At 35.4% G+C, this 48358-nt stretch carries 38 protein-coding genes, 3 tRNA genes and 1 pseudogene; 13 read left to right on the plus strand and 29 right to left on the minus strand.

The window, feature by feature from the left end; translation table 11 throughout:
* On the minus strand, positions 1-806 hold an 806-nt coding region (locus tag HMPREF1052_RS03360; RefSeq protein WP_005759671.1), incomplete at its 3' end, for an outer membrane beta-barrel protein.
* A gap of 400 nt (positions 807-1206) precedes the next feature.
* Between HMPREF1052_RS03360 and ydiJ the strand changes: the two genes are divergently transcribed.
* Entirely contained in the window at positions 1207-4299 is a 3093-nt protein-coding gene (ydiJ, locus tag HMPREF1052_RS03365) for a D-2-hydroxyglutarate dehydrogenase YdiJ (protein WP_005759729.1), read from the plus strand.
* Between the two features lie 35 nt (positions 4300-4334).
* Here ydiJ and HMPREF1052_RS03370 read toward each other — a convergent pair whose 3' ends face one another.
* The 7 genes from HMPREF1052_RS03370 to pntA form a co-directional block, all read right to left on the minus strand.
* The gene (locus HMPREF1052_RS03370; RefSeq protein WP_005759686.1) at positions 4335-4943 is read right to left on the minus strand and encodes a hypothetical protein; all 609 of its coding nucleotides are present in this window, start codon (positions 4941-4943) and stop codon (positions 4335-4337) included.
* Between the two features lie 75 nt (positions 4944-5018).
* Positions 5019-5519: a hypothetical protein gene (locus HMPREF1052_RS03375; RefSeq protein ID WP_005759681.1), complete on the minus strand. Its 501-nt coding sequence runs from the start codon at positions 5517-5519 to the stop codon at positions 5019-5021.
* Between the two features lie 145 nt (positions 5520-5664).
* Positions 5665-7104, minus strand: a complete 1440-nt coding sequence (locus HMPREF1052_RS03380; RefSeq protein WP_005759736.1) for a surface lipoprotein assembly modifier — start codon at positions 7102-7104, stop codon at positions 5665-5667.
* A 63-nt stretch (positions 7105-7167) separates the two neighbouring features.
* Positions 7168-7977, minus strand: a complete 810-nt coding sequence (locus HMPREF1052_RS03385) for a Slam-dependent surface lipoprotein (protein WP_005759714.1) — start codon at positions 7975-7977, stop codon at positions 7168-7170.
* Between the two features lie 126 nt (positions 7978-8103).
* On the minus strand, positions 8104-11247 hold the full coding sequence (locus tag HMPREF1052_RS03390; protein WP_231284611.1) for a TonB-dependent receptor domain-containing protein: 3144 nt from the start codon (positions 11245-11247) through the stop codon (positions 8104-8106).
* 177 nt (positions 11248-11424) lie between these two features.
* Positions 11425-12852, minus strand: coding sequence for a Re/Si-specific NAD(P)(+) transhydrogenase subunit beta (gene pntB / locus HMPREF1052_RS03395; protein ID WP_005759723.1), 1428 nt, complete (start codon positions 12850-12852; stop codon positions 11425-11427).
* Between the two features lie 11 nt (positions 12853-12863).
* Positions 12864-14396, minus strand: coding sequence for a Re/Si-specific NAD(P)(+) transhydrogenase subunit alpha (gene pntA, locus HMPREF1052_RS03400; RefSeq protein WP_005759738.1), 1533 nt, complete (start codon positions 14394-14396; stop codon positions 12864-12866).
* Between the two features lie 291 nt (positions 14397-14687).
* Here pntA and sfsA point away from each other — a divergent pair, with 291 nt between their 5' ends.
* Positions 14688-15404 carry a DNA/RNA nuclease SfsA gene (sfsA, locus tag HMPREF1052_RS03405; RefSeq protein ID WP_005759687.1) on the plus strand — a complete coding sequence of 239 codons (717 nt, stop codon included), beginning with the start codon at positions 14688-14690 and terminating at the stop codon, positions 15402-15404.
* A 443-nt stretch (positions 15405-15847) separates the two neighbouring features.
* Positions 15848-17035: a tyrosine--tRNA ligase gene (gene tyrS / locus HMPREF1052_RS03415; protein WP_005759725.1), complete on the plus strand. Its 1188-nt coding sequence runs from the start codon at positions 15848-15850 to the stop codon at positions 17033-17035.
* A gap of 65 nt (positions 17036-17100) precedes the next feature.
* On the opposite strand, the gene truB is transcribed toward tyrS, so the two are convergent.
* From truB to HMPREF1052_RS03450, 8 genes are all read right to left on the minus strand, one after another.
* A complete protein-coding gene (truB, locus tag HMPREF1052_RS03420) occupies positions 17101-18018 on the minus strand; it encodes a tRNA pseudouridine(55) synthase TruB (RefSeq protein ID WP_005759716.1) in 918 nt (305 codons plus the stop codon).
* Positions 18018-18413, minus strand: coding sequence for a 30S ribosome-binding factor RbfA (rbfA, locus tag HMPREF1052_RS03425; protein WP_005759694.1), 396 nt, complete (start codon positions 18411-18413; stop codon positions 18018-18020). The genes truB and rbfA overlap by 1 nt, the downstream gene beginning before the upstream one ends.
* A gap of 136 nt (positions 18414-18549) precedes the next feature.
* Complete coding sequence (gene infB, locus HMPREF1052_RS03430; RefSeq protein ID WP_005759726.1) at positions 18550-21024, minus strand: translation initiation factor IF-2; 2475 nt, start codon at positions 21022-21024, stop codon at positions 18550-18552.
* Between the two features lie 11 nt (positions 21025-21035).
* On the minus strand, positions 21036-22541 hold the full coding sequence (nusA, locus tag HMPREF1052_RS03435; RefSeq protein WP_005759742.1) for a transcription termination factor NusA: 1506 nt from the start codon (positions 22539-22541) through the stop codon (positions 21036-21038).
* Positions 22542-22557: 16 nt separating this feature from the next.
* Complete coding sequence (gene rimP / locus HMPREF1052_RS03440) at positions 22558-23013, minus strand: ribosome maturation factor RimP (protein ID WP_005759672.1); 456 nt, start codon at positions 23011-23013, stop codon at positions 22558-22560.
* A gap of 194 nt (positions 23014-23207) precedes the next feature.
* Positions 23208-23284: transfer RNA gene (locus HMPREF1052_RS03445), tRNA-Met, on the minus strand.
* Positions 23285-23374: 90 nt separating this feature from the next.
* Positions 23375-23497 carry a hypothetical protein gene (locus HMPREF1052_RS11570; protein ID WP_005759744.1) on the minus strand — a complete coding sequence of 41 codons (123 nt, stop codon included), beginning with the start codon at positions 23495-23497 and terminating at the stop codon, positions 23375-23377.
* A 9-nt stretch (positions 23498-23506) separates the two neighbouring features.
* The gene (locus HMPREF1052_RS03450) at positions 23507-24253 is read right to left on the minus strand and encodes a BUD32 family EKC/KEOPS complex subunit (RefSeq protein ID WP_005759685.1); all 747 of its coding nucleotides are present in this window, start codon (positions 24251-24253) and stop codon (positions 23507-23509) included.
* A gap of 198 nt (positions 24254-24451) precedes the next feature.
* Between HMPREF1052_RS03450 and HMPREF1052_RS03455 the strand changes: the two genes are divergently transcribed.
* Positions 24452-25015 (plus strand): DUF1439 domain-containing protein, encoded by a 564-nt coding sequence (locus HMPREF1052_RS03455; RefSeq protein WP_040596237.1) that lies wholly within the window; start codon positions 24452-24454, stop codon positions 25013-25015.
* 48 nt (positions 25016-25063) lie between these two features.
* Here the strand turns inward: HMPREF1052_RS03455 and HMPREF1052_RS03460 are convergent, their stop codons facing one another.
* The 4 genes and pseudogenes from HMPREF1052_RS03460 to HMPREF1052_RS03475 all read right to left on the minus strand — a co-directional run bounded on the left by HMPREF1052_RS03460 (position 25064) and on the right by HMPREF1052_RS03475 (position 29097).
* Complete coding sequence (locus HMPREF1052_RS03460; protein WP_005759739.1) at positions 25064-26521, minus strand: alanine/glycine:cation symporter family protein; 1458 nt, start codon at positions 26519-26521, stop codon at positions 25064-25066.
* Between the two features lie 269 nt (positions 26522-26790).
* Positions 26791-27244 (minus strand): annotated as a pseudogene (gene tnpA, locus HMPREF1052_RS03465) (IS200/IS605 family transposase).
* 175 nt (positions 27245-27419) lie between these two features.
* Entirely contained in the window at positions 27420-28334 is a 915-nt protein-coding gene (gene nagK / locus HMPREF1052_RS03470; RefSeq protein WP_005759708.1) for an N-acetylglucosamine kinase, read from the minus strand.
* Positions 28335-28347: 13 nt separating this feature from the next.
* The gene (locus HMPREF1052_RS03475; protein WP_005759698.1) at positions 28348-29097 is read right to left on the minus strand and encodes a phosphatase PAP2 family protein; all 750 of its coding nucleotides are present in this window, start codon (positions 29095-29097) and stop codon (positions 28348-28350) included.
* Positions 29098-29178: 81 nt separating this feature from the next.
* Between HMPREF1052_RS03475 and ribA the strand changes: the two genes are divergently transcribed.
* On the plus strand, positions 29179-29841 hold the full coding sequence (gene ribA / locus HMPREF1052_RS03480) for a GTP cyclohydrolase II (protein ID WP_005759689.1): 663 nt from the start codon (positions 29179-29181) through the stop codon (positions 29839-29841).
* 104 nt (positions 29842-29945) lie between these two features.
* Here the strand turns inward: ribA and uvrB are convergent, their stop codons facing one another.
* Positions 29946-31982 (minus strand): excinuclease ABC subunit UvrB, encoded by a 2037-nt coding sequence (gene uvrB / locus HMPREF1052_RS03485; RefSeq protein ID WP_005759705.1) that lies wholly within the window; start codon positions 31980-31982, stop codon positions 29946-29948.
* A gap of 512 nt (positions 31983-32494) precedes the next feature.
* Here uvrB and HMPREF1052_RS03490 point away from each other — a divergent pair.
* Positions 32495-32570 (plus strand) — tRNA-Asn (locus HMPREF1052_RS03490).
* Between the two features lie 178 nt (positions 32571-32748).
* Positions 32749-33726, plus strand: coding sequence for a calcium/sodium antiporter (locus HMPREF1052_RS03495; RefSeq protein WP_005759710.1), 978 nt, complete (start codon positions 32749-32751; stop codon positions 33724-33726).
* Positions 33727-33861: 135 nt separating this feature from the next.
* Here the strand turns inward: HMPREF1052_RS03495 and HMPREF1052_RS03500 are convergent, their stop codons facing one another.
* The gene (locus HMPREF1052_RS03500) at positions 33862-34917 is read right to left on the minus strand and encodes a nickel/cobalt transporter (RefSeq protein WP_005759682.1); all 1056 of its coding nucleotides are present in this window, start codon (positions 34915-34917) and stop codon (positions 33862-33864) included.
* Positions 34908-35543 (minus strand): zinc transporter binding subunit ZevA, encoded by a 636-nt coding sequence (zevA, locus tag HMPREF1052_RS03505; protein ID WP_005759721.1) that lies wholly within the window; start codon positions 35541-35543, stop codon positions 34908-34910. The genes HMPREF1052_RS03500 and zevA overlap by 10 nt, the downstream gene beginning before the upstream one ends.
* Before the next feature lie 465 nt (positions 35544-36008).
* Here zevA and ettA point away from each other — a divergent pair, with 465 nt between their 5' ends.
* Positions 36009-37679 (plus strand): energy-dependent translational throttle protein EttA, encoded by a 1671-nt coding sequence (gene ettA, locus HMPREF1052_RS03510; protein ID WP_005759677.1) that lies wholly within the window; start codon positions 36009-36011, stop codon positions 37677-37679.
* 28 nt (positions 37680-37707) lie between these two features.
* Here the strand turns inward: ettA and HMPREF1052_RS03515 are convergent, their stop codons facing one another.
* Together HMPREF1052_RS03515 and hldE are read right to left on the minus strand one after the other, a co-directional pair.
* Positions 37708-38022 (minus strand): CBU_0592 family membrane protein, encoded by a 315-nt coding sequence (locus tag HMPREF1052_RS03515; RefSeq protein ID WP_005759684.1) that lies wholly within the window; start codon positions 38020-38022, stop codon positions 37708-37710.
* A gap of 309 nt (positions 38023-38331) precedes the next feature.
* Entirely contained in the window at positions 38332-39777 is a 1446-nt protein-coding gene (gene hldE, locus HMPREF1052_RS03520) for a bifunctional D-glycero-beta-D-manno-heptose-7-phosphate kinase/D-glycero-beta-D-manno-heptose 1-phosphate adenylyltransferase HldE (RefSeq protein WP_005759690.1), read from the minus strand.
* A 146-nt stretch (positions 39778-39923) separates the two neighbouring features.
* Here hldE and HMPREF1052_RS03525 point away from each other — a divergent pair, with 146 nt between their 5' ends.
* Positions 39924-40862 (plus strand): Kdo(2)-lipid IV(A) acyltransferase, encoded by a 939-nt coding sequence (locus HMPREF1052_RS03525; protein WP_005759727.1) that lies wholly within the window; start codon positions 39924-39926, stop codon positions 40860-40862.
* Positions 40863-41001: 139 nt separating this feature from the next.
* Here the strand turns inward: HMPREF1052_RS03525 and HMPREF1052_RS03530 are convergent.
* Positions 41002-41077, minus strand: a tRNA-Thr gene (locus HMPREF1052_RS03530).
* A gap of 89 nt (positions 41078-41166) precedes the next feature.
* Between HMPREF1052_RS03530 and pdxY the strand changes: the two genes are divergently transcribed.
* Together pdxY and tilS are read left to right on the plus strand one after the other, a co-directional pair.
* The gene (pdxY, locus tag HMPREF1052_RS03535; protein WP_005759731.1) at positions 41167-42027 is read left to right on the plus strand and encodes a pyridoxal kinase PdxY; all 861 of its coding nucleotides are present in this window, start codon (positions 41167-41169) and stop codon (positions 42025-42027) included.
* Positions 42028-42125: 98 nt separating this feature from the next.
* On the plus strand, positions 42126-43412 hold the full coding sequence (gene tilS, locus HMPREF1052_RS03540; protein WP_005759712.1) for a tRNA lysidine(34) synthetase TilS: 1287 nt from the start codon (positions 42126-42128) through the stop codon (positions 43410-43412).
* 72 nt (positions 43413-43484) lie between these two features.
* Here the strand turns inward: tilS and HMPREF1052_RS03545 are convergent, their stop codons facing one another.
* The 3 genes from HMPREF1052_RS03545 to HMPREF1052_RS03555 form a co-directional block, all read right to left on the minus strand.
* A complete protein-coding gene (locus HMPREF1052_RS03545; protein WP_005759668.1) occupies positions 43485-44048 on the minus strand; it encodes a hypothetical protein in 564 nt (187 codons plus the stop codon).
* A gap of 25 nt (positions 44049-44073) precedes the next feature.
* Positions 44074-45387, minus strand: a complete 1314-nt coding sequence (locus HMPREF1052_RS03550; protein WP_005759675.1) for an NCS2 family permease — start codon at positions 45385-45387, stop codon at positions 44074-44076.
* Positions 45388-45564: 177 nt separating this feature from the next.
* Positions 45565-45762: a glycine zipper 2TM domain-containing protein gene (locus HMPREF1052_RS03555; protein ID WP_005759678.1), complete on the minus strand. Its 198-nt coding sequence runs from the start codon at positions 45760-45762 to the stop codon at positions 45565-45567.
* A 219-nt stretch (positions 45763-45981) separates the two neighbouring features.
* Between HMPREF1052_RS03555 and galE the strand changes: the two genes are divergently transcribed.
* Together galE and HMPREF1052_RS03565 are read left to right on the plus strand one after the other, a co-directional pair.
* Positions 45982-46998 (plus strand): UDP-glucose 4-epimerase GalE, encoded by a 1017-nt coding sequence (gene galE, locus HMPREF1052_RS03560; RefSeq protein WP_005759718.1) that lies wholly within the window; start codon positions 45982-45984, stop codon positions 46996-46998.
* Between the two features lie 51 nt (positions 46999-47049).
* Positions 47050-48336, plus strand: coding sequence for an AmpG family muropeptide MFS transporter (locus HMPREF1052_RS03565; RefSeq protein WP_005759734.1), 1287 nt, complete (start codon positions 47050-47052; stop codon positions 48334-48336).
* Positions 48337-48358: the final 22 nt, after the last annotated feature.

The raw sequence follows: 48358 nt of genomic DNA on the forward strand, positions 1-48358 counted from the left end.
GCATTGTTTACTTGAGCAATTTCACTGTAAATACCATCTAAAGTTGATGCTGCCTCAGGTTTTAATGTTGATTTAGCAAATGCAAAAGTCACATCACTATTTAAAGTGAAAGTTTTATTTACTACTTCAGGTGCAACAGGTGCGGTACCTTGACCGAAACGGTAAGATAAACCAGCAGTTACAGAAGAAATACTTGGTGAATAGCTATAAGCTACGCCGTCATTATGGTTGTTAAAGCGACCTACTTTATTTAACCATTGATATTCAACACGCAATGCTAATTCAGGTAATGAAGGTAAGCTATATTCTAAACCAGCTGCATATAATGGAGATACATGTAAGCTGTGCTCACGAACACCTGTATCATGGTAGCCTTTATAGTCTGAACGAACTAATGCTGCACCAACACGAGCATATGCGTCTAAACCATCTGCATAGCCAAAACCAATTGGATAGCTTGCTTTTAAGCTTACGCTTGCACCATGTGCAGTATGTTTGAAGTTAGTTGTACCTGCATTGCGATATTTAGCACGACCAAAATCATCGTAACCTAATTCTGCTGCTAAGTAATCAGTAATTTGGTAACCACCATATACACCGTAAGTTACAAATTTACGTTTAAAAGCATCAGTACCAAAATCTTTTGAAGCTGGAGAGTTGGTATCAGCAAATTGTCTTACATCTTCGTGAAAAGATGCAGAACCTACACGTGCACCAGCATAGTATGTATTAGCTTGTGGTGCTGCTTGTGCTACTGAAGCAACTGCTAAACCAGCGATAGCTAAAGCGATTGCAGTTTTTTTCATTGCATTATCCTCTTAATTTGTCATTAAATTAATTATAATGAAGTTTTCAGTATCTACTATAAAATAGTGGAACTAACCACATTATGCACAATCTTAACTGAAAGGTTCAAGATAAAATTGTTAGGGTTGAATTTATCATTACACAAATTCAAATACTTTTAACCCAGTGGGCCGATAAGTGTCTCAATTATCCTAGCTAAAAAGTATAAAATCAAACTTTTATACCCCAATTGACTAAAAAAATAATCTATTTGTTCAAATAATATACGCCTATTAATGTTTATTGTAAACGTTTCAGTAAAATCTGAATCATGATTATCATTCCAATTATTAACTAATATGCTAGAATCTTACTATACTCTTTCAAGCTTTCTACCTGATTATAAAAACGGCTACTTTTATGTTACCTTGTTTAGAAAATGTCCCTACAATTACCCCTTTGATCTCTGACTTTTTACAAGATTTAAAAAAGCAATATTTTGAAGGTGATATTTGTTCAAATTACGCTGACCGCTTAAGCCTTGCTACGGATAACAGTGTCTATCAACAACTTCCACAGGCTATTCTTTTTCCTAAATCTGTTTCAGATATAGTAAAATTCACAAAACTCGCTCAACAGCATAAATATCTTTCCCTAACATTTACTCCTAGAGGCGGAGGTACGGGAACAAATGGTCAATCTATTAATAATAATATTATTGTTGATCTTTCTCGTCATATGACTGGAATTTTAGAACTCAATATTGAACAACGTTGGGTAAGAGTGCAAGCTGGGGTCATTAAAGATCAGTTAAATCAATTTTTGAAACCCTATGGATTATTTTTTGCTCCAGAGCTTTCAACGAGTAACCGAGCAACCTTAGGTGGCATGATTAATACTGATGCCTCTGGTCAGGGTTCTCTCCAATATGGAAAAACTTCAGACCATGTTTTAGGATTACGTGCAGTGTTGATTAATGGTGAGATTCTTGATACAAGTGCGGTCAAAACTGAAAAATTTTTAGATAATTTAGCACAAAAGAAAGTTAGCTTAACTAGTAAAATTCTTCATGAGGAGATATTTAATCGCTGTAAAGAAAAACGTGAAGTGATTATCCGAGATTTACCTCAATTAAACCGCTTTTTAACAGGTTATGATCTAAAAAATATATTTAATCAAGATGAAAGTGAATTTAACTTAACTAGAATTCTTACTGGTTCAGAAGGAACATTAGCTTTTATTTGTGAAGCAACTTTAGATCTCACACCGATTCCTAAAATACGTACGCTTATCAATGTAAAATATAGTTCATTTGATGCAGCATTACGTAGTGCACCTTTTATGGTACAAGCAAACGCACTTTCAGTAGAAACCATTGACTCTAAAGTCTTGAATCTAGCTAAAGAAGATATTGTTTGGCATTCGGTAAAAGATTTATTAAAAGAAGATGAGTTTAGCCCAATTCTTGGTTTAAATATTGTTGAATTTGCAGGTAATAATAAAAGTCTAATTGAACGACAAGTTCATACACTTTGTGCTCAACTTGATAGCAAGATCGCCAATCTAGAAGATAATATTATTGGTTATCAAATATGTTCTGATTTGCCTTCTATTGAACGTATTTATGCCATGCGTAAAAAAGCCGTAGGCTTATTAGGTAACACTAAAGGAGCAGCAAAACCGATTCCTTTTGTTGAAGACACTTGTGTTCCTCCAGAAAATTTAGCAGATTATATTACAGAATTTCGTGCTTTATTAGATAGCTACAATCTACAATATGGTATGTTTGGTCACGTAGATGCTGGAGTATTACATGTTCGTCCTGCATTAGATCTATGTGATAAGCAACAAGTATTATTATTCAAGTATATTTCTGATACCGTAGCAGAATTAACTCGCAAATATGGCGGGTTAATTTGGGGAGAGCATGGTAAAGGTATCCGCTCTTATTATGGTGAAAAATTTTTTACCCCTGAATTATGGCAAGAATTACGTTATATCAAATTTTTATTCGATCCGAATAATCGTTTAAATCCTGGGAAAATTTGTACACCTTTAAATAATAATCAGCCCCTCTATTCGATTTTATCACCTATGCGTGCCGATAATGATCGTCAAATTCCACTGAAAATGCATGACGAATTTTCAGGTGCAATGAATTGTAATGGTAATGGATTATGTTTTAATTTTGATGTTCATAGTGCGATGTGCCCATCCATGAAAGTTAGCCATAACCGTGTTTTTTCACCGAAAGGCCGCGCAGGTATGATTCGTGAATGGCTACGCTTAATGGCAAATGAAAATATTTCTCCTGAACAATTAGATTTTAGACAAACACACATCAAACATTCAGAACTTATTGAAAAATTTAGAAATACTATCAATAAATGGCGTGGTAAATATGATTTTTCTAATGAAGTAAAAACCGCAATGGATACTTGTTTAGCTTGTAAAGCCTGTGCAAGTCAATGTCCAATCAAAATTGATGTACCTAGTTTCCGTGCAAAATTTTTCTATTTTTATCATCAACGTTATGTGCGTCCGCCAAAAGACTATATTGTGGCAAACTTAGAGCTTGTAGCGCCTTATATGGCTAAACAAACAAAATTCTTTAACTTCTTTATGAATTCAAGATTTGTGAAAGTAGTTACCGAAAAGACCATGGGAATGATCGACATCCCATTACTCTCTGAGCCCAATCTACAACAACAATTAGTTGAAATTGGTTATCAAGGTAAAACTTTAGAGCAATTAGAAAATTTATCTTCTACTGAAAAATCAAATATGTTGCTAATTGTTCAAGATCCTTATACTTCTTACTATGATGCAACGGTGGTCGCTGATTTTGTCGAACTCTGCCAACGGATTGGTTTCAAACCTGTACTTTTACCTTTTAAACCTAATGGTAAAGCTCAACATATTAAGGGATTTTTAGGGCAATTTGCTCGCACAGCCCAAAATCAAGCTGAATTCTTAAATCGTATGGCATTATTAGGCTTACCGTTAGTGGGAGTCGACCCAGCTATTGTGCTTTCTTACCGAGATGAATATAAAGAAATACTACAAGCACAGCGTGGTAATTTTCACGTACTCACCGCTCATGAATGGTTAACCAGTCAACTTGATTCAGTGTTAATCAAAACTGCGGTAGAAAATTTACAAAAATCCAACCGCACTTTGAATACGCATGAATGGCATTTCTTTCCACATTGTACGGAACAAACCTTTATGCCCAATAGCCCCAAAGAGTGGCAACAAATTTTCATTGCATTTGGTCAGCAGCTTAAACTAGAAAAAGTAGGCTGTTGTGGTATGGCGGGAGTATTTGGTCACGAAATCAAGAACCAAGAAATGTCTCGTGATATTTATAGTAGCTCTTGGGGAGCGAAATTGACTGGTAAAAATACCGAGTACTGTTTAGCAACAGGATATTCCTGTCGTAGCCAAGTGGCTCGCTTAGAAGGTCAAGAATTAAAACACCCGGTTCAAGCCTTACTTACTCTTTTTCATTAAACATAAAAAAGGTGATTCAAATGAATCACCTTATTCTATTTTAAAATGCCTGATAATTTAAAAAATTGTCGATAAGCCTCTGCTTTTTTATCTAAACTCAATGGATAAGCTCGTGATGTGGAAGGGACTCGATAAAGTTTTAAGTCTCTACCTTCAAATGGAAAATCAATATATTCATTGGTTTTCGGCTCTTTTAATTTAACATCAGGAAGCAACGAAAATAGTGCCTCCGTAGCTTTTCCTCCCGTGGTAAATAACCAACGCACATGAGGAACTTGCTTGAGTACTTGAGATAAATTTACTGATTCTACAATTTTTAGAAATTTATCTGATGCATTATTTTGTTCCCGAATTGCTTTTATTACGGTCGGGCAAGAAGCAATTCCCTGTGCATTGAGAAAAGCCTTTATACGCTCGGTATCAAAACGTTTCTCTCCTTTAACTTGAAAATATTGCTTATCGTTAAAAAACACTAAACCATAAATTCTCCACATATCATTTTGAAAATTAGGATAATGAAATTCCATACAACGTTTTTCTGATTTTGGAGGAAAGGTTCCCATCATCATGACGGTCGCATGAGCAGGCAACACAGGTGGGAAAGGATGGGTTTCAATTATTGGTGTAGATATTATGTTATTCATCTTAAGAAATTACTGTTTGAGGTGAGCTGTCTGGCTCACCCAATAAACAAAAGTGCGGTCTGTTTTAAGAAAATTTTATTTTGGTTCTTGAATATGTGCTAAATCAGGATAAGCGTTTTTCATTGCATCTTTAAATTGATTGTCCCAATGAATAAAATACCATTGTTTGTTATCTTCAATGCCTAATAAATAAGCCTTACCCTGTTTTTGTTTACCATTAATATTAACATCATAATAAGCAGGAATAAACGCATAATCACGCACTGAAGTTTTCCCAGAAATCACTTTAGTTAAATCATATCCGTAAGAATTAGTCCGTAGGCTTTTCACAGAACTTGTTGCTAAATTCATCAATGACAATTTAAATGTATTTACATCCATCCCGGCTTGACTAGCCATTCTTTCTAATAATCTCGGTGGTGCTACATTTAATACGCTATTCCATTGCTTTTGTTGGAATGATTGTTCTAAATAACCTAATTGTTTTTCAATTAAATGTTTATCATTTGAAGATAAATTTGCCATAGTAGAAAATGTGGTAATACTCAATAATAGACTTAATAATAACTTTTTCATTACACTCCCTTCCTTAAAAATAAGTTACCTAACTTGTCTGCACCTCAATAAGTCTCTCTATAATGACCATATTTTATGATCGACGCCTAAACGAAGCATTAGACGTTTAGCCCACATTTTAGTTCAGCAAAAATAGGATGGCAGATTAAAAACGTTTTTCAAACCATAACCCAATTTCATGATTATTGTAATTATACAACCAATCTACATTAGATTTTACTTGAGTTCGACTTAGACTAAGCTGAGGAGTAATACCATAAAAACTCAATTTAGGGAATTTTAAATTTGCAGAATAAAGATATTCTTTATCATGACGTTTTTCTGATAATAATTCACTATACTGACGATAATCAGTTTTTCGATAATTTACACTTAAAGTTAGATCCAATCCGATATCAAAAGCTTTATTAATCCCTAACCGTAATCCTTTACGTTCATATTGATCAGATTTATCTTCCGTCCCATTTTTTTGTAAATAATCTAGCCCACCAAAGATAACCCAATCATGAGGCAATGCATAAGCACTAAATAAAAAAACAGAAGCAATATTACCATTATATATTTTTAAATTATGTTCTCGATAACGTTCATTTTTATAAGATAAAGTAAAAGAAAAATAGGCATCATCTCCAATATCTTGTGAATATTCTGCTTGAATCCCTTGGCGAGTAGAATACCATTGATTATTAGTATAACTAGCTTCTGATAAAGGATAAATATCAACTTGATGACGTTGATTTTTATAGCGATAACCTAAGCCTAGTGAGAAATAATGTTCATTATAAAAACTATGATTTTGAAAAAACTCTCCATTTGCAGAGCCTTTAAACATTATGCCATGATGATTTTTTATAGCCGTATATTTATTCAATGCACCTTCAAAACCTAAACCATGAGATTTGATTACTTGAGGTGAATGTCTGATAGTCGTTATTTCTCCCCAAAATGGCGTATTCACAACCCATTCAGTTGTCTTATTCGCAGACTGATTCAAATTAGAGTGATAAATAGCTCCTAGGGAAAAACTTCCATGCCAATCTTCTCGGTTATCAAGAGATAACTGAAATTCATTAACTTTTTCCATAAGACTTGGGGACTCAGATAAATTAATTTCAGAAAATAATTGGTGGGATTCTTTATTTTGATAATCAAAAAAATATAAACGGGCAAGATCAAGTTTCCCACGTAAAAAATCATTATCTGTTTTTACCAGTTTTTCATAAAGCTGAATCGCTTTTTTAGTATCTCCACGATTAAAAGCAATATTAGCTAAACTGAAAGTAATCATTCCTTCTTCTGCCTCAGGCATGGTTTGATAAATAGCTAATAAACGCTCAATATCATCTGTTTGTTTATGATTAATAGCTAAAAAAAGTGCGGTGAGGACTTCTTCAATATTATTGCCAATCCCAATTTCTTGATGATTAATCATCATTGTCGTTAAAAACTGATCTTTTTCAATAAGTTGCTCTTCTTGTGCTTTTTGTTGTTGCTCTACTTCTTGTTGCAAACGAAATTCAGTATCTTGATTATCAGCTAATGCACCACTACAAAAAAATAATAAAAATAAAAATCTATAGTCCATATCTATCCTAATAAAAAAGGCTTGTGATACCTCCCGCAAGCCTTTATTGTTAATCATGTTAGGCTATTTCTTTGTACCACCAAAAGCAGTATTTAAGCTTGGTTTTTTGCTAAATTCAGCAATACCCGCTAATCCAGCCGCATTATTGCCATAGAAGTGGCCTGATAATTTACCCTCGTCCTTACCATTTGCCACTGCGTTACCATCGATCGCTGAATTCTTAATCTTAGCATCCATATTAATTGCTAATTTAGAGCTTGCGATTGAACCTTTCAATGTTTTTTCCGTAAAGTCAGCAGTTAAGTTTCCTTTTAATATTTCTGTATTGGCATTGACATAATTATTAATTCCTTTTACATCATAATTTGCCTTGCCAGATTGAGGCATAGCCACAGTTTCAGAACCCGCATAATATACACTATAATTTTTACCTTCTTTAGCAGGATCTTTACTATAATGTGGTACATCCGCCCAATCTCCATACCACACATCCATATTGCCGACTTGTTTAAATGACATTCGACCTAGGTCTTTATGTTCTGGCATTTTTGAGGTTACCGTCGGAATCTTATAAAGTTTTGCGACTACCACACCATTTCCATCACGTACAGCTGTGCCACTTAACTTAGAAATCCATTTATCTGCTTTTTGTGCCATTGTTGAAAAGGCTTGCTCTTTATTTACTGCATTATTTTTATCCTTACTAATCGCACTATAATTAACTTTTAATGCTGCTTTGCCTTCATCAGTAGCAATATTAATAGTTTTATTATGGTTTTTATCTGTAGAAGCCACCTTACCTGTTACCGTAGCTTGAGCAAAAGCAGCTGTGGATAAGAATAATACTGCAATTAAGGTATGTTGAAATTTCATTATATTTCTCCTTATCAATTGAGATTAGGTGTAAATCACTGAATGCTATCCCTTCTAATTATCAAGAAGGTTTGCTTATCCTAGCACGAACCCATTCAAATACAAATGATTTTTATTATCATTTAATTAAAAGCTTGCTGTCAGTCCTAACTTGATCGTTCTACCTGGAGCCGGCATAGATGAACGTGCAATTGGGTCTAAATAGTAACGATCTGTTAAATTAGTTGCGATAAGATCTAAAGATAAATTTTCATTCACTTTATAATTTGCAAAAGCATCTACCACAAACACTGGTTGCCAGCGTACCGTACTAAGGCTATAAGAACCTAATCCTGCATCACGCATAGATTTTTCATAAGTATCTTTTACATTAGAATGATATTGCAATCTTGTACCTAAGGTCAGTTTTTCATCAAAAAAACGTAACCCTAAATTAGAGGTAATTGAATATTGAGGTAGAATCATATTTTTTAAGAAACCAGTACGACGCCCACCATTCACACATTCTGGGGTAGATTCAAACTTCCAAGTTTTCTGATTAAATGCAAATCCCATTTCTTCAAGGGCGCTATCTTTATCACATAGTTTATTTTTCAAGTTATAAGTCATACCAAAGTCAGCAAAAAAACGACCTTGATCGTATCTAGCTTGTAACTCTAACCCAGCTAATGTACGCTTATCATACTGTTGCGTTTCATAAAATTCATTGCGATCAAAAATATTTTTTGTCACATTATGAAAATAATTAAGACGAAAATCGGCTCGTCTTACCCCACTAAAAATTCCTCGCAAATCTTGCACATAACCCACTTCGAAATTTTTACTATGCTCAGGTTTGCGTTTAATTAGCGGCATAATATTATTGGTGGAATAACCTATTGTATCTTCAAAAATACTTGGCATACGTTTACTTTCGATATAGCGAGCATAAATACGCATATTATCAGTAAGTAAAATCGTGATACCTAAAGCAGGGGACCAGGCATGATCTCGGCGTTCTGCTTTTTTCATAGCTTGCCATTGTGCTTCTGTTGGTATTTCTTTTATTTCACTCCATCCCCTTACATCAACAACTTTTCTGTAATCAACAGGCCCCTCGTGAAGAAATCTATCTACAACATTGCCTCCAATATCCACACCTTTTTCATTCCACATTTCTTTGTTAAGGCGACCATCCATCACAGGAGAATGCTCTGCTTTAAAGTGTCCATCAGCATCTCGATACCAAAGTTCACTTTTCTCTACATATTGGTCTTCAATAGAATAATTCTCATAATATATAAATTTTTCTTCTGTAGTCATGCGGTTCCATTCGCCTCCCTTTGCTACTGCAGATGCATACAAGGCTCGCTCCTCTGGAGTAAAGGTTTTTAACTCTTTATAAGTCACTGGCATTGCCACAATATATTTCACATCTTCACGTTTTTTATCTTGTAGACGTTTGCGTAAACCATCATCACGGGATTTATAATGGGTATATCTTGCCCCAGCATTTAAAATTAACCAATCAGTTGGTGCATATTCAAAATTGAATCCTGCATTAAATTCATTACGTTTTCCATAACGTGGAGTAGAAGTAACTTCATCACTAGGCTTACAAATTCTTGGATCAACCTCAGCACAACGATCCATCCAACCTTCAAGCAAATGATATTTTTCTCTCATTTCATAAACATTAGAACTTTGTAAGGTTTCATGGCGATAATTTGCCATTACTGATAAGCTTAGATTATCTGCAATTTGGAATTTATTACTTCCACTCAGCCCCCAGTAATTATCTTTCGAATATTGTGCTTGTGCCTCTTGAGTATTAAACATACCATCTATGTTTTTAGTTTTATTCGGCGATTCATTATATTTTTTCCATGCAGCTTTAATTTTATTCATAAAATTAGGATCGCTACGCGGATCATCCTCTCTTCCTGAACGATAATACTCATAAAATATCTCATTCACCGAATCGCTAAAGTCTTTATCATAAAACATAATATCTCCAGGTGAACCACCTGCGGTATTAGTTTTTGATTTATTCCATAACGCCCATACTCCAAAATTTAAATCCAGCCATTTGTTATTTTCAGGGTTATAATTAAATTCTGTGCTTAATGCCGTTTGTTTAACATGAGCTAATGGCCATTCCAAGACGCTCCCCTGTTGCCATGAAGTTAGATATAAACGAGAAGGCATAATGTCACCAAATTCAATATTGGAATGACGTAAACTAAAATTGACATTCATGTCTTTAGTCAAATTATATTTTCCTTTACCTAACCAAGATTTCGATAAGTAAGAAGTATTTGGCACTTCATAGTTAGGATAAAAAACTACAGCCATCCAAGGAATATAAAAATCATCAGTAGCACTCATAATTTTTTTGGCATCAATGGTATCACCACCTAATTCCAGAATATCTTCTAATTTTTGTCCTTCCGCATATTTTTTACCGCCTTTTTTACCAGAATAATAATTGCCTTTTTCACGATAAGCATAAGCCATTAAACCTTCAAATTTATCTTCTTTATAGGCAGCTGCAAGGCGATAAGCATTATCATGGAAGAATTTATTACGCCCTCCAGAACGAGGAGGATGACGATCAGCAACACGAAATAGCACGGCATCATAACCCATTTCACTTTCTTCAGGATGGGCTGATTCACGATAATCAACGCCAATACGGAATGGGTGAGGACGATTTTTAATCGAATTATTTGAGGTCTCAGCTTTTAATTCAACGCCAAATTTATTACCAGGTTTAACAATATCATCAACTTCTAGAGTAGTGAGCTTCACCGTCCCTGCCGCACCATTACGTAAGTTACGATCAAGACTTGGACCTTTCTCAACATTAACGGAGCTAATCAGAAATGGATCCACATAATTACGACTACCGACACCCGCAATCCCACGCCAAACGGTTATAGCTTGTTCAGTACCATCTACCAACACAGGTATTCGTCCTTGCCCTGAAACACCTCGAATATTAGGATCTAAAGCGCCACTATTTCTCGAGTCCGCACTATACACACCAGTCACTCCAGATAATAAATCTGATACACTATGTGCTTGATAAGTTTCAATTTCCTTTTTACTTTTATATTCAACGACCTGATCTTTTAAAAATACTTGGTCTTTACCTTCTTGAGCTTTATTTTCTGCTTTATCTTGTACATGAATGGTTTCTAATGACTCCATAGATGCTGTTTCAGCAAATGCTGTATTACTAAGCAATACCCAAAGTATAGCTAATGCTGCTGAAGTTTTACTTTTCACTTTGATTTCCTTACCTTGATACATATGCTAATAATAATGATTATCTTTTAGATTGGGTATTTTACATTAAGAAATAAAGTTTTCAATTCTTATCTTAGCTATTACGTTTAAATGTGATCTTTATCATAAAATAAAAAACCGCACTAAAAAGTGCGGTCTTGATTTTAGAAAAATATTTTAGTTCAATGCGGTCAAAATATCGTTTACACGCTCTTTAGCATCTCCAAACAACATTTGAGTATTTTCTTTAAAGAACAATGGATTTTGCACACCCGCATAGCCCACTGCCATTGAACGTTTGAACACAATAACGTTTTGAGCTTTCCATACTTCTAACACAGGCATGCCTGCAATAGGACTATTTGGATCTTCCATGGCGGCTGGATTGACTGTGTCATTCGCACCAATAACTAAAACCACATCAGTATCTTCAAAATCATCATTGATTTCATCCATTTCTAATACAACATCGTAAGGCACTTTTGCTTCAGCTAATAACACATTCATATGACCAGGCAAACGACCTGCTACAGGATGAATACCAAAACGTACATTAACTCCTCGTTCACGTAATTTTTGTGTTAATTCAGCCACAGGATACTGCGCTTGTGCTACTGCCATGCCATATCCAGGAGTAATAATAACGGAACTAGCATTTTTCAATAATTCAGCGGCTTCTTCTGCGGTGGTTTCACGGTGTTCGCCCTGTTCTTCATCAGATGTCACTACAGGATCATTACCAAATCCACCTGCAATAACGCTAATAAATGAACGATTCATCGCTTTACACATAATATAAGAAAGAATTGCCCCAGAAGAACCAACTAATGCACCAGTAACAATTAGTAAGTCATTATTTAACATGAAACCTGCCGCTGCGGCTGCCCACCCTGAATATGAGTTAAGCATTGAAACAACCACAGGCATATCTGCACCACCTATTGATGCCACTAAATGCCAACCAAACGCTAGAGCAATTGCTGTCATTAAGAGGATTGGGAAGATATTTTCTGGATTATTTAAAAATGCAATCATTAATAATGCAGAAACCACTAATGCAGCTAAATTAAGTTTATGGCGATGAGGTAACATTAATGCTTTAGAATTAATCTTGCCACTTAATTTACCAAATGCTACAACAGAGCCTGTAAAGGTTACGGCACCGATGAAGATTCCTAAAAATACTTCAACATTGTGAATATTAGCTAATACGGCTTGTTCCGATAAAAATACTGCTCGTGCAGCCTCATCTAAGTTAGCGGGAATATCTGCCACTTCATGCAAACCAAAGCTATTGAAACCCACTAATACAGCGGCTAAACCTACAAAGCTATGAAGAATTGCCACTAATTCTGGCATTTCTGTCATTTCCACTTTAAGCGCTTTACGAATACCTATTACCGCACCAATTGCCATAGCAATAAGAATCCATAACTGACCTTCTGTTGATGGTCCAAAGATCGTGGCAATTAATGCAATAGTCATACCAACGATGCCATACCAACAACCTGCTTTTGCTGTTTCATGTTTAGAAAGACCAGCTAAGCTCATAATAAAGAGTATTGCCGCGACAATATATGCAGCTTGTACAAATCCGACTGACATTACTTCTCTCCTTAACCTTTTCTAAACATTGCAAGCATACGTTGGGTAACTTTAAAGCCACCAAAAATATTGATACTTGCTACTAAAATTGCAATAAATGCAAGAATACTCACAAAGAAACCACCTTGGGCAATTTGTAGTACTGCACCGACAATGATGATTCCTGAAATCGCATTCGTCACCGCCATTAAAGGCGTATGCAATGCATGACTAACATTCCATACCACGTAATAACCAACAAAACAAGCTAATACAAAGACAGTGAAATGAGACAAAAATGCAGTTGGTGTCACGGATGCTAGCCATAAGAATAAAATACCAACTAATGCCATCACGCCATATTTGATACGAGGATCTACAGGTTTCTGTTCTTTCTTCTCAGCTTGTGCAGTAGCTACTTTTTGTTGTGGCTGAGCTGATACTTTAATTGGTGGCGCAGGCCATGTCACTTCGCCATCACGGATTACTGTGACACCTCGTAATACTACATCTTCAAAATTAATATCAATTTGACCATCTTTATTTGGTGTTAATAGTTTTAATAAGTTAACTAAATTAGTACCATAAAGTTGTGAAGATTGTGTCGGTAAACGACTTGGAAAATCTGTATAACCAATAATTTTAACCTGATTACCTGTAACGAAAATCTCACCAGCTTTAGTATATTCACAGTTACCACCTGTCAATGCTGCCAAATCAACAATCACAGAACCTGGTTTCATTGAATCAACCATTTCTTTAGTAATTAAGCGAGGTGCAGGTTTGCCGGGAATTGCAGCCGTAGTAATAATAATATCCACTTCTTTTACTTGTTCAGCATAAAGTTCCATTGCACGGCGGTTAAATTCTTCAGACATGACTTTAGCGTAACCATCGCCAGAACCACCTTCTTCCTTGAAATCAATTTCAAGAAAACTAGCGCCCATACTTTGCACTTGCTCTTTTACTTCAGGACGAGAATCAAAAGCACGAACAATAGCTCCCAAACTATTTGCTGCACCAATCGCAGCTAATCCAGCGACACCAGCACCAATAACTAATACTTTAGCTGGTGGTACTTTACCTGCGGCAGTAATTTGTCCAGTAAAGAAGCTACCAAAAGCATTTGCAGCTTCAATCACAGCCCGATAACCTGAAATATTTGCCATAGAAGATAAGGCATCAAGGGCTTGTGCACGAGAAATTCGAGGAACAGCATCCATTGCTAATACATTAATTTTCTTAGTCGCAAGTTTCTCCATTAACTCTGGATGTTGTGCAGGCCAAATAAAGCTAATTAAGGTTGCTCCAGATTTAATTTGTGCAATCTCGTCATCCGTAGGAGGATTCACTTTAAAAATAACATCTGCATTCCAAACATCTTGTGCCGAACCAACGCCCGCACCTGCTTCCTTAAAAGCTTGATCTTCAAAACTTGCTTTAAAACCTGCATCGTGCTCAACGATTACATCAAAGCCTAGTTTTAGAATTTGTTGAACAGTCTTAGGCGTTGCCGCCACACGACTTTCATTATCAAGCAGTTCTCTAGGTACACCAATTAACATAATGCTTCCTTCTAGTTGATGATAATTTTAAACGAGGAATTCTCGCCTAACTGATAATGACTATAAGCCAATGAGACTAATCTACCATTTATTTGATAAAAATAAACCAAATTTTTAATAGCTTGTATAAGATCATTGTATAACTCCTTAGTATTAAGAAAAATCTAGATTTTTATGTACATCTAACAACACAAAGTGCGGTTCAATTTTGTAAAATTTTAAATCCTCTACAAATTAGCTTTATGATAGACTAGATTTCAGTTTTTATTAGCTTATATAGGATATTTTTATATGCAATTCCCTTTTCTTCAATCAGCAACCTTAATTCGTCGCTATAAACGCTTTATGGCAGATGTTGAACAAGCGAATGGTGATAAACTCACTTTACATTGTGCAAATACGGGAGCAATGACTGGCTGTGGAGAAAAAGGCGATATTGTTTGGTACTCAGATTCTAAAAGTACTACGAGGAAATATCCTTGCTCTTGGGAACTGACTCAACTTGCAAACGGTAATTTAGTATGCATTAATACTCATCGCTCAAATCAATTAACTCATGAAGCGCTTACAAATAAAGTCATTAAAGAACTTGATAACTACAGCGAAATTTATCCTGAAGTAAAGTATGGTGAAGAAAATAGTCGAATTGATTTTTTATTGAAAGGTGAGGGACTACCAGATTGCTATATGGAAGTGAAATCAATTACCTTCGTGAAAGGAACATTAGGTTTATTTCCCGATGCAGTAACCACTCGAGGACAAAAACATATACGTGAATTAATGGCGATGAAAGCTCAAGGACATCGAGCCGTATTACTCTTCACAGGCTTACATGATGGATTTGATCATTTTAAAATTGCTGAATTTGTAGATCCTGAATATAACAAGCTTTTTAAAGAAGCACTTGCTGTTGGCGTTGAAGCTTATGCATATGCTGGTAAATTTAATATTGTTAATGGTATTCCAGATAGCCTTTCTCTCAGTCAAGCTGTACCTTTAATTTTATAATGAAATTTTTAGGAATTATTCTCATTTAATTGTTGACAATATATTTGATAATAATTATCATAAGCATCATTCAAACAATAATAGATAATCACTCCAACATTCAGGCGTTTCCACCCCCACAACGGAAACGCCTTTTATTTTTCCGTTTTTCTTTATATCAATAAATAATTGATAATTATTTGCATTTAATTGTTGACAAGTTAAATGATAATGATTATCATAAAGACACTCAAACAATAATAGATAATCACTCCAACATTTAAGTGTTTCCTCCCCCACAACGGAAACACTTTTTTTTTATTCTCAATTTGAGAACCTCAGAATTTATCTACAAATTTCAAATAATCTGTTAAAAACGAGTGTCTAGTCTTTTCATTTCCTCAATAATCACTATAATGCTATGTTCTATTTACAAATATTATGAACCTACACAGGAATTGACAATGACTGATATCAATGTTGTTCTCGCGGAACTAAAGCGCGGTGTTGATGAAGTGCTTTCTGAAGCAGACTTAATTGAAAAATTAAAAGAAAACCGTCCATTGAAAGTAAAATTAGGCGCAGATCCAACTGCACCTGATATTCACTTAGGTCATACTGTTGTATTAAATAAATTACGCCAATTCCAAAACTTCGGTCATGAAGTGATTTTCTTAATTGGTGACTTCACTGGTATGGTTGGCGATCCATCTGGTAAGAATAAAACTCGTCCGCCATTAAGTCGTGAAGATGTATTACGCAATGCAGAAACATATAAACAACAAATTTTCAAAATTTTAGACCCGCAAAAAACGCGTATAGTATTTAATTCTGAATGGCTAGCTCAGTTAGGCACTGAAGGCATGATTCGTTTAGCTTCCAATTATACGGTTGCACGTATGTTAGAACGTGACGATTTTAAAAACCGTTTTAATTCACAACAACCCATTGCGATTCATGAATTTATCTATCCTCTATTGCAAGGTCATGACTCTGTTGCTTTAGAAGCAGATATTGAATTAGGTGGTACAGACCAAAAATTCAACCTATTAGTAGGTCGTGAATTACAAAAATCGGCAGGAATGAAACCACAAGTTGCCATGACACTTCCATTATTAGTAGGTTTAGATGGTGAGAAAAAAATGTCTAAATCATTAGGCAACTACATTGGTGTCACTGAAGCACCAAGTGAAATGTTTGGTAAAATTATGTCTATTTCAGATGATTTAATGTGGGATTGGTATAATCTACTTTCATTCCGTCCATTAGCTGAAATTGCACAATTGAAACAAGAAGTTCAAGATGGACGTAATCCACGTGATGTAAAAATTTTATTAGCTAAAGAAATTATTGCACGTTTCCACAGTGAAACAGATGCAAATGTTGCTGAACAAGAATTTATTAACCGCTTCCAAAAAGGTGCAATCCCTGATGAAATGCCAGAATTTACATTTAATGCTCCTATTGGTATCGCTACATTATTAAAAGAAGCAGGATTAGTATCCTCAACTTCTGAAGCAATTCGCTCTTGCCAACAAGGTGGCGTAAAAATCAACGGTGAAAAAATTGAGGATGTAAAACCTGATGCTGAGAAAGGCACTAATGTATACCAAGTAGGTAAACGTAAATTTGCTAGAATCACAGTTAAATAATTAACGCTATAAAAAGAAAAGGTATTTATGCTGTCATAAATACCTTTTTTTATTTATTAAATAACTTATAAATTCACCATTCGACTTGGGCGAACTACATTATCTAATCCGATTTCAGCTACGCCTAAAAATTGCTTTTGAGGTGAAAAAAGTCTTACCTGACCATTCAATTTTTGCTCATTAACAAATTTTACTCGTTGACCAAAACTCACAGATTTTGTTTGTTCTTCTGTAAGCATAAGCTCTGGTAATTTAGAAACGGCACTATCAACTGGAAGTAAATAACTATCTAAAATTGATAAGTCATTTTGTTCAGCTAATTTTTGCAATTGTTCCCAAGTAATCATTGAATGAATGGGATAATCTGACACAGCCGTACGTCTTAACATTGTCACATGGGCACCACATCCAAGATATTCACCTAAATCATCCACTAAGGTTCTAATATAGGTACCTTTAGAGCAATGCACGTCTAAAACTAAATTAGGCGCATCATAACGAATAAAATTTAATTCAAAAATAGTTATGGGGCGTGCTTCACGTTCTACAGTAATTCCAGCTCGTGCATATTCATATAGAGGTTTACCATTATGCTTTAATGCAGAAAACATTGTAGGAACCTGCATAATATCACCACGAAAGTGCGGTAATGCATGAATAATATCTTGTTCTGTGACATTTACAGAGCAAGTTTTAACGATTTGACCTTCTGCATCTGACGTATCAGTTCGCTCACCTAACTTTGCAATCACTTGATAACGTTTATCTGCATCCAATAAAAATTGAGAGAATTTTGTTGCCTCGCCTAAACAAATTGGCAACATTCCTGTTGCCAATGGATCTAAAGCACCCGTATGACCTGCTTTATTTGCCTGATAAATGCGTTTTACTTTTTGTAAAATATCATTAGATGACATACCTTGCGGTTTATCAAGTAAAAAAATACCATCAATATCACGTCCACGTTTACGGGGTCTCGACATTATTCTTCCCCGCTTTCATCATCGATATGACGTTCTTTATCGTGACGTACCACATTAGTCACTAAATTAGACATACGCATGCCTTCTACTAAAGATTGATCATATTCGAAACGTAGTTCTGGCACAATACGTAAACGCATTGCTTTGCCCACTAATGAACGAATATAAGGCGCTGCTTTTTCAAGCGCTTTCATACCTTGAGCAATAGCCTCTTCATCATTATTGAACAAGAATGTCACGAAAACTTTTGCATAGGCTAAATCTCGTGAAACTTCAACATCAGATACTGTCACCATACCTACACGAGGATCTTTTACTTCACGTTGAAGAATGACAGCAACTTCTTTTTGAAGTTCTTGAGCGACACGGTCGCTACGTTTAAATTCTCTTGCCATTGTATTTTCTCTGTTAAATTTGGCATTTTACTGCCTATTATATTAATTTAAATGGCACAGATTTAAGATCTGCGCCATTGATTAATTTGCTAAAGTGCGGATAAATTTTTAGAAATTTTGACCGCACTTTTAAAGATTAGATTGAACGTTTAACTTCAACCACTTCGAAGACCTCAATTTGGTCGCCTACTTTAACATCATTATAGTTTTTAACGCCAATACCACATTCCATACCACTGCGGACTTCATTAACATCATCTTTAAAGCGACGTAAAGATTCTAATTCACCTTCAAAGATAACTACATTATCACGTAATACACGGATTGGATTGTTACGTTTAATCACACCTTCAGTGACCATACAACCTGCGATTGCACCAAATTTAGGAGAACGGAAGACATCACGAACTTCTGCAAGACCAATAATTTCTTGTTTAAATTCAGGTTGTAACATCCCGCTCATTGCCGCTTTAATCTCATTTAATAATTCATAAATGATTGAATAGTAACGTAAGTCAATATTTTCAGCTTCAATAATACGACGAGCTGATGCATCGGCACGAACATTAAAGCCCACCATAATAGCATTTGAAGCCGCTGCTAATGTAGCATCAGTTTCAGTGATACCACCTACACCTGAACCAACAATTTTTACTTTTACTTCATCTGTTGATAGCTCAGTTAATGATTGGCAAATTGCTTCCACAGAACCCTGTACGTCTGCCTTAACAATGATATTAAGTTCAGCGACATCACCTTCAGACATGTTACTAAACATATTTTCAAGTTTTGCTTTTTGTTGACGAGCAAGTTTCACTTCACGGAACTTACCTTGACGATATAAAGCCACTTCACGAGCTTTTTTCTCATCACGCACAACCGTTGCTTCATCACCAGCAGAAGGCACGCCTGAAAGACCTAACACCTCAACTGGAATTGAAGGGCCTGCGAGTGCAACATCTTTACCATTTTCATCTCGCATTGCACGTACACGACCGTATTCAAAACCACAAAGAACAATATCACCACGATGTAATGTACCAGATTGGACAAGGATAGTTGCTACTGGGCCACGGCCTTTATCTAGGTAGGATTCAATTACGACACCAGTCGCCATACCATCTTTAACCGCTGTTAATTCAAGCACTTCTGATTGTAATAAGATAGCATCTAATAATTCATCAATACCTGTCCCTTTTTTCGCAGATACGGGTACAAATTGTACTTCACCACCGAATTTCTCAGAAATCACTTCATATTGAAGTAATTCTTGTTCTACACGTTCTGGATTTGCCTCAGGTTTATCGATCTTATTGACGGCAACCACTAATGGAGCACCAGCTGCTTTAGCATGTTGGATCGCCTCAATAGTTTGTGGCATTACGCCATCATCCGCTGCTACAACAAGAACAACTATATCCGTTGCCTTCGCACCTCGAGCACGCATTGAAGTAAAGGCAGCATGTCCCGGAGTATCTAAGAAGGTAATCATTTTACCATCAGCAGTTTCTACGTGATAAGCACCGATATGCTGAGTAATACCGCCAGCCTCGCCAGCGGCAACTTTCGCTTTACGAATATAGTCAAGTAATGATGTTTTACCATGATCAACGTGTCCCATGATAGTGACTACTGGCGCACGTTGTACTTTTTCGGCATTTACATCACGATCTTCTAATACGGATTCTTCTAATTCATTTTCTTTACGAAGAATCACTTTATGCCCCATTTCCTCAGCGACTAATTGAGCTGTTTCTTGGTCAATCACTTGGTTAATGGTTACCATTTCACCCATTTTCATCATAAATTTAATGATTTCAGTTGCTTTAACTGCCATTTTATTGGCTAATTCTGCAACTGTAATGGTTTCACCAATGATAACATCTGATTTTGCCACTTGAGCAGGTTTGGTAAAGGCTTGTTGAATAGCACTACCGCCTTTTTTACCTTGTTTGCCCTTACCACCTTTTGGTTGATTACGACGATTTGACTCACGCTCATTTTTAGTACTTTCTTCTTCACGTCCGCCTTTTTTCGCTTTTACCACTTTATTTTTACCACGTCCACGATTCTCGTTACGACGTTCCTCTTCATCTTCAGCTTCACGAGCATAGCTTGATGTCAAGTTGTAATCTGCAAAATCATCTGATAATTCAGCACTAACATCATTATCTTCGGCAATTGCAGCTAAACGTTTTGCTTCTTCAGCAGCTTTACGAGCCTGTTCTTCTGCCTTTTGACGAGCTAATTCATCTGCTTTACGGCGTAATTCAGCCTCTTCAGCTTTAATGCGTTCTTTTTCCAAGTCAACTGCTTTTACAGGCTCAGCTTTTGCTACTTCAACTTTAGCTGCTTCAGTTGCTTTTTTATCAGCTTCAGCAAGCTTCTTTGCCTTTTCTGCAGCTTCTTTTGCGGCTTTATCCAATGCAGCCTGTTGTTGCGCTTTTAATTGTGCTTCCTCAGCTGCTTTTTTAGCCGCCATTTCAGTATCAATTTTACGAGATTTGCGTACCTCAACTTGTACCTTACCACCAGCTACGGTAGTTTTTGTTCTACGCTGTAAGCTCAGTTTCTTTGGTGCATTTTCGCTTTGTGTTTCTTTATCACTCATAACTTTTATCCTTATTCATCACCAAACCAACAGATATTACGCGCAGCCATAATCAACTCCGCTGCTTTTTCTGCACTTAGCTCTTCAATATCCGCTAAATCATCAACACCTTGTTCTGCTAATTCTTCAAGGGTTTTTATTTCTTTTTCTGCTAATTTGAATGCAATGTGACGTTCCATACCGTTAAGATTTAATAATCTGTCTTCAATATGTGCTTGTTTTAATGCTTCTTCTTCAGCTAACGCTTTTGCTGTTAATATATTTTTTGCTCGAGTTTGTAATTCTTCAACCAAATCTTCATCTTCTAGCCCATCAATTGCAGTTAATTCATTCACAGGCACATAAGCTAATTCTTCAAGACTTGAAAAACCTTCATCAATTAACAATTGAGCAAAATCTTCATCAATTTCAAGTGATGTCATAAATAAGTTTAAAATCTTATTGTCTTCTGCTTGATGTTTTTCTGTTAATTCATCAGAAGTCATCACATTTAATGTCCATCCCGTTAATTGAGTTGCTAAACGGACATTTTGACCATTGCGACCAATTGCTTGAGCAAGATTTTCTGAATCAACAGCAATATCCATTGAATGATTATCTTCGTCTACTACAATTGAACTCACATCAGCAGGTGCCATAGCATTAATCACGAATTGTGCTGGGTTATCATCCCATAGAACGATATCTACACGCTCACCACCTAACTCATTCGTGATGGCTTGAACTCGAGCACCACGCATGCCAACACAAGCACCTACAGGATCAATACGTTTATCATTGCTTTTCACTGCAATTTTAGCACGTGAACCAGGGTCACGAGATGCTCCTTTTATTTCAATTAGCTCTTCACCAATTTCAGGAACTTCTAAGCGGAATAATTCTTCAATCATTACAGGTTTAGCACGAGTTACAAACAATTGTGCACCTTTACTTTCTGGATTAACTTTGTAAAGCACTCCGCGAACACGGTCACCAGGTCGGAAGTTTTCACGTGGTAACATATCTTCTCGTGTAATAACGGCTTCTGCTTTTGCAGGATCTTCTTTATTGCCTGTCAATTCTAAAATAATAGAATCACGAGTCACTTTTTTTACTGTTCCTGTGACAATTTTACCTTCTTCAGAACGGAATTGCTCAACCACTTTATTACGTTCTGCTTCACGAATTTTCGTACTGATTACTTGGCGAGCGGTTTGCATAGTAATACGGTCAAATGCAACTGACTCAATTTGATCTTCGACAAAATCGCCTAACTGAATCGTCGGATCTTCAAATTGTGCTGCTTCTAGAGTAATTTCTTTAGTTGGATTAGTGACATTTTCAACAACTAACCAACGACGATAAGTCTCAAACTCGCCCGTTTTTTGATTAATCACAACACGAACATCGATTTCTTGTTCATATTTTTTCTTGGTTGACAGTGCAATTGCACTTTCTAATGCTTCAAAAATCTTTTCGCGTGGTAATAACTTTTCATTTGATACTGCTTCTGCAGCTAATAAAATTTCTTTGCTCACTTTCGATTGCCTCTAATTAAAATTTTGGAATTACGTTTGCTTTTTGAATATTACCAAACACTAAAACTTGTTCTTGACCATCAACTATTAACGTTAACATATCATTATCAATTTTCTCTAACTTACCCTGCCATTTACGACGATCTAATACTGGAATACGTAAATGCACTGACACATCTTGTCCAACATAACGTTGAAATTGAGCTAATGTAAATAATGGTCGATCTAAACCTGGTGAAGAAACTTCAAGGTTATATTTATCAGCGATAGGATCTTCAACATCTAAGATTGCACTCACTTGACGACTAACATCAGCACAGTCATCAACAGTGACACCGCCTTCTTTATCTATATATAAACGGACTGTCATAAAACGACCAGCACGTTGACATTCAATCCCCCAAAGTTCACAGCCTAAATCCTCTACTGACCCCTGAAGCATTTCTTGTAAATTTTGTTCTAATGTTGCCAAATTATTCTCCTGTAGAATTCATATTTACAATAAATTCCTATAAATTTAGATACTTAAGCATTCCACACTCAAATTTTAGGTATAAAAAAAGGGCGTAATGCCCAGCTTTTACATTAAATTTTATACATAAAAAAACCCCTAATCATGATTGGGGTTCCTCACTGAGCCTATTATGCTTTACTACAATAAGCAAGTGGTTGCGGGGGCTGGATTTGAACCAACGACCTTCGGGTTATGAGCCCGACGAGCTACCAAGCTGCTCCACCCCGCGTCCGAAATATGTGGCGTATTATAGACATAAATTTGACAAATATCAAGTTATTGAAAAAATAAATTAAAATGCTACCGCACTTTCATTAAATCACCAGCGAATGCCAGAATTAATTCCAATACCAGCGCCACCATTATTGACGCCAAATCCACCACCAACAGAACAACTGCTCATACAAGTCGCGATAATGATAAAAATAAATAATTTTTTCATATTATTTTCCTAATGTTTTTTAATTAAAGGAAACATATTCTCAAATAAACGATAAATCGCAATTAAATCCATTCTTGCAATAGGTTTGAAAGGCAACAACACATAATAAAGACAACGATTTTTTTCCACAAAATTTAAAACTTGTTGCCATAGTTGTGGCTCACAACATACACTACAGGTGTTAATCACATACTGAATTTGTTCATTGGAAAGAGATTTTGTACGACAGACGCCATGTATAAAAATAAGTATATCACGCATTTTTTTCCATTCTAAATTTTGGCTATGTGATTGAGCTTCAAAATCCATAAATATAATTTGACCTTTTTCCCAAGCAATATCTCGTAGTGCGGGGCGACCATGAATTAAATTTCTTCGATGCAACTCTGTCAAGCCATGTACTGCATCAGATAAAATTTGATTTTGCTCTTCAATCTCTAATCCTAAATCTGCATTTTCAACCCATTGATTAATCGTTAATCCAACATCTTTTAAAACAAAAAAATTATCACCTGAAAGCATTAACGTTGGCACTGGTGCGTGTTTTGCATTTAATTCTTTCAATAGGTTTAATTCATTCTGAAAAGCTTGTTTGGGATGTGGCTTTAATATTTTCCAGATGCCATGCAATACTTCAGGTTGCTTAATCCAATAAAGTTGGTGATTAAATTCAAAGCGAAATATTCGTTCATTTCGATGCTCTTGCAATAATTTTTCAACATGCTGGGCAAACATAGCTTGCTCATCCGCTGTCATTTCTATCTCCTTCAGATTAAAATTTCTAAAATGCTACCGCACTTTGCTAAACCAACCTTAGACATTTACCCTAAAATGAAAGGCTAAAGCAATGAACTTATACTGCTATATACTGACTAATAGTAAGGTTTCTTGATCGGTTTATTTTAGCTTTTTTTAGGATATTTTTAAATTAAAGATTTTTACGAGGTTATCTTAATGTTGAGATCTAAATTAGTATTTTACGCTACCTTTCTAATGACATTGTTTTTTTCAATCACACAAGCTTATGCATTTTCTGTGAGTGAAGAAGAGATCAATGATTATTTAGCCAAAAAGGGTGAAATCTCAGATCAAATTGGTTTACCTAATTTATTTGGTATGAATTATAAAATTCAAAACCTTACCACTAAAATTGGTCAGTCTGATTCTAAACGAGTGGAAGTAAGTGGCACACTTGATGGATTAATTAACCTACAAAGAAAAGCCTATGCAGGAAAAATTAATCTTACTATTGATACCATTCCTTATTATGATCCTAAAACAGGTTCAATCTATTTACGTGATTTACGGATTATTAACTGGTCAGGTTCTCCACAAACCTATATGGAAAAAATTGAACCTATTATGCCTTATCTTAATCAGAGTATTGCTATGTTAATGACAAACATGCCTATTTATACTTTAGATGAAACTAAACCTCGTGAAATGTTAATCAAAAAATTTGCAAAAGGCATCTCTGTTGAAAAAGGAAGAATCAGCTTAGAAACAGATATACTGTAATATCCGATAATAAATTTAAGGCATATAAAATATGCCTTAAGTTTGAACTTATTTATGCTCTCTAATCCGATTCCATAATCTTGGATCTAAACGTAATTTTAACAGTTTAGGATGTTCCATAATATTAAATACAGGTTCAACACCTTGTTTCGTTTGGCGATAATAATCTCGTAATAAAATCCATACGATAGGCGATAAAATAAGTAAAGCAATTAAATTGAGCATAGCCATTATCGCCATTACGGTATCCGCAAATGCCCAAACAATTCCTCCTGAATTTACCGCACCAAAATATACAAAAAACAATACCAATAATCTAAATAAATTGACAACAATAGGATTATTTTTAATAAAACGCATATTGCTTTCAGCATAGGCGTAATTGCCAATAATGGATGAAAATGCAAATAACAATAAAATAAAGGCTAAAAAATGTACCCCAAACTCACCTATATGATATTGCAACGCTTTTTGTGTTAATGAAATACTTTTAAGGCATTCACTACCATAATTATCGGATAATAAAATAATAATGGCAGTACAACTACAAACTAAGATAGTATCAACAAAAACCCCTAGCATCTGTATGAGACCTTGACTGACTGGGTGTTTTACATCTGAAGTAGCTGCAATATTCGGTGCAGACCCCATACCCGCCTCATTTGAAAATAAACCACGTTTAATCCCTAATAGCATGGCTTTAGACAGCACGGCACCGAAAATTCCTCCCGCCATAGCAGAAAAATCAAACGCACTGCGAATAATTAAGTAAATGATAGAAGGCACTTTGTCATAGTGCATACCTAAAATAATCAGAGCGAGAATTAAATAACACAATGCCATCATTGGTACAATACGAGCCGAAAAACGACCAATTCGCTTTATACCACCAAAAATAATAAAAGAGGTTAGTAATACTAACAACAGCCCTACATAATGAGCATCCCAATCCCATGCATTACGAGTTGCCTCCACAATAGAATTGGATTGAACTGCATTAAAGGCAAAACCAAAGGTAAAAATAAGTGCTAATGCAAAAGCAATTGCCAATAATTTAGAGCCTACACCTTGTGAAATATAATAAGCAGGTCCGCCTCTAAATGAACCTTTCGCATCTTTAATCTTAAATAACTGTGCTAAAGAAGATTCAGCAAAGGCACTAGACATACCAATCAATGCAGTGACCCACATCCAAAATACAGCACCAGGTCCACCTAATGCAATCGCTGTTGCTACTCCACTAATATTCCCCACGCCAACTCTACTTGCCAAACCTGTTGCAAAAGCTTGAAATGGTGAAAGTGAATCTCCTTGCGATGCACGCCCGAACCACATTTCACGAATACTATGTGGAAATAAACGTAACTGTACAAACCCTGTAGTAATTGTAAAAAAAAGCCCTACACCTAACAAAGTAACTATAGTCGCATTCCATAATGGTCCATCAAAATGTTCTACGAACCAACGAATTCCCTGTTCTATATAACTAATAAAATTCGAAAACATTTTAAATTCCTTAAAAGTCCTAATAAAAATAAGTAATGAATTTTAATGATCAAGATTGAAATTACCAGTAAAAATGATAAAAAAATAAAAACAACTTCATTTAGATGGATATTTTTTAATTAAAGGAGAATAAATAATCGATTTTTTAGAAAAAATAACAATCCGCCCGTAAAACGGGCGGTTTTTAGGCTACCCTATAAGGGCCTATGACTTCACAGGCCCCTCAAGGGGCATGTGAAATACTGACAACCGCACAATAACTCTATGGCTTACCCCTTAAAGGGGTCTACATATTCTTTCTTCGAAACATTATCTGAAATCATATCTTCTTTCTCTTGATTCCTGATATATTCTTCCACTACTTTCGTATTTCAACCAACCATACTGACATAGTAACCCTTTGCCCAGAAATTTCGGTTCCCATACTTATATTTCAAATTCGCATGCTTTTCAAATATCATAAGCGAAGATTTTCCCTTTAAATATCCCATAAAGCTTGATACTGCCAGTTTCGGCGGGAGCTTAAGCAACATATGAATATGCTCTTTCATTGCATGAGCTTCTATTATCTCAATGCTTTTATACTGACATATCTGCTTTAATATACCCTCGCAATTTGCCATAAATCGCTTTCCTACCATATTCGGGAATAAACACAATATGATACTTACAGTTCCACCTTGTGTGTGATAGACTTGAATCGTCATTGGATTTACTTCCCATGACTGTCCTCCTATATGTTGAATTTTGGTTGTCAGCCTTATTCATTATAGGAGGACTTTTTATTTCTACCCAACGCTTAAGCTCTTTGATTCCATACGCAAAGCGTATGGTTTTTATAGCTAGACTTTTGTCTAGCTATAATAAAAAAGCAAGATAATAATCTCGCTTTTTATTATTAGTCGGTAAGAAACAATGCGGCGGCACCTCGTACACCACCAGAATCACCATATTTAGCTTTTTTAATCACAGGCACTTTTGCACTACGCATTAAATGTTTCGGTAAAACTCTCGGTAAGGCTTCATATAAATAATCAAAATTAGACAATCCACCGCCTAATACAATCAGGTGTGGATCTAAAGCAGTAATAATATTACCAAGAGAAATTGAAGCTAATTCTATAAAAATTTCCACAAACTCGACCGCACTTTGCTCTCCTGCATAGAAGCGTTCAATAATGGCTTTTGCGGATAATGCTTCGCCTTTAAGATCGCGATAAAGCCATTCAAATCCACGGCCTGATAAATAATTATCTAAACAAGCTTGGTTGCCACAACCACATTCATAAATAGGGGCTTTATCCCACCCTAATAATTTCAAAGCATGATAATTTAATTGTAGATGCCCTAATTCACCTGCCATGCCTGTTTCGCCTGAATGCACTTTGCCATTAAAAACTAATCCACCGCCAAAACCTGTTCCTAAAATCAATCCTAAGACAAAAGGATATTTTTGATTTTCTGTTGCCCAAGCTTCCGATAAGGCAAAACAATTTGCATCATTTTCTGCACGAACTTCTCTACCTAAATATTGAGTGAGATCCTTTAAGATTGGCTTATTATCCGCAACACGAATATTAGTAATTTCAGCAATTCCCGTATCTGGATTAACGAAACCTGGAATTCCCAGCCCGACAGTACCTTTCTCATTAAATTTTTCATCGGCTGCACGCACAAGCGATGCGATAGTTTCTAACCATTGTTCATAGCTATCTTTCGGTGTATCCACACGTTGACAATATTGCTTTTCTAACTGCTCATTAAAAACAGCTAATTCAATTTTTGTACCGCCAATATCTAAACCATATAGCATTTTTTATCCTTAATTACTTAAGTAAGCATCTAGGTGCGAAATCTTTTGCAAAAAATTGTTTCTTTTCCAAAAAGATAAATAATGCACAATGCAATCCCCAAGAAATTAACGCACTTACCAATAAATCAATTGGATAATGCATACCTAAACGTAATCGACTAATCAGCATTAATACTGCCCAAAGTGCGGTCAAAAATACAAAAATTTTTGCTTTTATGGAAGTATCATTTAATAAACGCATAAATCCAGCCACTAACAATAACCAGCTAACCGCAAAGATAGTATGACCTGATGGAAAAGAATAACTGACTTCTTCTATTCTATGTTTAACTAACCAAGTTGGTGTCTCAGCTTTACTTGCATAATAATTATTTACAATAATTTTGCGTTGTGCTTTAGTTTGATCATAAAAATACTCAGCACTAGCTCCCGAATTTTGTGCTAATTGTTCAACGTAAGGGCGAGGCTCGGCAAACACATGTTTTAACCCCGTTTTAACACCTTGGGTTATTACTGTAGAAAAAGCTAAAACTAAGACAATAAAAATCCATTGATTTTTCGTTTTAGCAAATGGAAAGAAAAGTAAGGCGAACACACCACAAGTCATTAAAGCGTAAGGTGCCGTACTAGTTTCAGTTAACCAATATAAAAAATGATCAAAATTGGTTATCTCCTCGTCACCTTGCCAATGCCAACCAGAAATCCATGCAAAAATAGGCACAAGACAAAGTAAAAGAGTATATAATGACAATCGTTTTAACATTTTTATAATTTCCCATAGTTGAAAAGATGCATTTTAACATTACATAGTGGAAAAGTAGATAGTAGAGGTAAGGATTTATTTATGTCAAAAATTCAATTGGTTGCAGAAGCAAATCTTCCAACAGAATTTGGACTCTTTAAAATTGTGGGTTTTGAATTTCCAGACACAAAAAAAGAACATGTTGCCTTAGTCATGGGTGATATTAGTCATAGTGAAGAAAAACCTGTTTTAGCACGTATCCATTCTGAATGTTTAACTGGTGATGCTTTACATAGCCTAAAATGTGATTGTGGTTTCCAACTTACCACCGCATTACGTCAAATCAGTGAGGAGGGACGTGGCGTTCTGATTTATCACCGTGAAGAAGGACGAGGCATTGGGTTAATTAATAAAATTCGTGCTTATTCATTACAAGATCAGGGAATGGATACGATAGAAGCTAATCTTGCTTTGGGTTTTGCTGCTGATGAACGTAACTTCTGTGTTTGTGCCGATATTTTTGAATTATTAGGGATATCAAAAGTGCGTTTGTTAACCAACAACCCAAATAAAATTGATACAATGAAAAAAGCGGGGATTAATATTGTAGAACGTGTGCCACTAAACGTAGGCGAAAATCGTTATAATCGTGGTTATTTAGATACTAAAGCAAAAAAAATGGGACATTTTATTGTCCATAATAATGAAAAACATTTTTTAGAATGTCCACATTGTCAATCTGAAATTCCTAATTCAAATAAATAGAAAACATGCCCTCCTCGGAGGGCTTTTTAGATCTAATTAAACAATATTAATTGGTCTTCATCATCTCTAAACTTAGAAAAGTTATTCTGTAAAGGCAAAAGAAATTAACCATTTTCCACAAATTTCTCACGCAATTTATGTAATTGGTCACGAATCGCTGCTGCTTTTTCAAATTCAAGATCTTGTGCAAACTTATACATTTGTTGCTCAAGCTTTTTAACTTGTTGTTGATATTCTTTAGGATTGCTAGGTATATCATAAACTGCGGTTGATTCAGCGACTTTTTGTGTGCGTTGTTTAGTGCGAGATTTATTTGAACCACCTTGCCCAATATCTAATAATTCTCCTACTTTCTTATTTAAAGCCTGAGGAATAATACCTCGCTCCTCATTATATTTTATTTGTTTTTCACGGCGACGATGGGTTTCCGTAATCGCTTTTTCCATTGAATTAGTCATCCGATCCGCATAAAGAATGGCTTTACCTTTTAAGTTACGAGCTGCACGACCAATAGTTTGAATCAATGAGCGTTCTGAACGTAAAAAGCCTTCTTTATCCGCATCCAAAATAGCAACTAATGAAACTTCAGGTATATCTAACCCTTCACGTAATAAGTTAATTCCGACTAAAACATCAAACTCCCCTAAACGTAAATCACGAATAATTTCCACACGTTCAACAGTATCAATATCAGAATGTAAATAACGAACTCGAACACCATGTTCTTCAAGATAATCAGTTAAATCTTCTGCCATACGCTTAGTTAAGGTTGTTACAAGTACACGTTCATTGCGTTCTGCCCGCTGGCGAGCTTCTGATAATAAATCATCAACTTGAATAGCTACTGGACGAATTTCAATTTCAGGATCCAATAATCCCGTCGGACGTACGACTTGATCAATAATTTCTGTACCCGATTTTTCTAACTCATAAGGGCCTGGTGTTGCTGATACATAAATGGTTTGCGGCGCTAGACGTTCAAATTCTTCAAAACGCAATGGACGATTATCCAGTGCAGAGGGTAAGCGAAAACCATATTCCACTAAGGTTTCTTTACGAGAACGGTCACCTCGATACATTCCTCCAATCTGAGGCACCGTAACGTGTGATTCATCAATCACTAACAAAGCATCAGAAGGCATATAATCAAATAAAGTCGGTGGTGGTTGACCTTCATCACGACCGGATAAATAACGTGAATAATTTTCGATACCAGAGCAATAACCTAGCTCATTCATCATTTCAATATCAAACTGAGTTCGTTGAGTAATACGTTGTTCTTCTAACAATTTATGCTGTTTAATAAACTCCTCTCGGCGAAGCACTAATTCGGCTTTGATCTTTTCAATTGCATCAAGAATTTGCTCTCTTGGAGTCACATAATGGGTTTTAGGATATACCGTAAAACGAGGCACTTTACCAAAACTTGTTCCAGTGAGAGGATCAAATAAACTCAAACGTTCAATTTCATTATCAAATAACTCAATTCGCACAGCTTTATCATCAGATTCAGCAGGAAAAATATCAATAATTTCACCACGGACACGAAAAGTACCACGTTGGAATGCTTGGTCATTACGCGTATATTGCAATTCGGCTAAACGAGCTAAGATCTGGCGTTGATCGATAATTGCACCTGTCTGCAAGTGCAACATCATTTTTAAATATGAATCAGGATCACCCAACCCATAAATAGCAGAAACTGAAGCGACTACAATAGTATCTCTGCGCTCTAAGAAGGATTTTGTTGCAGACAACCGCATTTGTTCTATTTGATCATTAATAGAGGCATCTTTCTCAATAAAGGTATCACTCGCTGGCACATAGGCTTCAGGCTGATAATAATCATAGTAAGAAACAAAATATTCCACCGCATTTTCAGGAAAAAAGGTTTTCATTTCAGCATAGAGCTGTGCCGCCAAGGTTTTATTTGGCGCAAGTAACATGGCTGGACGATTCAATTTTGCAATTACATTAGCAATAGTGAAGGTTTTCCCTGAGCCTGTTACCCCAAGTAACGTTTGGTGAGCTAAGCCATCATTGAGGTTTTCGCTCAATCGTTCTATCGCCTGAGGCTGATCGCCTGAAGGCTGAAACGTTGAATGCAAAATAAACGGTTTAGAATTTATTTTATGTGACATAGATTTTTTGACTCAAACTCTTATGTTAAATAAACCAAAAGTGCGGTTCTATTTTCATAAATTTTATATGATGAAAAAGAAAATTTTTGATTTAACGCCGAATTATCTCGATAAAATTAGATTTTAAGATTTTTTGCATTTTATCACAAAATCGTAACAAATTCAGAAGATAAAAATCTAAGTTTTACACAGACTTATATTTGTCAATATAAAATCCTCACAAAATTAAAAAATTTTTTAAAATATTTTACTGGAATTTTATTAACTTATTGATAAATATAGAAATGTTATTTTACAACCAATTATTTAACAAAATTCATCAAAGCCTTATATAATCAAGCCTTAGATAATCTTTAAGGTAATAATACACAGAGTTATCCACAGCTTTTGTGGATAGAAATTTAGGTAAGAAAAATAGAAACTTTTTACCGTTTGAGTGTTGACAAGATTACGACTAACCTTTATCATTCGCAACCTATTCAGTAAGATACACTGAGGTAATACAGAATAATTCCTCCTTAGTTCAGTCGGTAGAACGGCGGACTGTTAATCCGTATGTCGCTGGTTCAAGTCCAGCAGGAGGAGCCAAATTCTCTTTTGGTTATCTTTTATTTGTCTCCTTTTATAAAAGTATAGTGTATCGCCAAAAGATTTTTGCCCGTGTTTACGGGCTTTTATTTTTCTGATGTTTTGTTTTTATCCTATTTTCTAATAAATCCTTTCACTATATAATCCAAACTTCACATTCATTTAGGGACTCATCATCATGTTATTCCCCTCTTTCGCTATTATTGGTGGATTAATGCTGTTAATTTGGGCGGCAGATCGCTTTGTGGATAGTGCGGTAGCAACAGCTCGCTATTTTGGTATGCCTCAATTACTTATCGGTATGATCATTATTGGTTTCGGTACCTCCGCACCAGAAATGATCGTATCAGCAACCTCAGCATTAAATGGTAATTCTGGAATTGCGCTTGGGAATGCCTATGGCTCAAACATTACCAATATTGCCTTAATTCTAGGTTTGACCGCTTTAATTTCACCTTTAGCCGTAAATTCTCAAGTACTTAAGCAAGAATTACCTATTCTAATATTGATTACTGGAATTTCGGCATTGCTAATTTATGACGCAGAAGTATCTAGACAAGATGCCATCATTCTATTAGTCATATTTGCAATTTATATGATATGGACAATTTGGCATGGTTTAAAAAATAAACCAGATAGCCTTGCTTATGATGTTAATGAAGAATTAACTGAAAAAGATCCAATAAATATTAAACTGTCATTATTTTGGCTAATAGTTGGGCTATTGCTTTTGATGATAAGCTCTCAGCTATTGGTATGGGGCGCCGTTGAGCTTGCCCATTATTTTGGCGTAAGCGATTTAGTAATTGGCTTAACCATTGTTGCTGTCGGAACATCATTACCAGAATTAGCCTCATCATTAGTTGCTGCCAAAAAAGATCAAGTTGATCTAGCCGTCGGTAATATCATCGGTTCTAATCTATTCAATACACTTGCTGTAGTGGGCATTGCTGGTACAATTTCGCCAATGCAAGTAGGTTCAGAAGTGTTTAACCGAGATATATTAGTAATGTCAATTTTAACCTTGCTCTTACTGGTATTTGGATTAAACTTTGGTAAGCATATAGGCAAGGGTAAAATTAATCGTTTTGAAGGGTTCATATTCTTCTTAATTTATCTAGGCTATAACTTCTATTTGCTTGAAACTGCGGTATAAAATAAAAAAATAAAAGGGAGATTGAAACAAGCCTTAATAGAAATAATTAAGAAGGTTTGTCATAAATATTTCCCTAAACAAAAATAATATCTAAATTAAAGTGACCTATATCACTTGTAGTATGGAAGAAAATTATTACCGTCCAAATAATGTTGCGCCACCAGATGAAGGCAAGGTTGTTCCATATAACAGACTAATAGCAAAGAAAATTAATAATAATCCAGCAATCAATTTAATTAATACATCAAAATCTAAATTTAGTGTGGGAGATAAATACCACTTTCCTACTTTAATCGCTGTACTTCTGGCATATTGAACCATAGCGGCGAAACTGGATAACGTTAGCCCAGTTCCAATTGACATAGCTAAAGTAGCAACAATCCCCCAAGCATATGAATTCAGCATATAAGAAAGAAATAAAACAAAAATTGCGCCAGTACAAGGACGCATACCAATACTCATAATCACTAAAAATTGTGATTTCCAGCTAGTAGCTTGCTCTAATTCGGTATGCTCTGGCATATGTTTATGTCCACAACCGCAATCCGTTCCATGTTCATGAGGAATAAATTCTTGAGACTGAATTTGAGTTATATTTTGACCGATGCGTAAATTATCTGCTAATACATTAATTTGACGAATATGAGGAACTTTATTCGCTTGTGATAAAGTGCGGTGTTTTTTTATAAATTTTTGAAAACTTTGATAACACCAACGTAAACCTAACAAAATGACAAGAAGATAAGCGACTCGTTCTAACCATAATTGGCTTAATTTAAAATAAGCAGAAGATAAATTCAGTATCACTACCACAATAGAAGTTGCCAAGATCGCCACAACACCTTGCATTAATGAAGATAAAAAACTTAACTTCATGCTCTTTTTAAGCTTCGACTGATGAGTAGATAAATAACTAACAATAATAAATTTACCGTGTCCAGGGCCTGCCGCATGAAATATTCCATACAGAAAACTAATCAAAATCAGCATACTTCCAGCAACCCTAGGATTATGCTTAATTTCCTGTAAATTATCAGAAATTAATTGATTAAATTCCCTTTGCCAAACCACAATATGAGTAAATAACCAAGGGAACAAATTAGTAATAGCAATAATTAATGAAATTAAGAGAACAATCCAAATCCATTTATTATGTTTTAGATTTTCCTTTTGTACCGCTTTTATTTGCATAATATAATCACTTTCTGTGCAAACTGTTTACCTAAGGTGAAATCTTCATCTCGTTGGGTTTTATCTAGTGATGAAGCATATTGTCGGGTTTTATCATCTACATTAGGCGCTAAAATTTTGCCTTGGCAATTTGAAGGGAGTGGTGAAAAATCCACTGCATTTTTCTGTTCATCATAATACATAGATACATAATACATAGAATCATAAGTTGAGAGGGTTAATTCCGTATTTTTTAACTCAATAGGATCAGTTAATAAAAGATCAAAATAATAAAGAATTTGTGAATTAGAATTTTGTAAACCATAATTTTGTGGTTTTGAAGTATATTTAATTTTGCGACCTTTTTGATCATAGAAATAACTAAAATAATGTTCATTAACAATATTATTCATCATTTCATCAGCTAATTTTTGTTGTTCTTTTGGATCATTTTTAGCTTGTTGTAAATCATATAACATTTCTGATGAACTTGCTCGATCTAATAGCCATTTCATAGAAAAGCCTATTAATTTTTGCTCCTTAACAATCGGTGTTGTTTTCATTTCTATGAATGCATGTGGATGAGCAAACGTATTTTGTGAAAGAAAAATAATGGAACAAGACAATAAAAAAATCAGTTTTTTCATGCTCAAAACAACCTTACTCATTAATATTTACATAGTATGAATTTCATTCTTTAAAATAAAAATCAAACTTAAAACCTATAATTTCTTGTCAATATTTGCTAAAAAATAAGCGACTAAATCTAAAACCCTACAAATAATATGATTTATATCAATAAATCATCATATCAAGCTTTGTTCTGGGAACTTTTTTATGTACTATACATGACGTCAAGTAATTGCTTGATATTCATAAAGTTCCTAAATAAAATAATCATAAATAAATAGCTAAACTACTTTCCTACCACCCTTTTAGGGTGGTTTTTTTATAGACTAATATCCTAGAAAAAAGTTCATTCAAGTTTATTACTTTACTAAAAACTAGAATAATTTTTATATTATATCCTGTTACTCAAGATAAATCTTACATATCCCCATAATTTCAAGTAAAATAAGCAATTTAATTAAATAACACTTATGGGATCCAATATGTCATCACAATTTGTTTATACAATGCACCGTGTTGGTAAAGTTGTGCCACCTAAACGCCATATCCTTAAAGATATTTCTTTAAGTTTTTTTCCTGGTGCAAAAATTGGTGTGCTCGGTTTAAACGGTGCTGGGAAATCTACGCTATTACGTATTATGGCTGGCATAGATAAAGAGTTTGAAGGTGAAGCTCGTCCACAGCCAGGTATAAAAATTGGCTATCTTCCACAAGAACCAAAATTAGAACCTCAACAAACTGTTCGAGAAGCGATTGAAGAAGCTGTTTTTGAAGTTAAAAATGCATTAACTCGCTTAGATGAAGTTTATGCTTTATATGCAGATCCTGACGCAGACTTCGATAAATTAGCGGCAGAGCAAGCAAATCTTGAAGCAATAATTCAAGCACATGATGGCCATAATCTTGATAATCAATTAGAACGTGCAGCGGATGCATTACGTTTACCTGAATGGGATGCAAAAATTGAACACTTATCAGGTGGTGAACGTCGCCGTGTAGCACTTTGCCGTTTATTACTTGAAAAACCAGATATGTTATTATTAGATGAACCAACTAACCACTTAGATGCTGAATCTGTCGCTTGGTTAGAACGTTTCTTACATGACTATGAAGGTACTGTCGTTGCAATCACCCATGACCGTTATTTCTTAGATAACGTGGCAGGTTGGATCTTAGAGCTTGACCGTGGTGAGGGTATTCCTTGGGAAGGTAACTACTCTTCTTGGTTAGAACAAAAAGAAAATCGCTTAGCACAAGAGCAAGCTCAAGAATCAGCTCGTCAAAAATCAATTGAAAAAGAATTAGAATGGGTTCGCCAAAATCCAAAAGGCCGTCAGGCTAAAAGTAAAGCTCGTATGGCTCGCTTTGAAGAATTAAATAATGGCGAATATCAAAAACGTAATGAAACTAATGAACTCTTTATTCCACCTGGTCCTCGTTTAGGTGACAAAGTCATTGAAGTTGAACACTTAACTAAATCTTATGGTGATCGTACATTAATTGATGATTTATCGTTCTCAATTCCGAAAGGTGCGATTGTAGGTATTATTGGTGCCAATGGTGCTGGTAAATCAACCTTATTCCGTATGCTTTCAGGTCAAGAAAAAGCTGATTCAGGATCGATCACCTTAGGCGAAACTGTAGTACTTTCTTCTGTAGAGCAATTCCGTGATTCCATGGATGATAAGAAAACAGTTTGGGAAGAAGTATCAAATGGTCAAGATATCCTAACGATCGGTAATTTTGAAATTCCTAGCCGCGCTTATGTTGGTCGTTTTAACTTCAAAGGCGTTGATCAACAAAAGCGTGTAGGTGAATTATCTGGTGGAGAAAGAGGTCGTTTACACTTAGCAAAATTATTACAACGTGGTGGTAATGTCCTTTTATTAGATGAACCAACTAATGACTTGGACGTAGAAACCTTACGAGCATTAGAAAATGCAATCTTAGAGTTTCCAGGATGTGCGATGGTAATTTCACACGACCGCTGGTTCTTAGACCGTATTGCTACTCATATTTTAGACTACGGTGATGAGGGTAAAGTAACCTTCTACGAAGGTAATTTCTCTGATTACGAAGAGTGGAAAAAGAAAACTTTAGGTGAAGCTGCTATTCAACCTCATAGAGTCAAATATAAACGAATTTCTAAATAATAAAAAATCCCCTTTTGGGGATTTTTTATTAGATCAATGTCTTATCTTGACGAAAGTATTTATAAATACCTACGCAAGAAATTGAAATCCAAAAGATTTCAATTACAAATGAACCTAAATTAAAATGTACACATAAACTAAGTATTAGTAATACTGCGCCAATACCATTAACAATATTGTATTGCAAGGAAATTGGTTTCCAGTGCTCACTTACAACACACCAAAATGCAATTACCACGCAAGCCATTCCTAAAAATCCCACAATATGTGCTGTTGTATCTAGTACTGCCAGTTGCTCTACCGTTAATGAGTTAAAACCTAAAAACTCCATTATAATATTCATGATTTTTCCTTGTTATTTTAGTCCGTTAACATAACAGATAATTAATTCTACAAAATAAAAATTCACTTGAAAATAGGCTATTTCAACGCAAACGTTAACCTTTAAAAAGCAAACGATATCTATATAAAAATAAAATCTGCACATAAAAAAATCCCATCAAAAATGACGGGATAATTTATAAAATCTAACAAGCTACTGGATATAAGGAAATACTTGATTAATACATTTTATATTCACTAAATAGTGATATTTTTGCATCATTCTACTACTTATGTGTACTCCTATTTAATCGCTAATTATTAACAGAGATTAATCTACTGATGAAGAAGTTTTGAGTTCTTGGATTTTCTTAATTACATTACTTGTCGAACAACCATCCTCGAAATTTAATACTCTCACTTCTCCACCATTGTTTAAAACTTCTTTTGAACCAGCAATTTCATGAGGTTGGTAATCTCCTCCTTTTACAAGCAAATCAGGCAAAATCTCACTAATAAGATGCTGAGGAGTATCTTCTTCAAATTCCACCAGCCAATCCACTGACGCTAATCCAGCTAATACCGCCATACGAGCTTCAATACCATTAATTGGTCTTGTTTCGCCTTTTAAGCGTTTTACTGAAGCATCAGAATTTACAGCAACAATAAGGCGGTCCCCTAATTTACGTGCATTTTCTAAATAAGCGACATGACCAGGATGTAAAATATCAAAACAACCATTAGTCATTACAATTTTCTCACCACGACGTTTTGCTGAATTCACTGCAATCTTAAGTTCATCTTTTGTCATAATTCCAAAACCACTGGTTGAACGACCGTGAATTGCATTTTCTAATTCAACCGTAGAAACCGTTGATGTACCTAATTTACCTACAACAATGCCCGCAGCCACATTCGCCAAATAACATGCTTCTTCCAATGTACGACCATCTGCAATTGCCGTAGCTAATACACTAATTACCGTATCACCAGCACCGGTCACATCAAATACTTCTTTAGCTTCTGTTGGCAAATGATAAGCTTCTTGACCAGAACGCAATAATGTCATTCCTTTTTCTGAACGTGTCACTAATAAAGCACTTAATTCAATATCAGAAATAAGTTTGAGCCCTTTTTCAATAATATCCTGTTCGGTTTCACATTTACCCACAACAGCTTCAAATTCAGACATATTAGGCGTGAGTAAAGTCGCACCACGATAACGTTCAAAGTCTGTGCCTTTAGGATCAATTAACACTGGAACTTTAGCTTTGCGTGCAATTTGAATCATGTTTTGCACATCATTTAATGTTCCTTTACCATAATCAGATAAAACTAATGCACCAAATGCTTCAATTTGATCATTCAATTTATGTAGCAAATCATTGCTTCTGACATGTTTAAAATCTTCTTCAAAGTCAAGGCGTAATAGTTGTTGATTACGAGAGAGAATTCGTAATTTAGTAATAGTTGGATGGGTATCCAATTTCACAAAATTGCAATCAATTCGTTGTTTTTCTAGTAAATCTACGAGTGCTGAACCAGCTTCATCATTCCCCGTTAAGCCTACTAATTGTACTGGCACATTTAATGAAGCGATATTCATTGCTACATTGGCAGCTCCTCCAGCACGTTCTTCATTTTGTTGAACCTTAACCACTGGCACTGGTGCTTCAGGAGAAATTCTATTTGTCGAGCCAAACCAATATCGGTCTAACATTACATCTCCTAATACTAAAACTTTCGCATGATTAAATTGAGCTGAATACTGAGCCATATTGAAATCCTATTCGCATTTATTGAGTATAAATTGGAAAATTTGCCAAATTTTACCACAGTCATAAGCTGATTGGCTTAAAATTTCTATAAATTTCCGTTAAACTAACACAATACTTATTATCACAAGGTTATTTATTTCTGATTATGCCCAAAAATTCTCCTCCCAAATTTGATAAAGCTTTTCTGATTCCTAAATATTGGCTATTTTGGATTGGTTTATTTTTTTTCAGATTAGTACTTTTATTACCCTACCCTATCTTAAAAAACATTGGTCATGGTTTAGGGCATCTATTTTCTAAACTGAGTGTAGGTAAACGTCGTGCTAAAATTGCCCGTCGTAATCTTGAACTCTGCTTTCCTGATTGGTCAAAAGAAAAAATTGACTTTGTTTTACAAGCACACTTGAACTCTGTCGGTATGGCAATTATTGAGACGGGTATGGCTTGGTTTTGGTCGGACAAACGTATTAATAAATGGTGTAAATTAGTTGGCATTGAACACTTAAAGCAACATCAGCAAGAAGGTATTATTTTAGTTGGCGTACATTTTCTTACCTTAGAATTAGGTGCAAGAGTGGTGGGCTTACAGCATCCAGGAATAGGCATTTATCGACCTAATGATAATCCACTCATGGATTGGATTCAATTTAAAGGGCGTATTCGTTCTAATAAAGATTTGCTTGATAGAAAAGATCTACGTGGCATGATTAAAGCACTTCGTACAGGCAACACGATTTGGTATGCTCCAGATCATGATTATGGAAGAAAGAACGCAGTATTTGTTCCTTTATTTGCCGTTCCTGAAGTTGCCACTACTACTGGAAGTTACTATCTATTAAAATCTTCTCCAACCAGTAAAGTCATACCTTTTGCACCTATTCGGAATAGAGATGGTTCAGGCTATACCGTAACAATAGAACCTGCGGTAGATTTCAGTGACATTATTGACGATGAAGTAGAAATCGCTAAGCGAATGAACAAACTAGTGGAAAAAGAAATTATGATGGCAGTTGAGCAATATATGTGGCTACATCGTCGTTTCAAAACTCGTCCACATGAATCGGATAAAAGTTTGTATGATTAAATTCAATGCCACTATTCGAAATAGTGGCTTTTTAATCTCAACCCATTTATTCAATATAATCATTAGAAGTTTTTAAAGTAGAGATTTATACTTGATAGTTGAAATGCACTGGAATATGTTGAATAATTGTTAATAGAAGTGGTGCCGACTATCGGAATCGAACTGATGACCTACTGATTACAAGTCAGTTGCTCTACCTACTGAGCTAAGTCGGCACAGATTGGATGAGCAGCTAATTATATGGATATTTTAAAAGGTTGCAAGTCTATTTTTAAATTTTTTAACATAAATGAGGTGGAAATCAGTGAAAAACGTTCTTTCAATTCAATCACACGTAGTTTTTGGATATGCAGGTAATAAATCCGCAACTTTTCCAATGCAATTAATGGGCATGGATGTTTGGGCGTTAAATACTGTTCAATTTTCAAATCATACACAATATGGAAAATGGACAGGAATGGTGATGCCTAAAGAGCAAATTGGAGAAATTGTTCGTGGTATTGACGAAATTGGTGAATTAATTAATTGTGATGCAGTTATCTCTGGTTATATTGGTTCGGCTGACCAAGTTGAAGAGATCATCAAAGCCAAAAACCTCATAAAAGAACGAAATCCTAAGGCTATTTATCTCTGCGATCCTGTTATGGGGCACCCTGATAAGGGATGTATTGTTGCCGATGGTGTAAAAGAGGCACTTGTCAAACTTGCTATCGCACAGGCAGATATTATCACGCCTAACCTTGTTGAATTACGGGAACTCAGTGGTATCTCAGTAGAAAATTTTGAACAAGCGATTGAGGCAGTCAAAATAATTCTTAGCAAAGGTCCAAAGAAAGTATTAGTCAAACATCTCAGTCGAGTGGGTAAACATACAGAAAGTTTTGAAATGTTACTCGCTACACCAGAAGGCATTTGGCATATAACTCGCCCGCTTTATGAATTTGCTAAAGAACCTGTCGGCGTGGGTGATTTAACCTCGGGTTTATTTTTAGCAAATTTACTTAATGGCAAATCCGATGTAGAAGCTTTTGAACACACGGCTAATGCAGTAAATGATATTATGCGAATTACTTATGAGCGACATGGTTATGAGCTACAAATTATTGAAGCTCGTGATTTAATCATTACTCCACAAAGTGGCGTACAAGCAACAAAAATAGCCTAACTTTTCCTTTCTCTAAAAGCGTTGCAGTACTGTAACGCTTTTCTTATTACCTTGATTTACTTTATACTTATAGCCCATTACATCTATGGGAAATGCGTATGTCAGATCTTTTTGAACAATTTCAACAGACAATTCATCATAAAAATATTCTTATTGCTTTCAGTGGAGGTTTAGACTCTACCGCATTATTATCCTTATTTGCAAAATTACGTAAAAATCAACCGCACTTAACCCTGCGTGCTATTCATATTCATCATGGACTTAGCCCAAATGCTAATGGCTGGGTCGCTCATTGTGAAGAGATTTGTCATCAATTTAACATTCCTCTTATCGTGGAAAAAGTGAGCGTCAATACACAAAATGGAATTGAAGCAGGTGCCCGCGAAGCCCGTTATCAAGCAATTGCTAAACACATTAAAATCAATGAAATTCTTGCTACTGCACACCATCTCAATGATCAAACAGAAACCTTTTTACTCGCATTAAAACGAGGGAGTGGCTTACAAGGTCTCAGTGCAATGCAAAAGGAAAATATAACCTTTGGCCTCCCCATTTTACGACCATTATTATCTTTTAGCCGTAAACAATTGGAACAATATGTACGAGTACAAAATTTGGCTTGGATCGAAGATGAAAGTAATTTAGATAATCAATATGATCGCAATTTTTTACGAAATGAAATTCTTCCCACTATTCGTAAACGTTGGCAACATTTTGACCAAGCTGTTCAACGTTCGGCACAACATTGTGGTGAACAACAACAATTAATCAATGAATTGTTAGAGGAGGATTTTCAAAAAAATTTTTCAGAATCTGACCGCACTTTCAATATTGCTTACTTTGCACAATATTCTCAATTGAAACAAAAAGCCTTGTTACGTTTATGGTTAAATTACTTAGAAATTCCCATGCCAAGCACCGTACAATTAACTCAATTAATACAAGATGTCATCTTTTCCAAGCAAGATGCAAATCCACAATTTGTGATTGCTGATAAAGTTATTCGTCGTTATCAAAATAAGCTTTTTATCACAAATAAATTTGCAGATTTAAGCCACATCATCTTGCAATTAACATTAGATCAAAAACTGGCTTTACCCGATGGATTAGGAGAAATTCTAGCCCAACAAAAAAATAATAAAATATATATTAAGTGGCAACAATATGAAATAGACTTGCCCTTCACCGAACAGCCTATAGAAATTCGTTTTAGTTATTCAGGTAAAGTAAAACTACATTCAAAAGCAATGAATCAAGATATAAAAAAAATATGGCAACAATTGAATGTTCCACCATGGCAACGCAAGCGTATTCCATTAATTTTCTATGGAAATCAGCTCAAAAGTGCGGTAGGTTTCTTTAGAATTTTATCCGATAATACATAGCATCAAACAGAGCAAAAGCAAATAAACAAAAAGCCTCCCAAATAGGAGGCTTTTGTTTAACAAGGAAATAAATTATTTCGCAGGTTGTGCAGGCTCAGTTGCTGGAGCTGGTTGTGCTGGCTCAGTTTTTTCTACTGGAGCAGCTTTTTCTGCTGGTGCAGCTGTTGCTGTTTTATCACCGAACTTAGCTTGCAAATCAGCCTGTAGTTTCATTAACTCTTGAACATCCTTATTTAAGGATTCAGTTTTAGTTTGTAGAGCTTTAACTGTTTCATCTGTACGAGAAACCACTAAAACATTTAAACTATCTACTGTCACATCTTGAGATTTTAAGAACACTGCTTTAGTTTTCTCTTTTAATGTTTTTACTTCAGCGCTTTTAATATCTAATTGATCTAAACTTTTAATTAAGTCTTGAACTTTAGCTTTATATGCATCTACAACAGGTTGTAAATCTTTAGGTTCTTTAACAGTTTGTAATGCTTGTTGAAGTTCCACTTGAATTTGTTGTTGTTGCGCAGCATGATCTTTATCCCATGTTTGAAGCTTTTTAAGCTCCGCAGCAGGATCACCACCACAAGCGGCTAAGGTTAATGCTAATACAGCTACCGCACCTAATTTTGATAAAAGTTTCATTTTTTTTCCCTTTAATAGACTAACTTTAAATTGCCCAACCAAATGCATAGAAAGCAACTAATGCAATGGCAATGAGTACAGTTCCTACATTTAATTGCTTCACATCACCAGAAATAATACGTCCAATTACTAATGATGCGAATCCTAACATTATACCAGTAACAATGTTCGCTGTTAAGACAATAAATACCGCACAAACTAATCCCGACATTGCACCGACAAAATCAGCAAAATCTAATTTGCTTACATTGCTTAACATTAATAATCCTACATACATTAAAGCGGGTGCTGTTGCATACGCAGGAACTAAAGTAGCAAGTGGCTGGAAAAATAACATGAGTAAAAATAATATTCCAACGACAATTGCGGTAATTCCTGTTTTTCCTCCGGCTGCGGTTCCTGCTGCTGATTCAATATAAACGGCTGCGGGTGCAGTACCAAATAAGCCAGAAAATAAGCTACTCAAAGAATCAGAGGTTAATGCTTTACCACCATTAATGATTTGTCCATCTTTATCTAATAAATTAGCTTGACCAGCGACAGCTCGAATAGTTCCCGTAGCATCAAATACAGCGGTCATCACTAAAGCAAATACCACAGGCAAAATTGCAGGTTGTAATGCCCCTTGAATATCTAATGCTGCAAATAATGATTGTTCGCCAAAAGTTGGCATTTTAAATACTTCACCGTTAAAGGTTACCGCAGGATCAAAAATTAAACCAACAATAGTAATGGCAATAATTACCCAAAGAATTGCACCTTTGACTTGTAATTTTTCTAAACCAATAATACAAGCTAAACCAATTAATGACATCATCACTGGGAATGAGGTGAAATCACCTAGTTTCACTAAGGTACCATTAGGATTACTAACCACTAAATTTACACCACTTGCAGCAATCAAAAGTAGAAATAAGCCAATCCCAATCCCCGCACCATGAGCTATGCTTATTGGAAGATTACGTAAAATCCATGAACGAATACCCGTTGCCGAAATTAGTGTGAAAACAATCCCCATTAGAAATACCGCACCAAGTGCAACAGGAATACTAACATGTTGCCCAAGCACTAAACTAAAGGCAGTAAAGGCTGTTAATGAAATAGCACAACCAATCGCCATTGGTGCATTCGCCCAAAAGCCAATTAAAATTGAACCTAACCCAGACACTAAACAAGTGGCAATAAAAACACTTTCAGCAGGAAAGCCCGCTTTATTTAGCATGCCAGGTACAACAATGATTGAATAAACCATTGCTAAAAAAGTCGTTAATCCTGCAATGATTTCTTGACGAAAAGTTGAGCCTCGAGCGGTAATTTCAAAATGGTTTTCTAAAGACATAAGATCCCCTAAAAAAGATAAATATTGAGAGGGGGTATTTTACCCTAAAAAACAAAATAGTAAACGTTTGCGTAATAATTTAAAAGACGAAAAGACCTCTATTTCACTGCAGTTTTTAATCCTTTTACTCATAAAAAAACTCCATAAAAATGGAGTTTTTATCAGTAAATAATTGAATTACATTTGGCTACCAATAACACCACCTAATGCAGCACCGCCTAAAGTTGCACCTGTAGAATGACCAATAACATTACCTGCAACCCCACCAATTGCGGCACCCACAGCAGTGTTTTTTTGACCTCTCGTCATGTTCGCACATGCAGCAACTGAACTTGCAATGAATAGTACAGCGAAAATTTTAGCGATTGATTTCATATGGTAAACTCCGATAATTTAAGACAAATAGCATCATCAACATATTTATTGCTTCAGATTAGCTATAAATTAAGACTACTCTATTTTACAAAAGTTCAATATGACAAACATTTTATCATACTGAACAAACTTATCTTAATCGCTGATGAATTCTTCACTTTCACTCAGAGTTTAAAAGACTTATACTAAATACGAATTTTACTTATACAAGGATAAAATATGGCTATTTTAGTAACAGGTGGTGCTGGATATATTGGTACCCATACTGTGGTGGAATTATTAAATTCAGGTCGTGACATTGTGGTATTAGATAACTTACACAATGCTTCCGAAGAATCTTTAGCACGTGTAAAAAAAATCACAGGTAAAGCGGTTAGCTTTTATAAAGGTGATGTTTTAGATCGTCAAATATTACGCAAAATATTTGCTGAACATAAAATCGAATCCGTTATTCATTTCGCAGGTTTAAAAGCGGTAGGTGAAAGTGTACAAAAACCACTTTTCTATTATGAAAATAACGTCGGTGGTTCCATTACTTTAGTGGATGAAATGTTAAAAGCAGGCATCAATACCATTGTGTTTAGTTCAACGGCAACGGTTTACGGCGTACCTGATGTGGTACCCGTCACTGAAAACAGTCCAGTAGGGGCAACAACAAGCCCTTACGCAACATCTAAATATATGGTTGAAAGAATACTTGCGGATACAGTAAAAGTGAATCCACAATTTACGGCTATTGTATTACGTTATTTTAATCCTGTGGGTGCGCATGAAAGTGGTTTAATTGGAGAAGATCCAAATGGTATTCCAAATAACTTAATGCCATTTATCAGCCAAGTGGCCATTGGAAAATTACCAGAACTTTCTGTATTTGGTAATGACTATGACACACCAGATGGCACAGGAGTAAGAGATTATATCCATGTAGTAGATTTAGCCGTAGGTCACTTAAAAGCGCTAGATAAACATCACGGTGAACCTGGTTTACATACCTATAATTTAGGCACTGGTATTGGCTATTCTGTATTAGATATGGTTAAAGCCTTTGAAAAAGTCAACCAAATTAAAGTCCCTTATAAAATTGCTCCTCGCCGAGCAGGTGATATTGACTCCTACTATTCTAGCCCGAAAAAAGCGGCTGAAGTATTAGGCTGGACAGCACAGCATTCATTAGAAGATATGATGCGTGACACATGGAACTGGCAAAAAAATAATCCGAAAGGTTATAAAAGTTAATTAATCAATCAACGGGCGAGAATCATCCTCGCCCATATTTCTCTTAATAAAATGTCGACAAAATCCACACTACTTTCACAAATTTTTAGCCGTAATATGTTGATCTGTATTTTTACAGGTTTTAGTTCTGGATTGCCTCTTTATATTATCACTGGGCTATTGCCGATTTGGCTTCGTTCCGAAAAAGTAGATTTAGAAACACTGGGCTATTTCACAGCAGTCACCTTACCTTTTACCTGGAAATTTATCTGGGCACCCTTGCTTGACCGATACATTCCTCCCTTTTTAGGTCGTCGTCGGGGTTGGATACTGATATCACAACTGTTACTGATTGTTTCTCTAGCATTATTTGGATTTATCAATCCTCAAACTCATTTTGGTTTAACTTTAATCGCTGGGCTGGCTACCCTAACGTCCTTTTTCTCTGCAAATCAAGATGTTGTACTTGACGCTTATCGGCGAGAAATCCTACCCGATAACGAATTAGGTTTAGGGAATTCAATTCACGTTAATGCTTATCGTGTATCAGGATTAGTACCAGGTGCTTTATCATTAATTTTGGCGGATCATTTTAACTGGCAAACGGTTTTTATTATTACCGCAATGTTTATGCTACCAGGGATTTTCATGACCTTATTCCTAAGTAAAGAGCCAGAAATTTTGCTAAAAAAAGACCGCACTTTAAAAGAAAATGTGGTTGAGCCATTTAAGGAATTTTTTGGTCGCAAAGGTATCGGTTCTGCATTGGCTATTTTAAGCTTTATTTTCCTCTACAAATTGGGTGATAGCATGGCAACGGCACTTATTTCACCTTTCTATTTAGATATGGGATATAGTAAAACGCAAATTGGTTTAGTCGCTAAAAATGCTTCTTTATGGCCAATGATTGCGGCTGGAATTGTTGGCGGAATTATAATGATCCGTATTGGTATTAACCGAGCATTATGGTTATTCGGAATAGTACAAATCGTCACAATTCTTGGCTTTGCTTGGCTGGCTAAGCAAGGACCATTTGATCAAGTGGGTAACTATGAAATCTTTGCATTAAGTTTAGTGATTGCCGCGGAATATATTGGTGTAGGATTAGGCACTTCCGCCTTTGTCGCATTTATGGCGAGGGAAACCAATCCCCTCTATACTGCTACTCAATTAGCCTTATTTACTAGCTTATCAGCTTTACCTCGCGCTACGTTAAATACTCAAGCTGGCACATGGATTAATGCCTTAGGTTATTATGAGTATTTCTGGCTTTGCTTTTTTCTCGCCATACCTGGAATGATTTGTTTATATTGGGTAGCACCTTGGAATGAAAAAAACAATAACTCATCAATGAGATAAAAAAAGTGCGGTGAAATTTTAC

Origin of the sequence: Pasteurella bettyae CCUG 2042 (genome assembly GCF_000262245.1) — a bacterium.
In the GTDB taxonomy this organism is placed as follows: Bacteria; Pseudomonadota; Gammaproteobacteria; order Enterobacterales; family Pasteurellaceae; genus Basfia; species Basfia bettyae.

Excerpts from the sequence above, each read along its gene's own strand:
- ydiJ (WP_005759729.1), top strand. The coding sequence starts at position 1,207 with ATGTTACCTTGTTTAGAAAATGTCCCTACAATTACCCCTTTGATCTCT.
- HMPREF1052_RS03370 (WP_005759686.1), bottom strand. The coding sequence starts at position 4,943 with ATGAATAACATAATATCTACACCAATAATTGAAACCCATCCTTTCCCA.
- HMPREF1052_RS03375 (WP_005759681.1), bottom strand. The coding sequence starts at position 5,519 with ATGAAAAAGTTATTATTAAGTCTATTATTGAGTATTACCACATTTTCT.
- HMPREF1052_RS03380 (WP_005759736.1), bottom strand. The coding sequence starts at position 7,104 with ATGGACTATAGATTTTTATTTTTATTATTTTTTTGTAGTGGTGCATTA.
- HMPREF1052_RS03385 (WP_005759714.1), bottom strand. The coding sequence starts at position 7,977 with ATGAAATTTCAACATACCTTAATTGCAGTATTATTCTTATCCACAGCT.
- pntB (WP_005759723.1), bottom strand. The coding sequence starts at position 12,852 with ATGTCAGTCGGATTTGTACAAGCTGCATATATTGTCGCGGCAATACTC.
- pntA (WP_005759738.1), bottom strand. The coding sequence starts at position 14,396 with ATGTTAATTGGTGTACCTAGAGAACTGCTTGATAATGAAAGTCGTGTG.
- sfsA (WP_005759687.1), top strand. The coding sequence starts at position 14,688 with ATGCAATTCCCTTTTCTTCAATCAGCAACCTTAATTCGTCGCTATAAA.
- tyrS (WP_005759725.1), top strand. The coding sequence starts at position 15,848 with ATGACTGATATCAATGTTGTTCTCGCGGAACTAAAGCGCGGTGTTGAT.
- truB (WP_005759716.1), bottom strand. The coding sequence starts at position 18,018 with ATGTCGAGACCCCGTAAACGTGGACGTGATATTGATGGTATTTTTTTA.
- rbfA (WP_005759694.1), bottom strand. The coding sequence starts at position 18,413 with ATGGCAAGAGAATTTAAACGTAGCGACCGTGTCGCTCAAGAACTTCAA.
- infB (WP_005759726.1), bottom strand. The coding sequence starts at position 21,024 with ATGAGTGATAAAGAAACACAAAGCGAAAATGCACCAAAGAAACTGAGC.
- HMPREF1052_RS11570 (WP_005759744.1), bottom strand. The coding sequence starts at position 23,497 with ATGAAAAAATTATTTATTTTTATCATTATCGCGACTTGTATGAGCAGT.
- HMPREF1052_RS03450 (WP_005759685.1), bottom strand. The coding sequence starts at position 24,253 with ATGACAGCGGATGAGCAAGCTATGTTTGCCCAGCATGTTGAAAAATTA.
- HMPREF1052_RS03455 (WP_040596237.1), top strand. The coding sequence starts at position 24,452 with ATGTTGAGATCTAAATTAGTATTTTACGCTACCTTTCTAATGACATTG.
- HMPREF1052_RS03460 (WP_005759739.1), bottom strand. The coding sequence starts at position 26,521 with ATGTTTTCGAATTTTATTAGTTATATAGAACAGGGAATTCGTTGGTTC.
- nagK (WP_005759708.1), bottom strand. The coding sequence starts at position 28,334 with ATGCTATATGGTTTAGATATTGGCGGTACAAAAATTGAATTAGCTGTT.
- HMPREF1052_RS03475 (WP_005759698.1), bottom strand. The coding sequence starts at position 29,097 with ATGTTAAAACGATTGTCATTATATACTCTTTTACTTTGTCTTGTGCCT.
- ribA (WP_005759689.1), top strand. The coding sequence starts at position 29,179 with ATGTCAAAAATTCAATTGGTTGCAGAAGCAAATCTTCCAACAGAATTT.
- uvrB (WP_005759705.1), bottom strand. The coding sequence starts at position 31,982 with ATGTCACATAAAATAAATTCTAAACCGTTTATTTTGCATTCAACGTTT.
- HMPREF1052_RS03495 (WP_005759710.1), top strand. The coding sequence starts at position 32,749 with ATGTTATTCCCCTCTTTCGCTATTATTGGTGGATTAATGCTGTTAATT.
- HMPREF1052_RS03500 (WP_005759682.1), bottom strand. The coding sequence starts at position 34,917 with ATGCAAATAAAAGCGGTACAAAAGGAAAATCTAAAACATAATAAATGG.
- zevA (WP_005759721.1), bottom strand. The coding sequence starts at position 35,543 with ATGAAAAAACTGATTTTTTTATTGTCTTGTTCCATTATTTTTCTTTCA.
- ettA (WP_005759677.1), top strand. The coding sequence starts at position 36,009 with ATGTCATCACAATTTGTTTATACAATGCACCGTGTTGGTAAAGTTGTG.
- HMPREF1052_RS03515 (WP_005759684.1), bottom strand. The coding sequence starts at position 38,022 with ATGAATATTATAATGGAGTTTTTAGGTTTTAACTCATTAACGGTAGAG.
- hldE (WP_005759690.1), bottom strand. The coding sequence starts at position 39,777 with ATGGCTCAGTATTCAGCTCAATTTAATCATGCGAAAGTTTTAGTATTA.
- HMPREF1052_RS03525 (WP_005759727.1), top strand. The coding sequence starts at position 39,924 with ATGCCCAAAAATTCTCCTCCCAAATTTGATAAAGCTTTTCTGATTCCT.
- tilS (WP_005759712.1), top strand. The coding sequence starts at position 42,126 with ATGTCAGATCTTTTTGAACAATTTCAACAGACAATTCATCATAAAAAT.
- HMPREF1052_RS03545 (WP_005759668.1), bottom strand. The coding sequence starts at position 44,048 with ATGAAACTTTTATCAAAATTAGGTGCGGTAGCTGTATTAGCATTAACC.
- HMPREF1052_RS03550 (WP_005759675.1), bottom strand. The coding sequence starts at position 45,387 with ATGTCTTTAGAAAACCATTTTGAAATTACCGCTCGAGGCTCAACTTTT.
- HMPREF1052_RS03555 (WP_005759678.1), bottom strand. The coding sequence starts at position 45,762 with ATGAAATCAATCGCTAAAATTTTCGCTGTACTATTCATTGCAAGTTCA.
- galE (WP_005759718.1), top strand. The coding sequence starts at position 45,982 with ATGGCTATTTTAGTAACAGGTGGTGCTGGATATATTGGTACCCATACT.
- HMPREF1052_RS03565 (WP_005759734.1), top strand. The coding sequence starts at position 47,050 with ATGTCGACAAAATCCACACTACTTTCACAAATTTTTAGCCGTAATATG.